This window comes from Arachnia propionica (genome assembly GCF_037055325.1).
Taxonomy (GTDB): Bacteria; Actinomycetota; Actinomycetes; order Propionibacteriales; family Propionibacteriaceae; genus Arachnia.
On record NZ_CP146373.1, the window covers coordinates 3,160,101 to 3,216,777 of the forward strand.

58 protein-coding genes (2 of these 58 only partly in view) are annotated in these 56,677 nt (G+C 63.1%); 39 read left to right on the plus strand and 19 right to left on the minus strand.

Going from position 1 to position 56,677, the window contains the following annotated elements:
* Window positions 1–186, minus strand: partial view of a hypothetical protein gene (locus tag V7R84_RS14620; protein ID WP_338570364.1) — the beginning only. 888 nt of this gene lie to the left of the window's left edge; the window shows 186 of its 1,074 coding nt (coding positions 1–186); it begins with the start codon at window positions 184–186; its stop codon lies off the left edge, out of view.
* 68 nt (window positions 187–254) lie between these two features.
* Here V7R84_RS14620 and V7R84_RS14625 point away from each other — a divergent pair, with 68 nt between their 5' ends.
* On the plus strand, window positions 255–1,532 hold the full coding sequence (locus tag V7R84_RS14625) for a hypothetical protein (protein ID WP_338570367.1): 1,278 nt from the start codon (window positions 255–257) through the stop codon (window positions 1,530–1,532).
* A gap of 4 nt (window positions 1,533–1,536) precedes the next feature.
* Window positions 1,537–2,847, plus strand: coding sequence for a lipopolysaccharide biosynthesis protein (locus tag V7R84_RS14630; RefSeq protein ID WP_338573925.1), 1,311 nt, complete (start codon window positions 1,537–1,539; stop codon window positions 2,845–2,847).
* Window positions 2,848–3,104: 257 nt separating this feature from the next.
* Here the strand turns inward: V7R84_RS14630 and V7R84_RS14635 are convergent, their stop codons facing one another.
* Window positions 3,105–4,958: a nucleoside-diphosphate sugar epimerase/dehydratase gene (locus V7R84_RS14635; RefSeq protein ID WP_338570370.1), complete on the minus strand. Its 1,854-nt coding sequence runs from the start codon at window positions 4,956–4,958 to the stop codon at window positions 3,105–3,107.
* 144 nt (window positions 4,959–5,102) lie between these two features.
* Here V7R84_RS14635 and V7R84_RS14640 point away from each other — a divergent pair, with 144 nt between their 5' ends.
* The 9 genes from V7R84_RS14640 (at window position 5,103) to V7R84_RS14680 (ending at window position 15,757) form a co-directional block, all read left to right on the plus strand.
* On the plus strand, window positions 5,103–6,431 hold the full coding sequence (locus V7R84_RS14640; protein WP_338570373.1) for an O-antigen ligase family protein: 1,329 nt from the start codon (window positions 5,103–5,105) through the stop codon (window positions 6,429–6,431).
* On the plus strand, window positions 6,428–7,507 hold the full coding sequence (locus V7R84_RS14645) for a glycosyltransferase (RefSeq protein ID WP_338570377.1): 1,080 nt from the start codon (window positions 6,428–6,430) through the stop codon (window positions 7,505–7,507). Before V7R84_RS14640 ends, V7R84_RS14645 begins: the two co-directional genes overlap by 4 nt.
* A 46-nt stretch (window positions 7,508–7,553) precedes the next feature.
* The gene (locus V7R84_RS14650) at window positions 7,554–8,807 is read left to right on the plus strand and encodes a glycosyltransferase family 4 protein (protein ID WP_338570379.1); all 1,254 of its coding nucleotides are present in this window, start codon (window positions 7,554–7,556) and stop codon (window positions 8,805–8,807) included.
* A 52-nt stretch (window positions 8,808–8,859) separates the two neighbouring features.
* On the plus strand, window positions 8,860–10,017 hold the full coding sequence (locus V7R84_RS14655; protein WP_338570382.1) for a DegT/DnrJ/EryC1/StrS family aminotransferase: 1,158 nt from the start codon (window positions 8,860–8,862) through the stop codon (window positions 10,015–10,017).
* Window positions 10,014–10,631 carry a sugar transferase gene (locus V7R84_RS14660; protein ID WP_338570385.1) on the plus strand — a complete coding sequence of 206 codons (618 nt, stop codon included), beginning with the start codon at window positions 10,014–10,016 and terminating at the stop codon, window positions 10,629–10,631. The genes V7R84_RS14655 and V7R84_RS14660 overlap by 4 nt, the downstream gene beginning before the upstream one ends.
* A gap of 137 nt (window positions 10,632–10,768) precedes the next feature.
* Window positions 10,769–12,316, plus strand: coding sequence for a sodium-dependent transporter (locus V7R84_RS14665; RefSeq protein WP_338570387.1), 1,548 nt, complete (start codon window positions 10,769–10,771; stop codon window positions 12,314–12,316).
* Window positions 12,313–12,447, plus strand: a complete 135-nt coding sequence (locus tag V7R84_RS14670; protein WP_338570390.1) for a methionine/alanine import family NSS transporter small subunit — start codon at window positions 12,313–12,315, stop codon at window positions 12,445–12,447. Before V7R84_RS14665 ends, V7R84_RS14670 begins: the two co-directional genes overlap by 4 nt.
* A 38-nt stretch (window positions 12,448–12,485) precedes the next feature.
* Window positions 12,486–14,861, plus strand: a complete 2,376-nt coding sequence (locus tag V7R84_RS14675) for a transglycosylase domain-containing protein (RefSeq protein ID WP_338570393.1) — start codon at window positions 12,486–12,488, stop codon at window positions 14,859–14,861.
* Window positions 14,858–15,757: a metallophosphoesterase gene (locus V7R84_RS14680; protein ID WP_338570396.1), complete on the plus strand. Its 900-nt coding sequence runs from the start codon at window positions 14,858–14,860 to the stop codon at window positions 15,755–15,757. Before V7R84_RS14675 ends, V7R84_RS14680 begins: the two co-directional genes overlap by 4 nt.
* Window positions 15,758–15,777: 20 nt before the next feature.
* On the opposite strand, the gene V7R84_RS14685 is transcribed toward V7R84_RS14680, so the two are convergent.
* Window positions 15,778–16,218 (minus strand): DUF6301 family protein, encoded by a 441-nt coding sequence (locus V7R84_RS14685; protein WP_338570399.1) that lies wholly within the window; start codon window positions 16,216–16,218, stop codon window positions 15,778–15,780.
* Window positions 16,219–16,300: 82 nt separating this feature from the next.
* Here V7R84_RS14685 and V7R84_RS14690 point away from each other — a divergent pair, with 82 nt between their 5' ends.
* Together V7R84_RS14690 and V7R84_RS14695 are read left to right on the plus strand one after the other, a co-directional pair.
* Window positions 16,301–16,891, plus strand: a complete 591-nt coding sequence (locus tag V7R84_RS14690) for an LURP-one-related/scramblase family protein (protein ID WP_338570401.1) — start codon at window positions 16,301–16,303, stop codon at window positions 16,889–16,891.
* A gap of 80 nt (window positions 16,892–16,971) precedes the next feature.
* The gene (locus V7R84_RS14695; RefSeq protein WP_338570404.1) at window positions 16,972–17,562 is read left to right on the plus strand and encodes an LURP-one-related/scramblase family protein; all 591 of its coding nucleotides are present in this window, start codon (window positions 16,972–16,974) and stop codon (window positions 17,560–17,562) included.
* Between the two features lie 20 nt (window positions 17,563–17,582).
* Here V7R84_RS14695 and V7R84_RS14700 read toward each other — a convergent pair whose 3' ends face one another.
* Window positions 17,583–18,224, minus strand: a complete 642-nt coding sequence (locus tag V7R84_RS14700; protein ID WP_338570406.1) for an ABC-2 transporter permease — start codon at window positions 18,222–18,224, stop codon at window positions 17,583–17,585.
* A gap of 7 nt (window positions 18,225–18,231) precedes the next feature.
* Window positions 18,232–19,080 (minus strand): ABC transporter ATP-binding protein, encoded by an 849-nt coding sequence (locus tag V7R84_RS14705; RefSeq protein ID WP_338570409.1) that lies wholly within the window; start codon window positions 19,078–19,080, stop codon window positions 18,232–18,234.
* Window positions 19,081–19,445: 365 nt separating this feature from the next.
* Here V7R84_RS14705 and V7R84_RS14710 point away from each other — a divergent pair, with 365 nt between their 5' ends.
* From V7R84_RS14710 to V7R84_RS14745, 8 genes are all read left to right on the plus strand, one after another.
* Window positions 19,446–19,868: a YchJ family protein gene (locus tag V7R84_RS14710; RefSeq protein WP_338570412.1), complete on the plus strand. Its 423-nt coding sequence runs from the start codon at window positions 19,446–19,448 to the stop codon at window positions 19,866–19,868.
* 101 nt (window positions 19,869–19,969) lie between these two features.
* Complete coding sequence (locus V7R84_RS14715; protein ID WP_338570414.1) at window positions 19,970–21,193, plus strand: sensor histidine kinase; 1,224 nt, start codon at window positions 19,970–19,972, stop codon at window positions 21,191–21,193.
* Window positions 21,190–21,828 (plus strand): response regulator transcription factor, encoded by a 639-nt coding sequence (locus tag V7R84_RS14720; protein ID WP_338570417.1) that lies wholly within the window; start codon window positions 21,190–21,192, stop codon window positions 21,826–21,828. The genes V7R84_RS14715 and V7R84_RS14720 overlap by 4 nt, the downstream gene beginning before the upstream one ends.
* A 1,013-nt stretch (window positions 21,829–22,841) precedes the next feature.
* On the plus strand, window positions 22,842–23,519 hold the full coding sequence (locus V7R84_RS14725; RefSeq protein ID WP_338570420.1) for a hypothetical protein: 678 nt from the start codon (window positions 22,842–22,844) through the stop codon (window positions 23,517–23,519).
* 37 nt (window positions 23,520–23,556) lie between these two features.
* A complete protein-coding gene (locus tag V7R84_RS14730) occupies window positions 23,557–24,279 on the plus strand; it encodes an ABC transporter ATP-binding protein (RefSeq protein WP_338570423.1) in 723 nt (240 codons plus the stop codon).
* Between the two features lie 4 nt (window positions 24,280–24,283).
* Window positions 24,284–25,687, plus strand: coding sequence for an FtsX-like permease family protein (locus V7R84_RS14735; protein ID WP_338570426.1), 1,404 nt, complete (start codon window positions 24,284–24,286; stop codon window positions 25,685–25,687).
* 1 nt (window position 25,688) lies between these two features.
* Window positions 25,689–26,249, plus strand: a complete 561-nt coding sequence (locus V7R84_RS14740; protein WP_338570429.1) for a hypothetical protein — start codon at window positions 25,689–25,691, stop codon at window positions 26,247–26,249.
* 119 nt (window positions 26,250–26,368) lie between these two features.
* Window positions 26,369–27,472 (plus strand): prolyl oligopeptidase family serine peptidase, encoded by a 1,104-nt coding sequence (locus V7R84_RS14745; RefSeq protein WP_338570431.1) that lies wholly within the window; start codon window positions 26,369–26,371, stop codon window positions 27,470–27,472.
* Window positions 27,473–28,018: 546 nt separating this feature from the next.
* Here V7R84_RS14745 and V7R84_RS14750 read toward each other — a convergent pair.
* From V7R84_RS14750 to V7R84_RS14760, 3 genes are all read right to left on the minus strand, one after another.
* Window positions 28,019–31,330: a hypothetical protein gene (locus V7R84_RS14750; protein ID WP_338570433.1), complete on the minus strand. Its 3,312-nt coding sequence runs from the start codon at window positions 31,328–31,330 to the stop codon at window positions 28,019–28,021.
* A 171-nt stretch (window positions 31,331–31,501) separates the two neighbouring features.
* Complete coding sequence (locus tag V7R84_RS14755) at window positions 31,502–31,969, minus strand: peptidoglycan-binding protein (protein ID WP_338570435.1); 468 nt, start codon at window positions 31,967–31,969, stop codon at window positions 31,502–31,504.
* Window positions 31,970–32,070: 101 nt separating this feature from the next.
* Entirely contained in the window at window positions 32,071–32,565 is a 495-nt protein-coding gene (locus V7R84_RS14760; protein ID WP_338570437.1) for a peptidoglycan-binding protein, read from the minus strand.
* Window positions 32,566–33,059: 494 nt separating this feature from the next.
* On the opposite strand from V7R84_RS14760, the gene V7R84_RS14765 reads away from it, so the two are divergent.
* Entirely contained in the window at window positions 33,060–33,803 is a 744-nt protein-coding gene (locus V7R84_RS14765; RefSeq protein WP_338570439.1) for a hypothetical protein, read from the plus strand.
* A 19-nt stretch (window positions 33,804–33,822) separates the two neighbouring features.
* Here the strand turns inward: V7R84_RS14765 and V7R84_RS14770 are convergent, their stop codons facing one another.
* The 9 genes from V7R84_RS14770 to V7R84_RS14810 all read right to left on the minus strand — a co-directional run bounded on the left by V7R84_RS14770 (window position 33,823) and on the right by V7R84_RS14810 (window position 44,100).
* Window positions 33,823–34,539, minus strand: coding sequence for a glutamine amidotransferase (locus tag V7R84_RS14770; RefSeq protein WP_338570441.1), 717 nt, complete (start codon window positions 34,537–34,539; stop codon window positions 33,823–33,825).
* Window positions 34,536–35,810, minus strand: coding sequence for a MurT ligase domain-containing protein (locus tag V7R84_RS14775; RefSeq protein WP_338570444.1), 1,275 nt, complete (start codon window positions 35,808–35,810; stop codon window positions 34,536–34,538). Before V7R84_RS14775 ends, V7R84_RS14770 begins: the two co-directional genes overlap by 4 nt.
* Window positions 35,811–35,939: 129 nt before the next feature.
* A complete protein-coding gene (locus V7R84_RS14780; protein WP_338570447.1) occupies window positions 35,940–36,464 on the minus strand; it encodes a hypothetical protein in 525 nt (174 codons plus the stop codon).
* A gap of 223 nt (window positions 36,465–36,687) precedes the next feature.
* A complete protein-coding gene (locus V7R84_RS14785) occupies window positions 36,688–37,539 on the minus strand; it encodes a C40 family peptidase (RefSeq protein WP_338570449.1) in 852 nt (283 codons plus the stop codon).
* A gap of 304 nt (window positions 37,540–37,843) precedes the next feature.
* Window positions 37,844–38,866: a peptidoglycan recognition family protein gene (locus V7R84_RS14790; protein WP_338570452.1), complete on the minus strand. Its 1,023-nt coding sequence runs from the start codon at window positions 38,864–38,866 to the stop codon at window positions 37,844–37,846.
* 308 nt (window positions 38,867–39,174) lie between these two features.
* Window positions 39,175–40,050 carry a C40 family peptidase gene (locus V7R84_RS14795; RefSeq protein ID WP_338570455.1) on the minus strand — a complete coding sequence of 292 codons (876 nt, stop codon included), beginning with the start codon at window positions 40,048–40,050 and terminating at the stop codon, window positions 39,175–39,177.
* Between the two features lie 1,078 nt (window positions 40,051–41,128).
* Window positions 41,129–42,097, minus strand: a complete 969-nt coding sequence (locus V7R84_RS14800; RefSeq protein ID WP_338570457.1) for an N-acetylmuramoyl-L-alanine amidase — start codon at window positions 42,095–42,097, stop codon at window positions 41,129–41,131.
* A gap of 437 nt (window positions 42,098–42,534) precedes the next feature.
* A complete protein-coding gene (locus tag V7R84_RS14805; protein WP_338570458.1) occupies window positions 42,535–43,014 on the minus strand; it encodes an 8-oxo-dGTP diphosphatase in 480 nt (159 codons plus the stop codon).
* A gap of 9 nt (window positions 43,015–43,023) precedes the next feature.
* Entirely contained in the window at window positions 43,024–44,100 is a 1,077-nt protein-coding gene (locus tag V7R84_RS14810) for a branched-chain amino acid aminotransferase (protein ID WP_338570460.1), read from the minus strand.
* 263 nt (window positions 44,101–44,363) lie between these two features.
* On the opposite strand from V7R84_RS14810, the gene V7R84_RS14815 reads away from it, so the two are divergent.
* The 12 genes from V7R84_RS14815 to V7R84_RS14870 all read left to right on the plus strand — a co-directional run bounded on the left by V7R84_RS14815 (window position 44,364) and on the right by V7R84_RS14870 (window position 51,760).
* Complete coding sequence (locus tag V7R84_RS14815; RefSeq protein ID WP_338570463.1) at window positions 44,364–45,191, plus strand: hypothetical protein; 828 nt, start codon at window positions 44,364–44,366, stop codon at window positions 45,189–45,191.
* Window positions 45,192–45,225: 34 nt separating this feature from the next.
* A complete protein-coding gene (locus V7R84_RS14820) occupies window positions 45,226–45,633 on the plus strand; it encodes an FKBP-type peptidyl-prolyl cis-trans isomerase (protein ID WP_338570465.1) in 408 nt (135 codons plus the stop codon).
* A 118-nt stretch (window positions 45,634–45,751) separates the two neighbouring features.
* Window positions 45,752–47,062, plus strand: a complete 1,311-nt coding sequence (locus tag V7R84_RS14825; protein ID WP_338570468.1) for an MFS transporter — start codon at window positions 45,752–45,754, stop codon at window positions 47,060–47,062.
* A 293-nt stretch (window positions 47,063–47,355) separates the two neighbouring features.
* Complete coding sequence (locus V7R84_RS14830) at window positions 47,356–47,613, plus strand: GlsB/YeaQ/YmgE family stress response membrane protein (RefSeq protein ID WP_338570471.1); 258 nt, start codon at window positions 47,356–47,358, stop codon at window positions 47,611–47,613.
* 284 nt (window positions 47,614–47,897) lie between these two features.
* Window positions 47,898–48,374: an Asp23/Gls24 family envelope stress response protein gene (locus V7R84_RS14835; RefSeq protein ID WP_338570472.1), complete on the plus strand. Its 477-nt coding sequence runs from the start codon at window positions 47,898–47,900 to the stop codon at window positions 48,372–48,374.
* Between the two features lie 32 nt (window positions 48,375–48,406).
* On the plus strand, window positions 48,407–48,583 hold the full coding sequence (locus V7R84_RS14840; protein WP_338570474.1) for a hypothetical protein: 177 nt from the start codon (window positions 48,407–48,409) through the stop codon (window positions 48,581–48,583).
* Window positions 48,584–48,585: 2 nt separating this feature from the next.
* On the plus strand, window positions 48,586–49,002 hold the full coding sequence (locus V7R84_RS14845) for a hypothetical protein (protein ID WP_338570475.1): 417 nt from the start codon (window positions 48,586–48,588) through the stop codon (window positions 49,000–49,002).
* The gene (locus V7R84_RS14850) at window positions 48,999–49,547 is read left to right on the plus strand and encodes a DUF6286 domain-containing protein (protein WP_338570477.1); all 549 of its coding nucleotides are present in this window, start codon (window positions 48,999–49,001) and stop codon (window positions 49,545–49,547) included. Before V7R84_RS14845 ends, V7R84_RS14850 begins: the two co-directional genes overlap by 4 nt.
* A gap of 13 nt (window positions 49,548–49,560) precedes the next feature.
* The gene (locus V7R84_RS14855; protein ID WP_338570480.1) at window positions 49,561–50,208 is read left to right on the plus strand and encodes a hypothetical protein; all 648 of its coding nucleotides are present in this window, start codon (window positions 49,561–49,563) and stop codon (window positions 50,206–50,208) included.
* Window positions 50,198–50,854, plus strand: coding sequence for an RNA polymerase sigma factor (locus V7R84_RS14860; protein WP_338570482.1), 657 nt, complete (start codon window positions 50,198–50,200; stop codon window positions 50,852–50,854). The genes V7R84_RS14855 and V7R84_RS14860 overlap by 11 nt, the downstream gene beginning before the upstream one ends.
* Window positions 50,851–51,399 (plus strand): Asp23/Gls24 family envelope stress response protein, encoded by a 549-nt coding sequence (locus tag V7R84_RS14865; RefSeq protein WP_338570485.1) that lies wholly within the window; start codon window positions 50,851–50,853, stop codon window positions 51,397–51,399. Before V7R84_RS14860 ends, V7R84_RS14865 begins: the two co-directional genes overlap by 4 nt.
* Complete coding sequence (locus tag V7R84_RS14870) at window positions 51,389–51,760, plus strand: transcriptional regulator (RefSeq protein ID WP_338570488.1); 372 nt, start codon at window positions 51,389–51,391, stop codon at window positions 51,758–51,760. The genes V7R84_RS14865 and V7R84_RS14870 overlap by 11 nt, the downstream gene beginning before the upstream one ends.
* Window positions 51,761–51,899: 139 nt before the next feature.
* Here the strand turns inward: V7R84_RS14870 and V7R84_RS14875 are convergent, their stop codons facing one another.
* Complete coding sequence (locus tag V7R84_RS14875; RefSeq protein ID WP_338570490.1) at window positions 51,900–52,034, minus strand: hypothetical protein; 135 nt, start codon at window positions 52,032–52,034, stop codon at window positions 51,900–51,902.
* Window positions 52,035–52,445: 411 nt separating this feature from the next.
* Between V7R84_RS14875 and V7R84_RS14880 the strand changes: the two genes are divergently transcribed.
* The 5 genes from V7R84_RS14880 to V7R84_RS14900 all read left to right on the plus strand — a co-directional run bounded on the left by V7R84_RS14880 (window position 52,446) and on the right by V7R84_RS14900 (window position 55,719).
* The gene (locus V7R84_RS14880; protein ID WP_338570492.1) at window positions 52,446–52,670 is read left to right on the plus strand and encodes a circular bacteriocin, circularin A/uberolysin family; all 225 of its coding nucleotides are present in this window, start codon (window positions 52,446–52,448) and stop codon (window positions 52,668–52,670) included.
* Between the two features lie 77 nt (window positions 52,671–52,747).
* Complete coding sequence (locus tag V7R84_RS14885) at window positions 52,748–54,373, plus strand: hypothetical protein (protein ID WP_338570494.1); 1,626 nt, start codon at window positions 52,748–52,750, stop codon at window positions 54,371–54,373.
* Window positions 54,374–54,892 carry a stage II sporulation protein M gene (locus V7R84_RS14890; protein ID WP_338570495.1) on the plus strand — a complete coding sequence of 173 codons (519 nt, stop codon included), beginning with the start codon at window positions 54,374–54,376 and terminating at the stop codon, window positions 54,890–54,892.
* 3 nt (window positions 54,893–54,895) lie between these two features.
* Complete coding sequence (locus V7R84_RS14895; protein ID WP_338573926.1) at window positions 54,896–55,531, plus strand: ATP-binding cassette domain-containing protein; 636 nt, start codon at window positions 54,896–54,898, stop codon at window positions 55,529–55,531.
* Window positions 55,528–55,719, plus strand: a complete 192-nt coding sequence (locus tag V7R84_RS14900) for a hypothetical protein (RefSeq protein WP_338570496.1) — start codon at window positions 55,528–55,530, stop codon at window positions 55,717–55,719. The genes V7R84_RS14895 and V7R84_RS14900 overlap by 4 nt, the downstream gene beginning before the upstream one ends.
* 168 nt (window positions 55,720–55,887) lie before the next feature.
* Here the strand turns inward: V7R84_RS14900 and V7R84_RS14905 are convergent, their stop codons facing one another.
* On the minus strand, window positions 55,888–56,677 hold the 3' portion of the coding sequence (locus V7R84_RS14905; protein ID WP_338570498.1) for a ribose-phosphate pyrophosphokinase. 191 nt of this gene lie beyond the right edge of the window; only the last 790 of its 981 coding nucleotides appear in the window; the start codon falls outside the window, past its right edge; the stop codon is at window positions 55,888–55,890.

Genomic DNA, 56,677 nt, shown 5'->3' on the forward strand with positions numbered 1-56,677 from the left:
ATGAATGGGTTTGTCGACATCGAATCGGAAACTACCCGACCCGACCGGAGCCTCGGCAAACGACCACGCCGCCACCTCGAGATGCTTCCTGACAGCCGCCGCCCACGCCGTCGCCTGCCCGGCGTAGTTCGCCGGACCGATGGCCAGACTCGGTGGTTTCACGTTCTTCGAGGTGTGGTCCGACACGACGTCAGGCTATCGCAGCGTCGCGCAGTCGAGGGAGTTACGTCCACCGGACCTCTTATACTTGCCGCGTGCCGAGCCAAGCCAGGACATGGGTCAGGCCGCTCGCTGTGGTGGCGGCCTTTCTGCTCCCGATCCTCGCGACCATCGCCCTGTACCTTCCCAGCGGGCTGCTGATGCCGGCCCGTCTGGTGGTGGTGCTGCTGGCGGGGATCGCGGTGGTGCAGTTCCTTTTCCACCGCGGGCCGCTTCCCAGGGGCGTCGGCGTCGCGGTGGGTGCGGTATGCGTCGTGCTCATCACCTGCGGGGTCGTGGGGGCTATTCGGTTCCCAGGGGCGTCGTCGGTCGAGGTGGCGACGATGTTCTTCCTACTGCTCGGGCTGGCCGCCTCCCTGATTCTCTCGGACTCCCTCCGTTTCGTCGGGGCACTGATCGCAGGGTGGGAGGTTTCGGCCACGCTGGCGGCTATGGTCGCGCTCTGGGAGGTCGTGACCGCCAAGCATCTGCCGCTCAGCGTCGGTACCCGTTCCTTCGAGGGCGTTGAGAACTGGAACGAGATCACGTCCTTCTTCGACAACCCAAACCTCTACGCCTACCACTGCGTCGTCGCGCTCCTGGTGCTGCCGATCGCGTGGAGTGTGCTGGGACGTTCTCGGTGGCGGTGGGCGCTGCCTGTTCAGGGTGTGCTGCTGGCCGGACTGCTGGTGCGGTCCCACGGTCAGATGGCGTTCATGGCATTCGCTCTGGGCGCTATCTGGTGGTGTACGAGGTCGCGGTGGGGACGGATCACGTTGCTGGGTGGGCTCGTCGCCATAGCGGGCACCATGGCCCTGCGGTTGCCCCCCGGGTGGAACCTGTACCGTTTCGTGGAGGTTGCCCTCGACGGCCTCCGCTGGGAGGACAAATCGTCCTATATCCGCGCACATCTGGTGCAGAGCGGCTGGTGGATCTCGGAACGCACCGGCTTCCTCGGCGCAGGACCCGGGGGATTCGAACGGATGGCCCTCGACGAGGCGAATCCCCACCGGTCGACAGGATTCTCGAATGCCCACTGGGGAATGATCGAGGTGCTCGTCAACTACGGGGCCCCAACCCTGGTGGTGCTGTTGGCTGTCCTGATCGTCGGGGTGGTGTGGGCGGTGCGTTCCGCGCGGAGGCTGCGGATCGGTGGCGACTCTGTAGGATCCGCGGTGATGTTCGGGGCGGGGGTGCTGGCGTTGACTCTGCCGGTGGTGTCCATGTCGCACTCGACGTGGTTGGTGCAGCCGCTGACCTCGGTGCATCTGATGATCATGGTGGCCGCCTTCGCCGTCGGCGGACGCCGCCTCGGGAAGCTGGAAGAATCTTGACGTGATGATTGAGAAGCTCCGCGACAAGTTGTCGAAGCACGAGTTCCTGAAACACGTGCTGGTGCTCATGAGCGGCACCACCATCGCGCAGGCCATTCCGATCGCGGCCTCCCCCATCATCTCGCGTCTCTACTCACCTCACGAGGTGGGTGTGTCCACGATTTTCATGTCCTTCGTGACGGGACTGGTGACGGTGTGCACGGGACGCTACGAACTGGCCGTCGTACTGCCCCCCGAGGAGCCCGAGGCGCGGGCGCTGGTGAAGTTGTCGCAGCGGGTCAGCACCTGGGTCTGCGCCATTGCCGGTGCCGTCCTGCTGTTGTTCGCGGCCCCCATCAGCGAGGCCGTCAATGCCCCCGAGGTGAGGTTCTGGCTGCCTTTCGCCGGGCTGGTGGCCTGGGCCTACGCCCAGGTGTCGATCTTCAACTACTGGTGCAACCGCCGCAAGAAGTACCGGCTGATGGGCACCAACCGGATCAACCAGCAGGCCACCACCGTCAGCACCCAGCTCGGCATGGGGTTCCTCCACTTCGGGACCACGGGACTGATCGTCTCCACGCTGCTGGGACAGCTGGCGGCTAGCTTCACCATGTGGCTCAAGAACCACTCCGAGGTGAAGGAACAGCCGATCGCCTCGCTGAAAGCCGTCGCCTCCGAACACAGGAAGATGCCGCTGGCAAACGCCCCGGTGGCAGCCCTCGACGCGGTTCGCACGGAGGGCACTCCGCTCATGATGGCCGCGATGTTCTCAACGGCAGCGACGGGCCAGTTCGGGCAGGCCTGGAAACTGCTGCAAACCCCCGCCAGCCTGATCAACACGAGCCTGTCGCAGGTGTTCTTCAGGTCGTTGGCGACAACCCCCCGCGGTCACATGTCGTCGCTGGTGCGTAAGAGCATTCTGCGTTCCGCACTCATCGGCGCGATCCCTTTCCTCATCATTTTCTTCGCCTCCCCGCCGCTGTTTCCTTTCATATTCGGCGAGCGCTGGGCGGAGGCCGGTTTGATCGGCTCCGCCCTGGTTCCGTGGCTGTACGTGAACTTCATCACCTCACCAATCTCCATGTTGTTCGTGGTAGCACGCAGACAGGGAATCCAGCTCTGGTTCGCAATCCCGTTCACCGCCACCCCGTTCGTGTCGATGTTCCTATTCCACGACACCATCCTCCAAGGCATCTGGGCGCTGTCCCTGGCCATGGCGACGATGCTGCTGGTGTTCTTGGGGCTGGCGCTGTGGGTGGCGCACTCCTACGACCGGGAGGCCGAACCCGAGGCCGACACGCCCGCCGAGCCCGCCGAGGAGCAGACCGCCGACTGACCGGCGGGCCGTCTTCTTGAGACTTGTTCCACCGCCCGGAGCGCGGCTCCTCGCAGCCCGGTCCAGCTTTCAGGTGCCTCCACCACGCGGCACAGTCGCTCCACTTCCGCGTCTGCCCCGCTCGGGCTGAGCAGGTCGTAGGTCACCACACAGTTCCACGAGCCCTTGTCGAGGGGCGGGGTCTGCGGATCATGAACCGTCGGGCCGAGGCCTTCGAGCTGATCCGCGTGGTGTTCTGACCCCCGCGGGGTTGCCGGTCAGCTCTCGGGGCGTTCCAGTTCGATGCCGTCGAGCCCCGCGCTGGCCTCCTGCCGCGACTTCTCCCGTGCTGCTTCCGCGTTGCGCTGATGGGTGAGCGTCGCCAGCGACTCCGGGTCGGAGCCATCGACGGTGTCCAACAGCGCCGGGTCGAGCGGCGGGACGCTGACCCGGTTGATCAGCTCGTGGCTGGTGGCGGTGCGTTCCTCGTCGCCGCTGAATAGCACCTCGTGCATCTTCTCGTTGGGACGCAGACCCGTGAAGATGATCTTGATGTCCTTCCCGGAGCGGCGGATGAGACCCTTGGCGACGTCGAGGATGCGCACGGGTTCGCCCATGTCGAGCACCAGCACGTCGGCGGGCCGCCCGATGGCGCCGGCCTGGATGGTCAGCTCGCAGGCCTCCGGAATGGTCATGAAGTAGCGGGTGATGTCGGGGTGGGTGACGGTCAGCGGCCCTCCCGCCTCGATCTGAGCGGTGAAGGTGTGCAGCATCGAGCCACGCGAACCCAGCACGTTGCCGAACCGCACCGAAAGCCAGGTGCGTCCCGTCTTGTGGGCGTAGAACGCGGTCAGTTCCTCGGCCAGGCGTTTGGTTTTGCCCAGCACGCTGGTGGCGTCGGCGGCTTTGTCGGTGGAGACGTTGACGAGCCGCTGCACCCCGTACTTCTCGGCTGCGCGCAGCACGTTGAGGGTGCCGAGGGTGTTGGTCTTCCAGCCTTCGAGGGGGTACTGCTCCAGCATCGGGAGGTGCTTGAGTGCCGCGGCGTGGAAGAGCACGTCGGGGCGGTGATCGGCGAACACCTTGTCGAGGGCGTCGTAGTCGCGGATGTCGCACAGCACCATGTTCGGGGTGTCCAAGAGACCCTGGTTAAAGATCGACAGCTGCGTTCCGTGCAGACCGGACTCGTCGCGATCCAGCATCACGAGTTCCTTGGGTCCGAAACGGTAGACCTGCCGCGCTATCTCAGAGCCGATCGACCCGCCCGCGCCGGTGATGAGCACGACCTTCCCGGACAGGTAGTCGGCGATCTCACCCAGGTTGGTCTGGATCTGGGCGCGACCCAGCAGGTCGGTGACATCGAGGGCATGAAGGTTGGACAGCTGCACCTGTCCGCTGACGATCTCGCGGGTCGGCGGCATGACGAGGACGTTCAGGTCGGCCTCGTCGGCGATCGCGGAGATCTCGCGCATGAACTGCCGATCCGCCGTCGGGATGGCGACGATCACGGTGCGGGCCCCGTTCCGGGAGGCGGCGTCCACGAGATTCTCGCGCGTGCCGAGCACCTTCGCACCGGAGATGTGAAGGTTCTTGCGACTCGGGTCGTCGTCGATGAAACCGACGATGCGATAGGGGGCGTCGGGGTCGTACTCGAGGAGCCGTCCGAGCTGCTGACCCGCATTGCCGGCGCCGTAGACGATCACCGGCTCCCCGGACGAGTCGTGCCGCGACGGTCGCATCATGGAGCGGGCGATGAACCGACCGGCTGCCATGAGGATCACCGCGACGAAGGGCACCGTGAAGGTCACGACCCTGGGGTAGGTGGAGGGGGCGTAGAGGGCGAACAGCACCGCGAGTCCAGCGCCGATGCCCAGCGCCACGACCGCGAGGAGCGCGGTTTCCTCGAACGACGCGATGCCGTGCCTTCCCCGGTAGAGCTTGGTGGCGAACCCGATCGCGATCTGCAGCACCATCGCGGAGGCCGCGTAGATGAAGACGATCTGGGTCTGTTCGCCGGTGAGGACGAAGTTGTAGCGGGTCAGCACGAGACCCAGGGCGGCAACCGCCCAGGTCAGGGCATCCCAGACCGCCAGGCCGGTCCGCACCAGACCGACGCGATTACTCTTGCTCAACCTTCACTCCTCACACCGGGAACTTCAAGCGCGATCCTATCGTGGCCGGCGGGACCAACCGTCCGTCCGGACCCTGTGCCCCGACCGGAAAAGCGTGCCGCGTGGTAGCGTTGCGGCATTGTTCCGACCCGGTTTCGAGAGGTGATGGTGCCCGAGCGCGACGCCCCGACCAGCGGCTGGCGCATGCTCGGGGTCATCGTTTCGTGTGGCATCGTCCCCCTGATCTTGCTCTTCGGCATGGTCGATTCGCGGCGGATGCCGAACGGCCAGTTCGGCCCGTGGACACTTTTCCTGATCGTCGGTGGCGTGGCCGTCGCCGTCGGGGTGCCGCTGGCGTTGAAGGCAGGGGCCTGGGCGCGCACCTCCCGTCCCGGACGGTGGCTGGTCGCGACCTTCGCAGCGCTGATCGCCTGGGGAATCGTCTCGGGTCTCACCCACGTCCAGGTCGCCTACGAACGTCTCGGGTCGCGAGGTTCGGTCGTTGTCCCCCACGCCTACGTGCTGGTGCCGATGCTGAGCGCGCTGATCGCCTGTCTGACGGGCTGGGCCGTCGCCCACGCCGTCGAACGACAGCTCCTACCCGCCCTGCTGGCCAGCGTCGGCTGGGCGGTCCTGGCGGTGGTGGCCGTGGCGCTGGCCCGGATGGCGATCAGCGGCACCTGGGGACAGCGTCTCAACACCCCCCTGGCGGGGGCGGCGAGCGTCCATGTCGCGTTGCTGCTGGGTGCGGCGGGTTTCCTGGGGTTGGCGGCTGCGGGCCGGGCGCGTGCGGTGAACGTGACCGCGGCGTGTGCCAGCCTGCTGGGTTTGTTCCTGACTGCCTCCCGGGCGGGGGTGGCCTCGGCGGGGGTGCTGCTCCTGGTGCTCCTGCTCAGGTGGCGTCCGCGACGGCACGCCGTCGCTTTCCGACTGGCCCTGGGTGGGGTCGCGGTGGTGGCGGTCGTGGGATTGGCGGTGCTGCACCCCGAGTTCTCGCGGCTGCTGAGCCTCACCGATGAGTACCGGGCCAGGAACACCGAGACGGGACTGGCGGCCGTGTCCCAGAACCTCGTGACGCTGCTATTCGGCACGGGCGAGGCGACGATGTGGCCGTGGATGGCCTACGAGTCCGCTCTGGTGCATCTCGAACCCGACTGGGATCTGTGGACCCCGTTCGGCCCGGTGCTGCCGAACCCGCATTCGACCTATCTGTGGGCGTTCGTCGAACTGGGGGGTGTGGGTCTGGTGCTGCTGCTGGCCGCCTTGTGGCCGGTAGTGCGGGGCGGGCTGCGTCGGGGACTTCCGCCGCTGGTGGCCCCGCTGGCGATGGCGCTGCTGCTGTCGCTGGTCTCGTTCGCCACCGACACCCACCTGGTCAAGAACTTCCCCGTCGCCCTGGTGTGGTGGTTCGGGGCCTTCGTGTTGGTGCGCGTCATCACCGAGGACGACGGAGCCGGGGCCGAGATCCCCGTCGAGGAAAGGAAGAGGTCGTGAGAATCCTGCTGCTGGGTAACGCCGCGTCGATACACACCGTGAAGTGGATCAACGGGTTGGCCTCCCGCGGCCACGAGGTCCACCTGGCCACCCAGGACGACGCCGCCGAGCACCGGATCTCGGACGAGGTGACGGTCCACCGGATGCGTCACGGCGGCGGGCTCGGGTATTTCCGCAACTCCGGTCAGCTGCGGCGGCTCGTCGCAGAGATCAGACCGGACGTGGTCAACGCCCACTACGCCAGCGGCTACGGCACCACCCTCAACCTCGCCCGCTTGAAGGTTCCCACGGTCATGAACGTGTGGGGTTCGGACGTCTACGACTTTCCCCACGTCTCGTGGCTGCACCGGGCGTTGATCCGTTCAAACCTGCGCCGCCCCACCCGGATCGCGTCGACGAGCCGCTGCATGGCCAGGGAGATCCTTCCCCTCATCGAAAACCGCGACGTCGCGATCACACCCTTCGGCGTGGACGTGACGGTCTTCTCCCCACCGGAACCCGACGAGCGACCGACGGGACTGATCGGAACCATCAAGAAACTCGACTCCAAGTACGGCATCGACACCCTCATCGAGGCGTTCGCGAAGCTGGACTCGCGGATACGACTCGTGATCGCGGGCAGCGGTCCGGACCGGGAGTCCCTGGAGGCCCTGGCTACCCGGCTCGGGGTCCAGGATCGCGTCGATTTCCTGGGGGCGATCCCGAACTCGGAGGTCCCCGACCTGCTGCGTCGGCTGGACGTCTACGTCGCCCTGAGTCGCCTGGACTCGGAAAGTTTCGGGGTGGCGATCGTGGAGGCCGCGGCCTGTTCCTGTCCGACGCTCGTCTCCGATGCCGCCGGGCCCGCCGAGGTGGTCGAGAACGAAACGACGGGGATCATCGTTGCCCGCGACGACCCGGACGCGGCCGCCGCGGCCCTGACCCGGCTGTTGCAGGACCCCGGCTTGGCGCGGGCCATGGGCGAGGCTGGCAGGCGCCACGTGGTCGCCAACTACTCGTGGGATCACTGCCTGGACGTGATGGAGGGCGTCTACGAGACCGCCATCGCCGACCACCGGGCCGGCAGGCGACGCTGAGAGGCGCGACGGGGTAGCATCGTCGGCCACCACAGGAAGGATCCCCATGAGCGCAGCACCGAGCCCCCGGGACTCGCATCGTCACGTCTGGATCGTCAACCACTACGCCGATATTCCTTCCAAGGACGGCGGATCCGCGCGGCACCTGGACCTGGCCCGTTACCTGCCGGAGCACGGGTGGTCGGCCTGCCTGATCGTCGCCAGCACCACCTACCCGCAGGGGAAGCAGGCGATGAAGGGGTTCCGCCTCAGGAAGATCACCGAGGAGCTCGGCGTGCCGGCGTTGTGGGTGCGCACCATGGCCTACGGCACCTCGACGGCCCTGCGTTTCGTCGGGATGGTGATCTTCGCCCTGATGACCCTGATGCCCGGCATGACCCGCGGGTTGCGCCGCCCCGACGTGGTGATCGGCAGCACCGTGCATCCGTTCGCAGCCTGGGCGGGCATGCGACTGGCCCGCCGATACCGGGTGCCGTTCATCTACGAGATCCGCGACGTCTGGCCCGAGACCTTGATCCATCTCGGCAAGCTGTCGGAGAACAGCCCGCTGGCGAAGGTGATGTCGCGGTTGTCGCTGACGCTGTGCCGCAAGGCCTCGCTGGTGCTGTCCCCGCTGCCCCACGTCGACGAGTACCTGCGGGAGAACGGCATGCCCGACAAACCCTTCCTGTGGGTCTCCAACGGTTTCGACGGCGCCCCGGAGGATCCCGAACCGACCCTGCCGGAACGCGACACCTTCACCTTCATGTACCTCGGCAACCACAGCACCGGCGATGTCCTGGACGGCGTGATCGAGGCCTTCGACAAGGCCAGCACCGCCCGCCCCGACCTGGAACTGAGGTTGCGGCTCGTCGGCGACGGCACCCTCAAACCGGAGTTGCAGAAACAGGCCGCGGCCCTCCCGTCGGCGGCGAACATCATCTTCGACGACTGGATTGCCCCGACGAAGGTGCTGGAGCGTTCCCGGGAGGCCGACTGCCTGACGGGCAGCCTCCTCGACAGTCCCCTCTACCGCTACGGGATCAGCCTGAACAAGATGTTCAGCTACATGTACGCCTTCCGTCCGGTGGTGTTTGCCACCAGCGCTCCGAACAACCCGGTGCGCGAGGCGGATTCCGGGATCGTCGTGGCGGGCGACGACCGGGAAGCCTTGGCTGAGGCGATGGTGGAGATGGCCTCCGCCCCGATCGAGCGGCGCAGGCAGTGGGCGAGGAACGGGTACCGTCACCTGCAGGAGCACTACACCCCGCGGATCCTCGCGGGCCTGCTCGCCGAGGGTCTCGACTCGGTGACCCGCTGAGAGCTTCCGCGCACGAATGCCGCCGCGGGCCGGGGAAAGGTATCCTCGGCCCGTGACCGAACGCATCTTCCTCTCCCCACCCGACATGACCTCCCTGGAGCAGGAGGCGCTGTCCCGCGCCTTCGCGGGGGGCTGGATCGCGCCGCTGGGTCCGGAGGTGGACGCGTTCGAGGCGGAACTGGCCGCCTACTGCGACCGCAAGCACGCCGTCGCCTTGTCTTCCGGCACCGCGGCTTTGCACCTGGCGGGCCTCACCCTGGGTTTCGCACCGGGGGACGTGGTGGTCACCGCGTCGATGACGTTCGCCGCCACCACCAACGCGATCCTCTACACGGGTGCCACCCCCGTGCTGGTGGACTCCACCCCCGAGGGTGACATCGACGTGGAACTGACCCGCAGGGCCGTCGCCGAGCAGCGGGACAAGGGACGCAACGTCGTCGCGATCGTGCCCGTCGACCTGCTGGGCCACGTCGTCGACCAGGAGGGCCTCAGGTCGGTGGCCGACGAATTCGGGGTGCGCATCCTTAGCGACGCCGCCGAGTCGCTGGGTGCGGTGCACAAGGGCCGGCCCGCCGCGGCCTACGGGGACCTGGCAGCCGTGTCCTTCAACGGCAACAAGGTGATGACCACCTCCGGTGGTGGCGCGGTGCTCACCGACGATGCGGAGCACGCCTCCCACATCCGCTACCTCGCCACCCAGGCCCGCCAGCCGGTGCTGCACTACGAACACACCGACGTCGGCTACAACTACCGCATGTCGAACCTGCTGGCCGCGCTGGGACGCTCCCAGCTGGAGCGACTGCCCCAGATGCTGGAGCGTCGCCGCCAGCACCGCCTGTTCTACCGCGCCCTGTTCGACGGGGTCCCGGGGGTCACGTTCTTCGGACAACCCGACGGTTCGGAACACCCCATCGGCCAAGGCGACCACGACAACTTCTGGTTGACCTCGATCGTCATCGACCCGCAGGTCGCGGGCTTCTCCCGTGACGACGTGATCACGGCCCTGGCCGACGACAACATCGAGTCGCGGCCGCTGTGGAAACCGATGCACCTGCAACCGGTGTTCCAGCACCTCGACGCCTACGTCAACGGCAACTCCGAGCGCCTGTTCACCAACGGCGTCTCCCTGCCGAGCGGATCCGCCCTCGACGACGCCGCCATGGAACGCGTCGCCGCCCGGTTGCGCGCAGTCATCGGACGGTCCCGATGAAACGCCGCCCCTACGACTTCGTCAAACGGGCCATCGACATCCTGATCGCGGGCCTGGCGCTGATCCTGAGCCTCCCGATCCAGCTGGTGGTAGCGCTGCTGGTGCGCATCAATCTGGGTTCCCCGGTGCTGTTCACGCAGCAGAGGCCAGGCCGGAGCGGTCGCATGTTCACGATGTACAAGTTCCGCACCATGCGCGACATCACCGAGGATCTCGTCAGCGACGAGGACCGCATTACCCCGTTCGGTTCGTGGTTGCGCTCCACCAGCCTCGACGAGCTCCCCGAGCTGCTCAACGTCCTCAAGGGAGACATGTCGATCGTGGGTCCCAGGCCCCTGCTGCCCGAATATCTGCCGCTGTACACGGCTCGTCAGGCCCGCCGCCACGAGGTGCGGCCCGGGGTGACGGGCCTGGCGCAGGTCAAGGGCCGCAACGCGATGCCGTGGGCGGAACGTCTGGCCTGGGACGTGCGCTACGTCGAGACCCGCTCCTTCGCCCTCGACTGCCGTATCGTCCTGGACACCTTCAAGGTGGTGCTCGCACGCGAGGGCATCACCGAGGAGGGGCAGGTGGCCATGACCGACTTCGAGGGCGCCCCGGACGTGGAGGTCTGACGAATCGCCCATGTCGTGGACATTGTTTCGGTTCTCTTCTCGGGCGTACTAGGTTGAAGCGTTCGTCGTGAAGGTTCCGCGCGTCCTGGGGCACCGCCCGGCCGTGGAACCTCGCAAAACCCTCGGAGCTGAATTCAATGGAAAAGCGTGCGCCCAAGCAGGAGAGCTTCAACTCCCGCAACTATTTCATCCTGGCGGCCATCGGGTCGGCCGTCGGATTGGGCAACATCTGGCGCTTCCCGTACGTCGCATTCAAAAACGGCGGCGGGGCATTCATCCTTCCCTACCTGATCGCGCTGCTGGCGGTGGGCATCCCACTGCTGTTCTTCGACTACTCCCTCGGGCACCGCTACCGCGGTTCGGCCCCGCTGTCGCTGCGGCGGATGGGACGCTGGACAGAAAGCCTCGGCTGGTGGCAGGTGATGGTCTGCTTCGTGATCGGCATCTACTACGCGGCCATCGTCGGCTGGGCCGGAATGTACACCCTCTTCAGCATCAACCAGGTCTGGGGGTCCGATCCGAAGGCCTTCCTGTACGAGCAGTTCCTGCACGTCGCAGAAGCACCGGACGTCGGCTCCGACTTCGTACCCTCGCTGTTCATCCCGATCCTGGTGGTGTGGGCGGTCACCCTGGTGACCATCGCGCTGGGCGTCAACAAGGGCCTGGCGATGGTGAACAAGATCTTCATGCCGCTGCTGGTGGTGATGTTCCTGATCCTGGTGGTGCAGTCGCTGTTCCTGCCCGGCGCGAGCACAGGACTGGATGCCCTGTTCACCCCCGAGTGGAGCGCGCTCAGCGACCCCACGGTGTGGGCGGCGGCCTTCGGGCAGATCTTCTACTCGCTGTCTGTCGGGTTCGGTGTCATGCTGACCTACTCCTCCTACCTGAAGCGCCGCACCGACCTGACCGGCTCCGGGCTGGTCGTCGGTTTCGCCAACTCCGGTTTCGAACTGCTGGCTGGAATCGGCGTCTTCGCCGCTCTGGGTTTCATGGCCGGGCAGACGGGCCAAGGGGTCTCCGACGTTGCCGGGCAGGGCATCACGCTGGCCTTCGTGGCATTCCCGACGATCATCTCCCAGGCCCCCTTCGGGTCGCTGATGGGTGTGTTGTTCTTCGCATCCTTGACGGTGGCGGGGCTGACGTCGCTGCTGAGCATCGTCGAGGTGGTCGTCTCCGCGGTGCGCGACAAGCTGGGCATCACCAAGGTGCAGGCCACCCTCGTCATCGGCATCCCAATGATGATCCTGTCCATCCTCCTGCTGTCCACCACCACCGGACTGTACTTCCTTGACATCACCGACGAGTTCGCCAACAAGTACGGCATCCTCGGCGGGGCCCTGGTGTGCATCATCGCGACGGTGTGGTTCGTTCGCAAACTCCCGGTGCTGCGCGACCACCTCAACCGTTTCTCCAGCTTCAAGGTGGGGCGGGTCTGGATGGCGCTGGTCGGCGTGGTCGCGCCGCTGGTACTGGGATACATGCTGATCAACGACTTCATCAGCAAACTCGGCACACCCTATGAGAATTACCCGCAGCGCCTGCTGGTGATCTTCGGATGGGGCATGTTCGCGACGCTGCTCATCATCGCGGTGGTTTTGACACTGCTCCCCTGGCGACGCAGCATCCGCACCGACTTTGACGAACAGAACAACGAACACGAAGTTTCCGAAGAGGTGTCCGCATGAGTGCAGCAGCCGTCATCATGATGACCATCGCCATCCTCACCCTGTGGGGTGGTTTGGGGACAGCAGCCGTCAACCTGTTCCGCAGGCCGGACCTGTCCGCCTACGACGACGAGATCCCCCAGGAAGCGTGAGCGGTGACCTGCCACGAACCTCACGTACACTTTGGGCCATGAAGACGCGCGCGCCCAGAAGCAAGGGCAAATCCGTAGCGATGTTCCTGGCCATCAGCGTATTGTGCGGACTGCTGCTCTCGGGTCTGGCCGTGCCGTTCGTCGCTCTCACGAGTGGCCTCGCCAAGGCCGCATCCGACAGCATGCAGTACCTTCCGACGGAGTTCGAGACCCCGCCGCAGTCGCAGAAGTCCAGGATCCTGATGGCCGACGGGTCGGAACTGGCCAACTTCTTCGCGGAGAACCGCACCTACGTCGCTCTCGATCAGATCTCCCCGCTAATGCAGAAGGCCCAGGTCGCCATCGAGGATCACCGGTTCTACGAGCACGGTGCCATCGACATCCAAGGTCTGGGACGCGCCGTCCTCCGGACCCTCAGCGGCTCCACCCAGGGTGCATCCACCCTCACCCAGCAGTACGTGAAGCAGGTGCAGATCGAGACGGCTCTGATCCGTGGTGACGAGGATGCGGCAGCGGCCGCACAGGCCGTCAGCATCGAACGCAAGATCCGTGAGATGCGCTACGCCATGGCAGTTGAGGAGCGTCTCAGCAAGAACGAGATCCTGGAACGGTACCTGAACATCGCCTACTACGGTGACGGCGCCTACGGGGTCGAAGCGGCGGCCCACCACTACTGGAACACGACCGCCAAGGACCTGACCCTCGCCCAGGCAGCGATGCTGGCGGGCATCGTCCAGAACCCCGTCGCCTTCGATCCGGTCCAGAACCCCGCGAAAGCCATCGAGCGCCGCAACCAAGTGCTGAAGCGGATGGCTTCCTCCGAAGTCGGGATGATCACGCAGGAGGAGGCGGAGACCGCCATGCAGGAGGGTTTCGACGCCTCCAACGTGCAGAACACCCCGAACGGTTGCCCCGTCTCCCAGTTCCCGGTGCTTTGCGACTACGTCCGGCGTGTCCTGATCTCCGACCAGATGCCCTCGCTGGGTTCCACCGCGAAGGAGCGGGAGAACCGCCTCAAGCGCGGCGGCCTGACCATAAAGACCCTCATCGACCCGAAGGCTCAGCAGGCCGCTGAGGAGGCCGTCGCCAAAACAGTGGGCCCCACCGATCCGGTCTGGGGCGGGTCGGTGCTGATCCAGCCGGGCACCGGGCTGATCACCGCCATGGCCCAGAGCCGCACGAAGCTGGGCGACGGTGAGGGCGAGACCTGGCTGCAGGCCAACGCGTCCAGTGATTTCGGTGGCGTCGGGGGTTTCCAAGCCGGTTCGACGTTCAAGCCCTTCGTGATCGCCACCGCCCTGGAACAGGGCGTTCCCACCAGCACGTCCTTCGAGTCGAAGTCGCGAATGCAGTTCCGCGGGTACAAGTTCAAGAACTGCGAGGGCCCATTCACGTACACGGGAGACTACGACCCGAAGAACTACGATGGGGATCACGGCAACATCAACATGCTGGAGGCCACCCAGAAATCCGTGAACACCTACTTCGTCCAGTTGGAGGCCAAGGTTGGCATCTGCGCCTCCATCGACACGGCCCAGAAGCTCGGCGTGAAGCTCGCCGACGGTGACGACATGCGCAAGATGGCGGAGTATCCGTCGTGGGTGCTCGGTGTCGCGGAGGTGACGCCGCTGTCGATGGCGGAGGCCTACGCCACGTTCGCGAACCGGGGCGTGCACTGCAACCCGATCATCCTGCAGAGCGTGCAGACCCAGGACGGCACCGAAGTGGAGATCCCCTCAGCCGATTGCAAACAGGTGATCAGCTCGGATGTGGCCGACGGCGTCAGCAGCATTTTGTCGACGGTCATTACCCAGGGCACGGGCGCCCCGGCACGCTTGCCGGATGGCAGGCCCCAGGCCGGCAAGACCGGAACAACCAATGACACCCAGAGCGTGTGGTTCGCCGGCTACACCCCCGACATGGCGGGCGTGGCCTACATCGCAGCAGACGTCACCAGCTCTCGTTTCAAGGGCAAGACATCAAAACCGATCGTCGGGCTGAGGATGTCGACGGGCAAGGTCCTGGAGGGTTCGGGCGGCCATGATGCGGGTGGCATCTGGAAGTCCGCAATGTCCGAGGCACTCAAGGACATCCCCGCAAGTAACTTCCAGGAACCGAACAAACGGATCCTGGAGGGCGAGAAAGTCCCTGTTCCGAGCGTCGCAGGCATGACCGAGGAGCAGGCGCGGCAGACGCTCGAGGCCGAAGGCTTCAGCGTCGGCAGGATGGAACAGTTCAGCCCTCAACCCGCCGGGACCTACCTGGGCAAGGTGCACCCCAGCACCAGAGCGGCGAAGTACTCGACCGTCCAGCTGGTCTACTCCAAGGGCCCCATACCGACGAACACCCCGACGGTCGCCCCCGGGCAGCCAGGGCAACCAAGCGCCCCGGCCACCCCGGAGGGAGAGCGGTGATCAAGGCCTTCAAGGTGGCGAAGGGTCTCGCTGCGGTGGCAGCAGGCTGCTTCGCCTGGGGGCTGGTGGAGGCCACCCGTTTCCGGGTGCGTCGCGTGACGGTTCCGGTCCTGCCTGCAGGTGGACCTGAGATGCGGATACTGCATCTCAGCGACATCCACTTGTTGCCCGGCCAGCAGCTGAAACTGAGCTTCCTGCGAGCGTTGGCGGACCTAGAACCCGATCTGGTGATCAGCACCGGCGACAACATCGCCAGCGACACCGCAATCCCGCCGCTCATATCGGCGCTGGGCCGGCTGCTGGAGGTGCCTGGCGGATTCGTCTTCGGCTCGAATGACTACCACAAACCGGAGTTCAAGAATCCACTGCGCTACGTCGCCCGGGGACGTTCAGAGCCGTCGAAATCCCCGGAACGGCTGGCAACCGACCAGCTGCGGGCGGAGCTGATCCGCAGCGGCGCCTGGCACGATCTGAACGACCGCCGCACCATCATCGAGGCCGCTGGATATCGCATTGAGCTGCGCGGCACCGATGACGCCCACCACGACCTGGATCACTACCCTGCCGTCGTCGGGCCTGCCAGCGACGGTGTGGACCTCAGCCTGGGTGTCACCCACGCCCCGTACCGTCGCATCCTGGACGCCATGACCACCGACGGGGTGGACCTGATCCTCGCGGGGCACACCCACGGCGGCCAGGTGTGCGTGCCCGGTCACGGAGCATTGACCACCAACTGTGATCTCCCAACAGACCGCGCCAAGGGCCTGTCGGAACACCGGGTCGAGGGCCACCATGCCTGGTTGCACATATCGGCTGGAATCGGCACCTCACCATTCGCCCCGTACCGCTTCGCCTGCCCCCCGGAGGTCACGATCCTGACCTTGGTGGCACGCTGATCGCACCCCTCCCAGCCGGCTCACCCGTAAATGAATGATCCCTGGGGAGTGAAGAAGGTCGAAAGGATCAGGTCGGAACCACCGACGATCTCGGCGACGGCGTTGTTGGGCAGCCGCCACGCGATGGTGGGATCCTCGCAGGGGTCGGTGTAGAAAGGTTTACCCCACGCTTGTGTTCCGGTGGTCTCGTAGGAGACGAGCAGCTCGTCCAACGGCGTGGCGTCCTCTGCGGGTTCGGCCAGGGGAAAGGACATGTTGTGGATTCCACCCGACCTGCCCCCGTACAGCACCATCCGTCTCGTCCCGCTCGAGAAGTCGACCACAAACTCCCAGGGTCTGTCGGTCGGGGACCAACCGAACCCGACAGCCGCCGACCGGAAGGCATCAAGGGTGAGCGGCCATGACAGCTTGGCGAGCCGGTCGGCCCATGTGACGAAGTCGTCGGCACTCAGCGGATTCACGATCCCTCCCTGGGTCAAACGGCAACCGCACTGTCCCCCGCCGCCAGCCTATCCTGCTCCCCTGGCCCCCTACCCTTTGGGCATGAGCAGCCAAACAGGCCTCCTACATCAGGATCTGCTGATCCTGCAGCAGTTCCGCAACGGCCTCTCCCCCGAGTTCAACATCCTCGACGACCAGGAGCAGGTCGTCGGCATGGTGGGCGGCACGGAGAGCGGCGCTCGCCGGTTCTTCCTGGGGCCCCGCGAGTTCGACGTGCTGGATGCCGACGGCAGGCGGTTGGCGCACATCAGTGATGTTCGTGACTTCTGGCGGGACACCTACGAGATCATGCGGGGTGACGGTTCCATGCTGGCCACCGTCGCCAGGAAGATGGCGTTCTTCTCCCACAGGTTCTCCATCGCGCTCAGCACCGGGGAGGAGTTCATGGTGGAGGGAAATTTTTTCAGCCGCGAATTCAATGTGGTCGACGCGGACGACGAAGAGATCGTCGCACAGGCCAGCCGGGAGCGGGCAGGCTTCGTCAAGGCGTTTCTCGGCCACGACCGGTATGCCCTGCGCTATCCGGCCGGTACCTCTCCGGACTGGCGACTGGCAATTCTCGGCGGCATGATCGCCCTGGACCTGATGCGGGCTAAGGACGCCAGCTCCGCGGCCAGCTACGACAGCACGTGAGCTGGACCGTGACGCGTCCTTCCCCAATCGGTCGGCTGAACGCCAGCCTATCTGCTTCCCTGGCCCCTTACCCTTGAGATATGAGCATCCTGAATCACGACCTCTTAATTCTGCAGCAGTTCCGCAGCGATTCCTCGCCCAGGTTCGACATCCTTGATGCCCAAGGACAGGGTGTCGGCGTGGTGAGTGGCACGGAGAGCAGCGTCCGTCGCATTTTCCTGGGAGCCCGTGAATTCGACGTACTGGATACCGACGGCAGCCTCCTGACGCACGTCAGCGACGTTCGGGACCTCTGGCGGGACACCTACAAGGTCATGCGCGGTGACGGTTCCGTGCTGGCGACCATCGCCAGGAAGATGGGGTTCTTCTCCCGCAAGTTCTCCATCACTCTCACCTCCGGGGAGGAGCTCACGGTGAAAGGAGATGTCATCGACCGCGAGTTCACCGTGGTCAACGCAAACAGCGAAGAGACCGTCGCGCAGGTCAGCCGGGAACGAACAGGTGTCATCGAGGCATTTTTCGGCCGCGACCACGACCGTTACGCGCTGCACTACCCGGATAGCACCTCCCCGGACCTGCGGCTCGCCATCCTGGGGAGCATGATCGCCCTGGATTTGATGCGAGCCAAGGACGCCCGCAAGAACACCCAATCCGCGGCCAACAACACCTGAGAGGCGCTGGGATCACCTGCTCACAGGTCAACCTTCTCGAAGCGATCTGCGGCGATCCGGTAGGTGAGGATGTTGCCCGCGACGAAGACCACGACGCACAGCGCGAGGACGATCAGATGCGTCCCGACGTGCTCCTTCACGACATCCAGGTGGGTGCGGAGGAAGGGAACCGTGTGAATCAAGGCCTCGGCGACGCCGATGTAGAGCAGCACCGCCACACCCGCCACGATGAAGGGCACCCCGATGTTGTGGGCCGTCTTGTAGTGCATGGTCAACAGCAGGAAGTTGAAGAGCGTGAACATGATCAGCGCGGAGCCGAAAAGAGCCGGATTGGCTTCGATTCCGGCGGGGTTTGATTCGTAGAACACGTTGCGCAGCACCGCGACGGGAATGGCGACCACCAGTTGGGCGATCTCGAAAAGGCAGCAGAGCAGAACCCGGGCGCGCACCGTGTCGCGTTTCCGGATCGGCAGCAGCATGGAGAAGTAGACATCGTTGGCCTCGCGGAAGTGCATGATGGTGAAGAACACCGCGAGGCACATGTACATGAGCCCGACGTAGAGAGGATACGTTGGGATGAGCATGAGGAGGCAGAGCGACCCCATCACGACGGGAAGCACCAGGTTCGCGAGCTTGAGTTCCTTCAGCAGCAGGTTCTTCATGGGATGGTCACTTCCGCTCGAGGTGGATCATGATGGATTCAAGGTCGGCTGCACCCACCTGGAGGCCGTTGGCCTCGGCGGCGGGGGCATTCTTGGCGTGGATCAGCGCCTCCAATCGACCGTCGCGTTCCCGGCAGCCGATCAGGAGCCCACGAACACCGTCGCCGGTTCGAGCGGATTCGCCGCTGACGGCGCGATAGGAGCTGGTGAACTCCCCCAGACTCGTGCTGGCGAGGATCCTGCCCTTGTGGATGTAGGTGATGGTGTCGGCACATTTCTCCAGATCGGTCATGATCTGGGTGGAGAACAGGATGCTGGCGCCCTCCTCGGCGACGACATCACGGAACACATCAAGCAGGTCGTCGCGGGAAACGGGATCGAGGCCGCTGGTGGGTTCGTCCAGGAGAATTAGCTCGGCTCCGTGCGACAGCGACAGCGCCACCGCGTATTTGACGCGCATGCCCTGGGAGAGTTCGTCAAGTTTCTTGGTCTCGACGAGTTCGAAACGCTCCAGCAGGCAACGGTAGGAGGTCTCATCCCAGGACCGGAAGAACCGGCGGAACACGTCGGTGACGTCCCGGATCCGTTTCTTCGGATAGAAGTTCACCTCCCCGAAGGTAAAGGAGATGCGCTCCTTGATCTCCAGTTCGTGGCTGCGGAAATCGAGCCCGAAGAACTCGACACCTCCCGCGTCGGGATGGACGAAGTTCAGCATCGACTTCAGCGTCGTCGATTTTCCCGCACCATTCCTGCCAACGAATCCCATGATGGTGCCGGACTGCATCGTGAATGAGACGTCCTTCAGCTCAAAGGACGGGTATCGCTTGCACAGACCGTGGATGTTGAGTATTTCCACTGAAGTTGTTCCCTTCCAGTCGCATTGGATGAGGTTCCGGAATCACGGGATGTCCGGATGTCGCCTCCACACCTGCGTCGGAGTGCACTGCGTGACCGGCTGGCCCCGCCTCAACGCGGAGCCTCGGTCCCCGAGCTTGTGGTCTCTCGGCTGGATCAGTGGCGGTGGGAATGATCAGCTGCTCAGCCACCATTGCACCTTCCAAGTGTCGACGTACAGACCCGGCATCCCGGTTCGACACCACCTAGTCAAAACTATGACGCGACGTCAGAGTCAACCACGTCAGCAGGACACCCCGGTCTCACCGTTGACTATTTGACGACATCGATTGAGCGTTATTGGACTTCACGCGACATACTGGGTTCGTGAGTGATCCTCTCGTCATCTGCCCCTGCGACACCGGTCGCCCCTACGAGACGTGCTGCGGCCCCCTCCACGACGGCAGCCGACCCGCGGCCACCGCGGTCGCTCTCATGCGGTCACGCTACAGCGCCTACGCGCTGGGGCTCAGGGACTACCTCCTGGAAACCTGGCATCCCAACACCCGCCCCGACATGGTCGACCCCGAACCCGAGCTCCGTTGGACCGGCCTAACCATCGAACACAGCGGGGCGGGCAAGGCCTGGGACGACGAAGGAATGGTCGCTTTCTCGGCCACCTGGGAGGAGGGCGACCGGACCGGCACCATGCGGGAAGTCAGCTCCTTCCTCCAGGTGGACGGTCGCTGGTTCTACGTCAACGGCATCCCCCATACCGCAGGCCAGCACACCCCCAACATCGAACAGTGAAAAATGAACCGCATGCTCTTCAGGACTGCTTGAACCAACCCTTAAGCCCCTAACCACCTGGCAACAGGAAGTTACACTTGGTGCGCATGAGTCGGCCTCACGTGAATGTCGAACGCACCTTGGTGGCGCTGCAGGCGGTGGCGCTGTGTTGTTTGGTCTTGGCGGCGATACTGCGCATCATCGACTTCACCAGGTCTGGCACGGGGTTGGGAGTCGCTATAACATGGTTGATCCTCACCCCTGTCATCGGCGCTTTGTGGATAGTACGTCCCTACCTGGTTCGGATCGGTCATGGGATTACGCTGACAATACTGACGATCTTCTTGGCTACCCCGGTGGCTGTTTTCGGGTCGGTAACCTTCACGATTCCAGTCCTCCTGCTTGTCGTCGCGTTCGCCGTGACAGACGTCTCCCCGAAGGCCGGAATACACGCAATGATCTGGATATCAGTCGTAGGGTTCACCCTCCTGACATCAGCTGGTCAAGGGACTTCGATGTCGGCTGTGATGAGCATGGCCCAGGGGTTGGTTAATGTTGTTCCAGTAGTCGCGCTGCTGTGTTTCGGATTCATTCTCGGTTTGGCATTGCGCGGATTCGAGCAACGTCGAAACGCTGACCAAGCGATAATCGAACGGCTGCAACACACTTCCGAGGTCGAGAAGGAACTACTGCTCTCCGACGAACGTGCCCGAAGCGCACGAGAACTTCATGATGGCTTGGGGCATCGACTCACGCTCGTGGCGATGAGCCTCGAGCTGGCAGAGCGGCTGCGGAGCACCGATCTCGACCAGGCATGGCAAGAAATCCACATGGCGAAGCACACGTCAAGCGAAGCGTTGGCAGAAATGCGAACTTGGGTGCGAGCGCTGAGTCCGGTTCGAGACGCCACTGCTCGGGGACTTGCAGCCCTTGAAATGATCGCAGAATCGTTCCGAGGAACTGGGCTGACGGTTGAGGTCATCGGTGACGAGAGATCGGATCATGAGCTCGTGAACAATGACGCGATAGCTTTGCTGATGTACCGGGCCGTCCAAGAAGGATTGACAAATGCTTTACGTCACGGTAAAGCGCAGTCTGTACAAATAGGAATTCGCAGCAATGAAAACAGAATGATTCTTGTGATCATCAATGATTTTAGGTGCGTCACATCCCTTAACTCAGCTGATGGCGAACCGACGTTTGGGTTCGGGCTACGCGGACTGGCTGATCGAGCATCGGACCATGGTGGAACGATGCGAGCACATCGAATCAAAAATCAATTCGAGCTTGAAATTTCCGTACCGCTCAACAGAATCGCGGCCGGACATCGGGAGGCGGTCTCATGAATGATGCAGAACCGACACGCGTATTACTGGTGGAGGATCAACAACTGATCCGTCGAGGCCTAGCCATGTTGCTATCCACCGTCGACGGGATCGATGTGACTGCTCAAGCTGAGGACGGACGCGCTGCGCTTGATATCTTGGCCACAACAGAACTTGATGTTGTCCTCGTCGACGCACGAATGCCCGGCATGGACGGAATCGAATTTACAGCCCACTGTACTCGCGATCACCCAGGGCTCCCTGTTCTTGTTCTTACCACTTTCGATGACGACGCCCTTGTCCAAGCGGTTTTCTCTGTCGGCGCCTCCGGATTCCTTCTGAAGGACACCTCGATCGAACATCTCGTGAGCGCATTGTACTCCGTTATCGAAGGCGGCATGGTGATTGATCCCCGCGTTGCACGTGCAGCAATACAAACGAAGAGCGGAGGAGAGGGTCCGCTTGCAATTCTTACTCGCGGAGAACGCGTCGTTGCAGAACTTGTGGCACAAGGTTTGACGAACTCAGAGATTGCAGCCTCATTAACTCTCGCCGAGGGAACCGTAAAGAACTACGTTTCAGCTCTATTGAGAAAGATTGGTGAGCGCGATCGTACTGCCCTTGCACTCAAGCTCCGCAAAGCACTGGGATTTTGATCCTGAAACAAGTTTGAAGATTAGGCAAACGTAGGCTTTGGTCTTTCATCCTCGGGGTTCTTGGTGGCCGTGGCATGAGCGCAAAAAATACTCCTACTCCAGGAGAATCCTTCTTGCCAAAGGAACGCTTCGTTCAACAAGAGAGCACCTTCAAGTCAAGACTAACGGCTTGAATCCATGTGTTCGTGTCAATATTACTGGGGTGTCTGCAGACAGGCATGCGGGCAGGAGCCAGCAAAGTTGGTGAGCGAAGGCAGGTGGGTTGGTTTGCCGAGGCGGTGCGTCGTTGTGTTAGGGCGCGGGCCCCGCGGGGACGGTAAGTGGTGTCTGCAACCCAGGTCCCGGGGAACCCGCGCTAATGTCATCTACCCCCTACCGCTGTCCTGTCGCGCCAGCCTGTGGTCCGTGTCCTCCAGGACATGGCCGCCTGAAGGAACCTGGCCATCAGCCCCATCGCATCTTCCACGACCGTGACACATCCATCACCTCAACCACCAGAGCCTTGGCCAGACGCCCCAAACTACTCACCCAACCTCCCACCTAACTTTGCCGGCCCTCTGAAACCTAGGGCGGTTCAGCAGGATACGGCCCACCGTGTCGCTGCCGTCTTCGCCAGCGGTGGTCTCATCGCCAACACCCATGCTGGGGCCACGTGCTCCACCGACGGAAACTTCGTCCAGCGCGACAGCAACACCACCTGTGACGAGTCCACCTACCCCGACTTCGATCAGCAGTTCCGAGTCAAAACAGCATAGACCGAGTGAGGATGCCTCTCCTCGTAAATGATCAGACCAGTGACTGCGGTCACAACAATATCGTGACCTGGGAGAGGTGTGGCGGCGAGTCCTACGCTGTAGCGTGAAAACCACCAGCACTTGGTGAGCGACGATCTCAAGATCCTCGCCGCGACGACGGCTACAACAATAGCGTTGTTCTTTGAGGAGTTGCTCACGCCCTGTGTGTGACAACAGAAACACTTCACCACGAGTTTGCATATCAGGAAAGGAGAGTCAATGCCTCTCGACGTTCGGTATCTTCAGTATTGTCAGCCTGACAATCCTTTCTATGCACCTCCGACCACTCCCAAGCACGCACGAAATCTTGATGTGTCCTCCTTGGCCATCCCCGGATGGGAATCTAAAGAGATACATCCATGGACGAATTGGTTTCCCAGCAAGTGGTCACCTCCTAGGCAGGGCTGGAAGATTCATGTCTCCGCAACACCGCACAACGCCGAATCCATATTAGCAGTTGCCGCCAAGCATTGCTTCCAGCTACAATTACCATTCAAACATCTCACATCGCTTGAAGATTTAGTTGCTCAGAGCGGAAAGTACGCGGACCGCGCCAGTGCTGGAAAATTTATCACCGTGTATCCTAGTTCTGACGAACAATTCACTGCTGCTCTTAATGGACTCGATGATCTTCTTTCCGGAGAAGAAGGTCCATATATCCTATCGGATAGACGCTGGAAGTCGGGCCCCGTCTACTTCAGGTATGGGGCCTTCGTTCCACCGTCAAAGGACGCTGCCTACGTCTCGACATTAATTGACCCTGAAGGCAATGAGGTCGAAGACCCGCGTCGTCCAATATACACACCTCCAGCATGGGCTAAGTTACCAACAGCAGTGCAGTGCCGTGGTCTTGAGAACCTTCCAAAGCTGTTCCGGAGCCACGGCCACCTGCTTTGATCATAACCACATTTAGGAAAAGCAGAAGGAAGCTCTCTTGAAGGTCACGCTCAGCGCTCACGGTCTCCAGCGCGTCGTCACAACCGGACGGACAGAGATCAATATCCTGCGCGGATGCGATCTGGAGTTACAGGGAGGCGGCCTGACCTCAGTCGTGGGGCATTCGGGTTCTGGAAAGTCGTCACTGCTGATGTGTCTAAGCGGCTTGGATGAACCAACCTCGGGTATGGTGATGATCAACGGTCGTGACATTTATCGGCAGTCCCCAAGCAAACGCGCACATATGCTTCGCTCCGAGATCGGATTCGTATTCCAGCAATACAATTTGGTGCCCTTTCTAACCGTTGAGGAGAACATCGCACTCCCCTTCCAGCTCGACCACAAGCCAGTTCCCCGCGATATGATCAGTGCCCTCATTGAGTCGTTCGGGCTGGCTCACCGTCGCCGTGCCTCGGCCCACTCACTTTCTGGCGGTGAGCAGCAACGAACCGCCCTTTGTCGTGCGCTCGCACGCCGTCCTGGCATCGTGTTCGCGGACGAACCAACAGGCGCCCTAGACTCGCAGAGCACACAGATCGTGCTCGGAACTCTTCGAAGAATGGCTGACGAAGGGCAGATGATCGTCATGGTCACCCATGACCTTGATGCGGCCGCCTTGGCCGACAGGATCGTGATCATGCACGACGGTCATACGGTGAAACATCTTGGTCGCAGCACCAGCCAAGAGCTACTTCGAATCATGAGCAATTTGAAAGCGTGATGCCATGCAGCGCTACGTGACCAGAATGTTCGCTGATCAGTGGCAACAATGGGTGCCCGCTGTTGTCGTGATCACGGTGATGGCTACCATGATCGGTTTGTGCGTTCACCAGTTCGCCTGGACAGGTGATCCCCTGTTTCGGACTGCGGCGAGTGCTGCGGGAGTCCCGGTGGAGGAGTTCCAGATCCTCTCGGTCACGATCTATACCGTGGTGGCCCTTGTCTCTTGGGTTGCCCTGACTGTGGTGGGAAAAGCCAGCGTCCACGCCATTCGCCGAACTCACGCTTTGTGGTTGCTGCTCGGCACATCCCCAGCCGTGGTTCTCGGTTCAACCCTTCTTCTCTTGACGGTCGTCAGCCTGTGCGGTGCAATTCTTGGAGCGCTCCTCTCGACGCTGTTGAGTTTTTGGGCCCTTCCAGCATTCAACACGATGGTTTCTTCAGCAGTCCAGTTGCCAACGTACACACCCACCGCTTGGGCGCCCATCGTTGTCATCGTCGTCAGCGTGCTCACTGCCTTGGGGGGCGGACTTTCCCCAGCTCGGCAAGCATCCCGCACCCCCCCGGGTGCCGCTCTGCGGTCCCTCGATGGCCTCGGCCGAAAGTCAGCCACTGTACCCCGGGTCGTGTGTGGCGTGTTCTTCTTCCTCGTCGCTTTTAGTCTGGTTATTTCCGCCGGATTTGCTGATTCGCTCGGGGTGACCACTCCCGCCCCGATGTTTAATTTGGCTATTAACGCAGGAGGTAGCTCCCTCATCGCCGTCTATCTCCTATGTCCACAGATTGCAGGTTTCATTTTTCGGGTACTCACCGGCCTCTTTTCGCGCACGGGGCTCGTCGTTTCGGCTCTGGGCACACGTTCCGCAGCATCCCGGGTTCAAGTGAGTGCGACAACAATTGCTCCATTGGCTGCCGGCCTGGGAAGTATTGGATTGCTGTTGTGTTCCGTTAACTCTGTCATTGCGTTCGCTGAAATACTTCAGCCAGACGGCCAGGCGAACCGGGCCGACACCTGGATGATGGTCATCGTCATTGCCCTAATGATGCTGGCGACCAGCGCCGCTGTGGTCGCCTTGTCCGCGAGCGGTCGGGAACATGAAATTGCCCTCCTTCAAGCAGCAGGCATGCGAGGACGACAAGTTGTCGCCATGATCGCATCCGAGAGCTTCGCGATGTCGTTAGCGTCATCCATCATAGCTGCCGTTCCTGTCGCTTTTGGAGGTCTTGTCTTCGTTCTCGCCTCCCAAGCAACCCTCGGCGGTGGAACCGCGGTAGTAGCGTGGCCCGTGCCGGCAATGCTAGTGGGTTTAATTGCGTCGTGGGCTGCGCTTTTCATCATACTCCTCGCGCCAGTGCTGACACCACTTCGCGAAGGGCCTAGCACGCAACTACGCCAGCAAGAGATCTGATATGCCGGAGATATCCGATGCTGCAGGACAACAGATTATTGCTCTCGCGCAGCGCCTGAAGGCATTCAAGTCCTTCCGACTCCAAGCCCAACCCACCTCAGAAACTGGTGATGATCATGCTCGCACGATTCGACTTCGAGGCCCTGATGGCTCTGAGAGCTTCGAGATCCTAACTCTGCGCCAGCGAGACAAGTTGCTCCTGACCGCCGACGAGTCAGCATGCGCGATAATCGGTGATTTCAATGGCGACGAAAACTACACACTGCGAATCTACACGGTAACCAAATCTGGAGTCAGACTCGTTCATCTGGAGTCACCCATATCACCTTGCGTATATGCGTTTGGAACAGGGCTGCTTTGGATTCGACGAGACGCTGCACGTCGACCTTACAAGGCCCTTTGGTGGGATCGTGACTGCGAACATCCAGAAGTCCTGTTTGAAGAAATCGACCGAACACGCCGACTCAGCCTTCGCAGCGTCGATGACGATATAGCAATCCTTGCGTCCAAGGGAGCCGATACAATCAATATCACCGAATTATCACCGGCGGTGATGCAATAATTCCGACTTGCCACCTGTCGACCCAGGACATTCCCGATGGGGACCTCATGTTATGGCACGGAGACATTATCGTCCTCGATCGGGCGCAAGGACAGGTCAGAGCTGACGGGGATGACCCGTTGACTGCCACAGCTCCCGCAGATTTCATCACCGAACATCTTCAGCGTGCGGGGGACGAGATTGCGGTCGTCGGGAGATACCGTGGTCGCCAAGCCTTCTGGCTACCAGCTCAAGGACCAGCCGCCCTGTGGACCGCACCGCCCGCAGGTATTATGCTCCCTTCAATCGATCCGGCCACCAAACGTCAGGCGTTCCTCGTTTCATCACCGGTTCATGAACCTCAGGTTGTGTTTCCTTCAGAAAACGGCAAGGTCCCTGCTGTCTCGACCGGTCGAGCCGTTGACCGCTGTCTCACAGCTAGCAGCGATGACGGTACACCGATCCCAATCACGATTTTCTTACCCCCAAATCCGGGACCGCTTCCTCTCGTCGTACATGTCTATGGCGCCTACGGCATCAGCCTCGAAGGACCATTCGATCCCTTCACTGACGATCTCCTGGCCCGCGGAATTGCAGTCGCCTACTGCCATGTTCGCGGCGGCGGCGAGAACGGACCCACGTGGCATCAACAAGCGACAGGTACGCGTCGGCACCAGTCAATCGCGGATCTTCTAGCCTGCCTAGCTCTGTTTCATAACCATCCCGCGATCATCGCGGATCGCATCGCATTGGTTGCCGCAAGTGCTGGAGGTTTCACCGCTGCCGCCGCCTGTCTCCGCCAGCCGACCTGGGTACGTGGGCTGCAGCTCGTGCATCCATTCATCGACCCTGTCACAGCCCTTCTGGACCCCGGCTCCAATCTCACTACAACCGACTGGGCGGAATTCGGAAATCCTCGTGCTGACCCACGGGTGAAAAACTATCTTGAACAGCTCTCGCCGGCGGCAACTGTTCGGAGTCTTGATCCTCATAGCTGTCCACTTCCACGAGCCTGGATCCGGACGGCTGAGCAAGATGCCCGGGTCGATTCAGCAGCCGTCAAGCAGTTCTGTGAACTCTACCGGGCTGCGGCCATCTCCACCGATGCCGACCACGTTGTCTACCGAGTCACCACCGGTGGGCACATTGAAGGCCAATCGTTCGAGCAAGCACACGAAGAAAACCTCCTCGCCCATGCTTGGTTGCTGGACCTCCTCGACTCCCCGTGTATACAGGCGATTTGACTGGTTTCCATCCGTCGTATCACGGGTCCCTGCGAACAAAGCCTCTCCTTGATGTCGCGATGCGCGGCAATGTTCTGACCCGACTGCGACACTGGTGGCTGTGAGTCCCCCTTCACCGACCGCATACCCACGACAGAGAATCACCGAAAATGAAAACACCACTTACACCATTAGTGGGACAGTCCCGGCCCCACCGGGTCCCGCAAAAGGCAGGTGCTGGTCGTCTCAGTGATACGGGCGCTCAATACCTTCGGCAGCGGCATCACCCCATCACGGTGGCCGTCGCGCTGCTGGGTGACCACGACGGGGGTGGCGAAGTTCTCGACCGTTCTGGCAGTGGGTGCGCTGACCCGGTGGCGACACCCCTCCCCGTCGTTATGTCATTTGGAAAGGTTCTGTCGGGATCGTGAAAGATTTTGAGGCGTATACGGTACAAAATCTTTCCAAATGACATAACGACGACGGGGTCGGGGCCGACGGGGTCGGGGCCGACGGGGTCGGGGCCGACGGGGGTCGGGGCGGTCTGCGCGGGCCGGGACGACGTGGCTACCAGGACTCGACACGGACTTCCCGGGCCCAGGCGGCCACAGCCGGTACCGGGTGGGAACGGGCGGTTCGCAGCCGGGCCCGCCAGGTATCGTCCCAGCCCACCTCGTCGCCCGCGTGTTCCAGCAGCGCCAGGGCGATCGCTCCGGTGACCGCGTCGCCACGGGCCAGCAGCTCGTCGGTGGCAGCGGTGAAATCGACGTGCAGCCGCGCCTCGTGCAACTCCTCGAGTGTCTCCCCGGTGAGTTCGAAAATTTCGCGGGAACGCATCGGATCGGCGACATCCTCGGCGAGATCGTTCAGGTCGGCCAGCGGATCGTCCCAGTTGACGGCGGCCAGCAGCACCTGCCAGCGTTGCCGGGCCGTATGCGGAAACTCCGACAGCGCCGCGGCCAGTTCCTTCAGCCGGTCGCGCTGCTCCAACCGAGCCCGAAGACCCTCCGGCAGAAGAGCGACGATCACGTCCTCCAGCAGACGTTGGCTCGGCAGCTCCTCCGTGGAGTCGAGCGGTTCGTCAGCCGCCGCTGCCGCGATCCCGGCCACCACCACCAGCAGCATGCCCCATCGCAACCCGGAGCCTGCACTCCCCAGCGCCCACACCGCCGCCTGCCGGACGTGAAGCTCCTTCGAGGAGAGCAGCTCGAGGATTCGCCCGGCCACTTTCGGCGTCCAGAAACTCCACCTGGGCAGCGCCCTCACCAGTGCTGGTTCCGGCGCGGCTTTCGCCAGGATCTCCCCGAACCGGGCCCGGTGTCTGACCGACATCCGGGCCGGGGTGATGCCGGCAAGCACGAGAGCAGCCTCGCGACCGCCGGCTGCCGCATCTGACAACGCCTCCCACGCCCATTCGTCGTCGAGGAGGTCGATCAGACCCGTGGTCGCCGCGAATCGCACGTCACGATGAACGGTGACGTCCATGGCCAGGTCCACCAGCATCTCGGCGGTCTCGGGACGGTGCAGGCGCGCCACCTGTCGCACGGCCTGCTTGCGGACACTCACCTTCCGCCATTGTTCGGTGGCGATGACCATGAGAGCCTCGGTGGTCGCAGCGGGTGACAGCTCGTCGATGACATGGGTCGCGGCAAGCATCGCGGTCGGGGCAAGGTCGGTGTCCAGCACCGTCAGGAAGTCCGTCAGCGACCACTCCACCGCGGGCGACCGGAACGCCGCCGCCAGCTGCGCCTCCCGGATCCCGATTTCCGGGCTGTCCGGTTCGAGCGCCTCGGAGGTGACCCAGGGAAGCCGCCCCAGGACATCCACCGCGGCCAGTCTCCGCCACCGATCCTGGGTGGTGTCGTCGACGAACCGGGCCAGGGCCTGGGCATAGGAACGGCTCTGCTCAGGCAACCAGCCGTCGAAGGGCCCGGGCGCGATCCCGACGTAGGGGGTGTCGTCGTGCAGCCGCCCGGAGATCGGGATCTTTCGGTACAGGATCCCGGCCAGATCGGGACGGTAGCGGCAAATGTGCTCCTGGACGCGTTCGAGGGTCGCGAACGAGGGGTCGAGTTTCAGCAGCCCCGCGAGCCTTTCGCTGCGGGTCCGCGGTGCTGCCAGCCAGTTCAAGATCGCACGGTCCACGGTGTGGGGATCGTGGGACCTGATGGCCCGGCGCATGATGCTGGTGATCTCCGGCAGGTCCTGGCATCCACGGCTGAGGATCGCGACCAGACAGTTCGCCTGGTCGTACTCGCCGCGGTCGGCCTCGGTCCTGAAGGTCTGGGCGAACCCCGTCACCACGGTTTTCGCGGCGACGATCGGGATGGGCAGGAACAGGTTTCCCGTTAACGCCCGCCCAGCAGCCGCGAGCGCGGCGCCGGAGCAGGAATTGGGCAGCCGGGTCAGCATGTCCACCTGTTCCTGGATTGGTGCGCCCAGCTGGGCACGGTGGATCATCAGCCGCCAGAGCGCGCCCTGCAGGTGCGCAAAGGTCTCGGACGAGGTGTCGCGGGCGGCGGTCAGCACATCTGTCAGACTTCCCAGGCGTTCGGCCGGAATCAGGTCCAGGAGCTGTCCGCTGGCAATCGCCAGGGCGGCCATCGCGGCGTTGCGCACCGGGTCCTGTTCCGTGGCGAGGATTTCGATGCGGGCGAAGGCCACCACGATCGCTCGCGGATCGCGACTGCGCAGCGCAGACGCGAGAATCGCGTGCCAGGCCGCCCCGCGTTCCTCGGCATCACTGGAGTTCAGGCAGGGCTCTGCGACGGTGAGGGCCTGATCGGGGGCGAGATGGGCTGCCAACCGCAGCTGCTCCTCCCGCCCCTGATTGACGGGCAACCCCGCCATCCGGGCCGCCTGCGTTTCCCGTAGTTCCCGGGGCAGGGCGTCGAGCATCTCCTCGCTCCAGTCCCGGTCGCGCAGCTCAACTCCCTCGTAGGCATCGGCGAAAGCTTGGGCCCGTTCACCAGGCGGCAGGCCCCGCAGGAGGCAGGCAACCTCGTGTTCATCGTCACGCGTGGCGCACAGGATACGGCTGCGCTGTTCCCGGGTCAGCTCCCGGAAACGCCGACGAATTCGCCCGCCGATCCCGTACCTGCCCGAAAAATGGTGTGCAGGAGTGAGAGCTAGGAGCCGGGACATGTCGTCGGGGGCAGCGACCAGCAATGGCCCCGCGACGTCGCGGAACAGCGGTGGGAGCCCCCGCGAGGACTCCGCCGCGGACACCAGGAGCGCAAGTTCCCGCGGCCTGGCCCGGACCAGGTGACGAACAGCGGGCGCGATCCACCGCCAGATGGTGGCGCGACGATCGGCAGGGGCGCCGTCGAGACGTCGTCGCACTTCGGCGAGCACGACATCGGGATGTCGATGGGCCAGGGCGGCCAGGTTGGGTACCAGATCACCCAGCTCGGGCATGTGGTCCGCGATGGTGTCGGGGTCGCAGGCGATCAGCATCCCGGCGCGCTCCCGGTCGGACAGGGGCGCCGCCAGCAGCGCCGCGGCCAAGTCACGGCGACCCTCGTTGATGATCCGGCGACGAAGACGCCGTCGCTCCGCGATCGGTCGGGTGATGTAGTCGGCGGCGAAGGCCGTCGGGTCCGTGGCTCCGAGAGGAAGCAGGGCCGCTGCCCGGATCCGGACGCGTCGCGAGGAGTGTTTCGCAAGTTTCTTCAAACGAGCCGTGTCGCCCAGCACCCGGGCGACCTCAACCGCCAGCAGGGCGTGATAGCTGGATTTCCCCACCAAAGCGTTGAGCAGCACCGGTAGCCGCGGGTCGTCGGCGTGCGCACGAAACAGCTCCACCACGTACCGCACCCGGCTGGAGTGCGACGTGACAGGCAGGCTGCGGTTCAGGGCCGGCAACGATGGCAGGGGCACTCGTTGAGGCTATCGGATGATCAGTCCCGCCGGGGGCTCGGGCCCGAATCCGCTGGAGGGATATTCGCGCAAAATACACGGTTGCGCAACACTCAATGCCGTGTCGAGACCGAGAAGACGCATTCGTCACGTCGAGTTGTTGCGCAACCGCTGTTTCACCGCCGCCAGGAATCAGGTCAGAACGCCTCTGCCGCTGATGTGGCTCTGCAGTGCCTGGATGGTCGGAGAAGGACCGTCCAGAATCCCGTCCTGCGTCTGCTCGAACTTGGCCTGGAGTGCCCGGATGGTGGCTGGGCCGATCAGACCGTCCTGGGCGACACCCACGTACCACTGCAGGGACCTGATCACCTGTGCGCCCTGCGCGGCGTCATCGGGAACCCATTCCCAGCCGCTGGCCAGGCCGGGATTCGACCCGGCCCAGGAAACGGGTTGGCTCTCTACCCTGCCGGTGGGGGCGAGTCCGAGGAAATCCTGCAGGGCCTTGGTCGTGGAGGTGCCCCACCAGCCGTCGGCGACGATGGTGCGGGCATTCGCGGCGGGGGAGCCGAAAAAGTTCACCGCTCCGAAAACGCCCATCGCGGGCACACCCACCGCGGCAGTGATCAGTAGATGTCGGCGAGAGATTTCAGGGTGTTTCATGAGCTTTCTTTCACCTGTCTTCATGCGGAATGGACAGGCACCGGGCCGAGGGAAAAGCAGGGGCCAACCGTCATTTCCCCGGCCCGGTGTCGTCGCACCGACTAGATGTGGCGGTTGATTTCTTCCTGGAGCGCGGCAATGGTCGGGGACCCGTAATCCAGGACACCATCCGTGACTTTGCCGTAGTGGGCCTGCAGGGCCCGGATGGTGGCAGGACCGATCAGTCCGTCACTGCTGATTTTCAGCCATGTCTGCAGGAGCTGGATCGTCATGGAACCGCGCGCGAGGTCATCGGGCACCCACTCCCATCCCGACCCCAGCCCGGGGTTCGCAGCCGCCCACGATTCGGGTTGACTGTCGATTTTGCTCGTCTTGAGTCCGCGACCGAATATGCCAATCCCCCAGCGTCGGGTGAGAAACGTTTTGAGGCCCGCCGACGTGCTTTCTCCCCACACACCGTCGACGGTCAACGTGGAGGCCTTCGCGGCGGGAGCTCCAAGCAGGTTCACCGCCCCGAGCACACCCATGGCTGGCACCCCCACCGCGGCGGTGGTCAAGAGGCGCCGACGTGACATACCGGTTCGTTCAATGGTCATTTCGATTCTTCTCCTCACGGTTTTCGGGTGCGTTTCACTGCCGGCAGACATATGTGCACACGATCGGCAATGAAGCATCACCCGGACACCCGAAAACGAAACAGGCGTCTGATTTTCTGGGCATTCATTTGTGGCCGGAACGGGAACCACCCGGATTGAATCATTCCGAGCGCCAACCGTCCGGAGAAACACCACACGATCCCTTGGACCGCATTTAACATGTCAGGCTTGCTGGTGCAACTCCTTGTATTCCACGGTAAAGGACGAAGGGGTCACCGTCGGCGCTCTCCACCGGTTCTTCTCGGACCCTCGTGCGACTGAAGCCCGCACCACAGGGCTGAAAAAATTTCTCAGCCACAGGAACGGAGCAAAAATCCCGCCTGCCCACCATTTGTCACGGTCACTTCGACACATTCGACTGAACCTGCTCAGCGATAACCTTATTCCTTGAGACCACAATCAATCGCGGAAACGGCCAGCAACGGGAGGTGGGTATGCCCGAGACCAAGGGTGAGGTCCGCCACGCCGCGGAGGAGCGCGTCACGATCGACATCCTCTGCCGCTGCATGATAGGTCTACTCCTCGGTGGATTCCTCGGGATCGGTCTGGTGTTTCTCACTGCATCCTTCGACCCGCGCAAAGCGCCGATCAGCCCCGTCCCCGAGGTACAGATCGGTGTCAGCATCATCGCCAGCATCCTCGTCTCGGTACTGGCAGGTTTCGTCTCCCGTGGGCATGCCGCTGCGTTGCTCTCGACCGGCACCGGCATCCTCCTGGTCGTCTTGTCACAGTCCCTGACCGTGCCGTTGAACTCCCCACTGCCCTGGATGGGGGGAGCGGTGTTCGTGACACCGGGGTTGATGTTGCTGTCCCGTCTATCATGGTTGCAAGATCCGTCATCCACCGATGATGGACCCGACGGGCTCAGACACGTGAAATCGGTGGTTACCGGGATCATCGCTGGATTGCTGCTTCAGATTTCTCTGGCCGGCCAAAGCATCATCGCTCAGACCGGGACAACGGCCTTCAACCCTTACCTTCCGGTTTATCTGCTGATCGTGGCGGTGACGATGCTCGGTTTCGGGATGGTCGTCAGCAAGAGTTTATTCGCCCCCGTCACCATGATTTCCACCTGTCTGCTGCCGGCTTGGGGCACCAAAAATGCCATGCCGATCCTGATGTTCGGTGTGATCATCCTGTCGGTGGCGATTCCCCTGAGGTTGAAGGCCGTCGGGTAGCCTTGCCCCGCGCACAGAGTCAGCGCGGACGGTTCCTGGCGGTGTGGTGGGCCTTCGCGGCGACCTCGTCGATGGGCAGCGACGCCAGGTCACCCGGCATGCCGCGGCGTTCGAGGGCCTTGGAGATCAAGAAGTCCGCGACCCTCGGGTTGGCGGGCAGGATCGGACCGTGCAGGTAGGTGCCGATCACGTTGCGGTACCGCAGCCCCTCCTGCTGGTCCTCGCCGTTGTTACCCGCGCCCCGCAGCACCTTTCCGAGGGGCTCGTGGCCGTCGTCGATGTAGGTGCGACCGGAATGGTTCTCGTATCCGACGACTTCCCCGAACTCCGGGGACTCCAGGGTGACGTTGCCGATCAGCCGGTCGGTTCCGGCGCGGGTGTCGAGCGGCAGGATACCCGCCCCCGTGATGATCTTTCCCTCGCCGGTGACGAAGGTGCGGCCCAGCAGCTGGTACATGCCGCAGATCAGCAGCATCGGCACACCGTCCTCGACGAGACGACCCAGCTCGTCGATGTGGCGTTGGAGGTCTTCTTGGATCTTGTCCTGCCCGGCGTCCTGGCCGCCGCCACCGAGGAAGATGTCCCCGGATCCGAGGTCGGTGCCGTCGCCGGGGTTGTGGTCGACGATCTCGGCGTCGATTCCGCGCCATTCGAGGCGTTTCTGGAGCACGCGCGCGTTGCCCCAGTCGCCGTAGAGGTTCATGTCGCGCGGGTAGAGCTGGACGATGCAGATCATGCCACTGCCTCCTGGTCCTGACCGAGGGCCAGCCCGGACATCAGCTTCCGCAGGGCGGTCATGGCGGTGTAGGTGGTGTAGATGCGTTTCGGTTTGCCCGGGTTGAGGACGGCGAAACGGTCGAGGGCGCGCTGCAGGTCAGCCTCGATCTCCCCGACAGGCACGTCGTCGTAGGCCAGGCGCAGCGCCATCCCGTCGGCGCGGGTGCCGGTGACCAGAGCGACGGAGTCGAGGGGGGTGAAGTCGACGTCCCACAGCCAGCTGATGTCGCGACCATCGGCGTAGTTGTCGTTGATGGCGATCATGTTGTCCGCCTTGCCGTCGGCGAAGGACAACAGCGACAACCGGAAGCCGCTGGGGTTTTTCACCAGCACCAGTTCTATCGGGACGCCCTTGTAGGTGATGGTCTCACCGCGCCCGAACGCGGGCCGCACGTTGCCGAGGGCCTCGAGGAGTTTCTGCGTGGGCACCGCGTCGCCGACGATCCGCCGCACCAGCGTCAGGGCGGCGGCGGCGTTGATGAGGTTGTAGACGCCGCCCAGGCTCATCTCGACGACGTGCTCGGCCCCGTCGATCTCGTACGTTGCGCGTCGCCCGTCGATAGCCTTCAGCAGCACGTCGGCGTGGGCCTCGTGGTTGGCCCGGGCCTGGCCGCCCTTGAGGGTGTCGTCGGTGGGCATCAGTGCCAACAGTTCGTCGGTGGTGCCGAAGTAGACGGCCTCCGCCTTGGTGCGTTCCCGGATGCGGTAGACACGTGGGTCGTCGCGGTTGAGGATCACCGCCTCGGTGGCGGCCTCGGCGTTCTTGGCGAGCATCTCGGCGGCGGTGTCGATCTCACCGAACCGGTCGAGCTGGTCGCGCATCACGTTGAGGAACAGGCTCATGCGCGGCTTGACCTGGCGGACGAAATGCACGGCCCAGGCCTCGTCGAGTTCCAGGACTGCGATGTCGGCATCGAGCTTGCCGCGCCAGGTGACCAGCGGAAGCAACTCGGAGATCACGCCACGGGAGAAGTTCGATCCTGTGCGGTTGGTGAACACCTTGTACCCGACGGCCTGCAGCAGTTCAGTGACCACCTTCGTGGTGGTGGTTTTGCCGTTGGTGCCCGACACCAGCACGACACCACCGGGGAGAGGTTCCAGGGTGCGCCTGAGGTATCCGCGATCCAGCCTCTCGACCACCAGCCCGGGAAGCGCCGAACCACTGCCCCGAAGTCGTGCCACCTGTTTGACGAGCTTCCCGATCATGGTGCTGATGGTGTGACGAGGCATGAGGGGAATCCTAGCTCCTACGGGTCATCCGAACGATCGAGTCGGATTTCCCTCACACGAGTTGGGTGAGCCGGAGGGGCCAGGATCGAACGACCCGAATCAACACCACCCCGGCTCCGGAAGGAATGGCTACTCGTTCCCGGGCTGCCTGTATTCCTCGCCGTACTCCTCGCCATTGGGCTCGGTGGTCGCGTGTTCCGCGGCGGGGTTCTCGGATTCGGGGCTCCCGGGGACGGGGGCCCCGGTCTTTTCGGCTTCGGAACTCTCGGCCCTGGTGTTCATGAACTCGCGGCCCTTGTCGCTGAGGTCGCGGAAACCGCGGCTGATCTCGTCGACGAATCGGTTCAGGTGGCTGCCGAGCTGTTCGAGGAACTCCTTGGCACCGGGCGACTCGACATCCGGGTGGGTCTTGGCGTACTCGGCGCGCTGCTCGTCGTAGAAGGTCCTCGCCTTCTCTCCCACAAGCCCGGCGAACCCGGCGACGGCGTAGGCGGCGTCTGCCACAAACCTGCGCGCGGCGTCATCGAGCCTCTCGTTGTCCGTTCTGCTTCGCGGGGTCTGCTCGGGAATCATCTCCCCCTCGGGAGCCTCGGCATCCCCGGGCCGGGGGTTTTCGACCTCGCGGGCCTCCTGGCCGCGTTGCTCTTCACTCATTTCTTCCTCCATTTCCCATAAAACCTCGAACTCCAGTGTTGTCGCGCGACCACGACGACACCAGAGCCGCGCGCCCCTGAGTTTTCCCGGAACGTTCCCTGAGCCCAGCCCAGCAGCGCTGGAGTCGCCGGTGCGATCGCATCCGGTTTCATAATGGTGATCGAGGTCCCCAGGAGCCCACTGACTCCCGCACGCCGGCTCCCCGCACACGAGGCGAGCCGACTCAGAAAACGCCGCTGTTGAGTTTCTTCTGCAATTCTTTGATGCAGGCCGAGGCCTCCCCGAAGTGCCCCTCCTGGGCTACGCCGCAGTGTTTCTCGAGGGCGAGAATGGTGCCGGCGCCCATCAGTCCGTCCGCGTCGATTCCCAGCCGCTGCTGGAGCGCAGTGATCACCGATGATCCCACAGCCTTTTCATCGGGGACCCACTCCCACCCCCCGGTCAATCCCGGGTTCTTGGCTTTCCAGGACACCGCCTGACTGGAGACCTGGCCGTCCACGGTGGTTTTGAGCACCTCCTGGAGGCGCCGGGTTGTGCTGGGCCCCCAGTAGCCATCAACGGTCAGGACAGTGGAAGGCGGTGCAGCGTAGCTAAGCGCCGGGATCAATCCACCGTTGGCCCAGCTCTTGGAACCCGACGGTTCGGTAGTGAAATAACCGACGAGGCTGTTCTCGTCGCGAGCCTCGAAGGTGGTCAACCCGTCACCGCAGGAGACGGCGATTGCTCCGGGGAACCACAGGAGCGCACCGGGGGTTTTCTTGGCCTCGTTGAGATCAATCACTGTGCAGGCCTTGATCTGTTCACCCGATGTTGCCGGGAACGAAATCCCGAGCTGCGACAGCGCCCAGTGGATCAAACCGGGGCAGTCAAAGGTCTCCGGCCCGGAACCACCCGAGGCATAGGAACACCCAGCCTTGCTCGTGACCACCTGAAGGAAATCCCGTCCTGACACAGCGGCCAGGGCCGGTGGTACACCAAACAGGCTGGCCGCCCCCAGACAGCCAGCAACCGGGCCCCCGAGAATGGTGGCAGCAAGCAGGTTCCTGCGGGATAATCGTGGGCACGCAATCGTCATGGCGAACTCCTCAACCTCAAAGATTACGGCCGACCCCTGGCGGATCAGGTCTTTTCCCCAGAGAATCGAGCCCTGTTTCCACGCCGAGCCTCACGACGCTGCCGCGAGCTTAACACCGCGGAACACTGATCCACGGGGAAGCCTGAGCAACACCTGAGAACATCGGAGGTTCCAGAGGATACCGCCACCGGCCTTCTTCGGCGGGAAAGAGTCACGACCCGATGCGCGTCGAGGATGCGACAGCGACCCGCATGGACAAGCGGGGCATGGGTCCCGCTTCGGGTCCCACGCCCCGCGACATCGCTCAGAAGGTGCCGTTGTTGAGAGCTTTCTGCAGCGCCATGATGCAGGACGACTGCTCCGAGAAGCACCCATCCTGGGTGGTTCCGAAATGCTTCTGAATGGCCTTGATCGTGTTCGGACCGATCAGACCGTCGGGCTGGATACCCACTTTCTGCTGGACCGCGCGGATCACCTCAGAGCCCGTGGCAGATCCTTCGGGGACCCACTGCCAGCCACTGACCAGGCCAGGGTTCTTGGCCTGCCAGGTCTTGCTCTGACCCGAGACCATACCGTCGATCGGGGTTCCCAGGACCGACTGGAGGAGCTTCGTGGTCGAGGCGCCCCACCATCCATCCACCTGGAGCGAGCTGGGGGGAGTGGCCGGAGCATCTGGAGCGTTCGCACCGGGATCCGGGGTGACGGGCATCGGATCGCCGGGGGTCGGTGGAATCTGATCGGCGGACCCGGCCGCCAGGACCTTCAGCTCCGGGATCTTGTTCACGTAGCTTCCCGGGCAGCCCGTCGAGATGAACGCCTTGTGGGGCTCAAGCCAGAGCGGACCGAAACGTTGCCTGAGGTTCTGGATCAAGGTGTGCAGCCGCTGCAGGGTTTGCTCGCTCATATCGGGACAGCACTCGATGCCAATGCTCTGTGCGTTGATGGAGTAGACGCCGGCGTGGTAGGCGGTGTCTCCCAGATCGACGATCTGAGTGACTCCCTCGTCGCTGACCACGTAATGGGCCGACACCTCGGCTGCGTTGTCACCTGCCAGGTAGTCGACGATACCTTGATGTGTCTGACCAGCGGGTTCTCCCCACCAGTGGATGACGATGCCCGTCATTGAAGCAGCTGCCCCGGATGCGAAGGTACGGCCCGCATCGTAGTTGACCGCCTGCTGGAAGTTGTCGGCGAACTCAGCGGCATGGGCCGGCAAGGCCCCCGCACCCGCGAGCCCGAAACCCGCTAGACCCAGGACAGATGCGGACCGCAGAACCGCACGACGACTCAATCCGCGACCAGTGGAATATGAATCGATTGAATGCATGAACAGTTCCTTCCAGCTCGGCCCGCCGCCAACGGCTCCAAGCTGAGCTCGATTTAAATGAATCAGAAATGGTTGAGAAAATGACGGCGGATTCAGCGATGTCGGCGACATCGAATCACGCTGGAAAATCCCTCGAGATTGGATGGTAGCCAGGAAATTCCACCGTCAAGATTTCCAGCTTCACCGACCGGGATCGGGGCACATCATGTCATTATGAAAAGCTCACCCGACGGCGAAATCAGAATGTCGAAAATATGGTGGATAATCTGGTGCGGACCCCGGCACGAAAGGGGTCCGCACCAAGGAGATCAGAAGGTTCCGTTGTTGAGCGCCTTCTGCAGCGCCATGACGCAGGAGGACTGATCCGAGAAGCACCCATCCTGGGTGGTTCCGAAATGCTTCTGAATAGCCTTGATCGTGTTCGGGCCAATCAGACCATCGGCCTGGGCGCCCAATTTCTGCTGGACCGCGCGGATCACCTCAGAGCCCGTGGCGGAGCCGTCGGGAACCCACTGCCAGCCGCTGGCCAGACCGGGGTTCTTGGCCTTCCAGGACTGGGCCTGGCTGGCGACCGTACCGTCGACGGAGACCCCGAGCACCTCTTGGAGCTTGCTGGTGGTGGCGCTGCCCCAGTAGCCGTCAACATTCAGCGCCCCGTCAGGGGTCGTGCCGCCGCCACCGCCGCCACCGCCGGTGCCCGGCGCTCCGCTGTAGTCAAGACCTGGAACCAAACCGGCTGCGGTCCATCCCGTGCCAGTGAAGTAGCCGACCCCGACCTCTTCGCTCTGCGCCTCGAAGGAGGTTGCCCCATCACCGCAGGAGATGCCGATGTGGCCGGGGAACCACAGGATGGCGCCCGGAGTCGCCAGGCCCTGACCGAGGTCGATCGGGTCGCAGGAGTTGTACTGCTCGCCGGAGGTACGCGGGAAGGAGATTCCGAGCTGGGTGAGCGACCACAGAACCAGTCCGGAGCAGTCAAAACTCGAGGGTCCGGCATCACCCCAAATGTAGGGGCAGCCATTCTTGCTGGCAGCCGTCTGAAGGAAATCCGATCCGGAATAAGCGGCCGCAGCAGAGTTTGCACCAACAAGGTTGATGGCTCCCAGAACTCCCATTGCGGGGACACCGACTGCGAGGGTTGAAAGGATGCTCCTACGAGACATCCGCGGTTGCATAATCGTCATAGATCCATTCCTTGTTCGTTGACCTTGTTCATTCAGTAATAGCGATCCGTGACGAATGGGCCCCTCCGCCAGAAGATCAAAACCTTGCATGCATCGAAAACCTCACGACGCTCTGCGAGCCTAACACCGAGAGGGTCACTTCCCTGATGAAATCTCAGCTTCCTCCCAGCTTTCCCATCAGACAGTTTGTTCCGCACGAAAGGTTGAAGAAGAACGACGGAGGCATCGATACCGCCGAGACAGCTGCCCACCGGGCTCGCACAGGCGATCAAAATGCGCTCTGACTAGGGATTTTACCCCCAGGCTCGGTCAGATCAAGGATTCAGGCCGGCACATGAACGGCCCCGACCACGATCCGGATGAGTCGTCACCATGCCGACCGAAAGGCGGACACGCCCGCCCATAAGACTTTGCAAATGAAAATAAACCGTGGTCAATCCGAACCCCTCCAGTGCCCCGTCGGCACCAGCTTCACGAACGCTTCGAACGCCCCGCTCCGACCTGACCGGACACCGATCCGCTCGCAGTTCCAGCCCACTCCCCGAAGCGCCCGGTCTCCCGACCCGAGCGGACGTCAACGGCAGATCACACGAGACGCGACACACACCGTCGCCCTCATAGCGCACGCAGATCGACTGGGGAGCGAGACATGAGACCTGGCCACCCGCCATCACGCAGGCGGCGCATCAGCAGTCTCAGGGACTACGGGCTCTGCGGCCCTCATCACAGGATGTCACCCGTCGAGGACACGTCCCCCACGGGCCACCCCGATGTGGCACACAAAAGACCTGGGTCGCCTGATCGTGCTGGTCGTCGCTAGTTCCAATTCTCCAGTTCCGGTGTCACCACCCGGCTCCCGGTGACCCCGGAGGCTTTCCCCGTTGTCTCCCCGGCACCCCCTGAGGCGACGGAGCCGATGGAACTCTGCGGTCGCGGTCGGTCGCAGGTCCGTTCCCCTGTGGATCCCACGCGCCGCGGCAGTCGATCAGGCGACCCAAGCGAAGTCGGAAACCAGGGTCCCCAGTACCGACCTCGTCTGTTCCGAGGCGCTGCACTCAGTCACTCATGCACATGCCTCTCACAACTTTCCGGCATTGAGGGCCTTCTGCATCTCGACGATGCCGGGCGCCCCCTCCGGGAAACATCCATCCTCTGTGACACCGAAGTGCCGTTGAATGGCGCGGATCGTGTCCGGACCGATCAGGCCATCGACCTCGGAGCCCACCACCTGCTGGATCGCTCGAATGACGGTCGATCCCGTAGCGGCGGCTTCAGAGACCCACTCCCATCCGCTGACCAGGGCCGGATTGGCAGTCTTCCACCCGGTGTACTGCCGCGACACCACACCATCGACGGGTGTGCCAAGCACCTCTTGGAGCTTGCTGGTGGTGGCGGAACCCCAGTAGCCGTCCGCGTCCAAGAGTCCGTTGTTCTCATTGATCACGTCGGGCGGCGATGGAATTTCCGAGGATCCCGCAGCCAGAACCTTCAACTCCGGGATCTTGCTCATGTAGGTACCCGGGCACCCCGTGGAGGAGAACGCCTGATGCGGTTCCAACCACAGGGGTCCGAGACTGCCGTTGAGCTTCTGCACCAGGTCGCACACCCTGTTCACGGTGGCGTCATCCATCTCGGGGCGGCACTCGATGCCGATGCTCTGGGCGTTGATGTCGTAGACACCCGCATGGAATGCGGTGTCCTCCAGCCCGACGAGCTGGGTGACACGCTCCCCGCTCACCACGTAATGAGCGGAGGACCAGCGGGCGTTCTCACCAGCCAGGTAGTTCACCACGCCCTGGTGGGACTGGCCACGAGGCTCCCCCCACCAGTGGATGACGATTCCGCTGATCCTGGTCGCCTCGCCGGATCTGAGATTGCGGCCCGGCGCGTAGCGAACAGCCTGCTGGAAGTCATCGGCGAAATCTGTTGCCCGAGCCGCGGTGGCGGCACCGGTCACGAACCCGCCAGCCACCCCCAGCATCGAGGCGGAACGCAGAATCGCACGTCGACTCGGCCCCTCGGTGGGCCTGGATCTGACCGGAATCACGTGTTCACTTCCTTCCTGCGGGGTGCTGGCTCTCATCACAGTGCCGAACATGGCGTCGCCGCTGCGAGCGTAACACCGCAGACCGGGTTTTCCTAAAGATTCTCAGCCTTCCGTCAGGAAAGAAACGGGTCCGGAGTGGGTCTCCGCCGCCCCACACGCCCGTTTCGTTCACCGCCGCCAACCCCGCCCAGGACCTCTCCGGAAAGCGTTAAATGCGTTCTGACTAGGACTTTTAGGAAATCCTGTTGGATCGTCGCGACGGGATCAGAGAGAGCAGTCGGACCACGTCACCTCGCCCCCTGCAAGCCGCCACGCCGTCCAAAAGTACGACATCGCTCACTTCTCGATTCATTATCTGAGGAGTATCTGAGAGCAAACTGAGACGCCGGTCCGGGCCTTGGAGGAGGGAGCTGTCCCCGACCTGTGCAGGTCGACCCTCAGACGCGGGTGACCGCGATCCCCTCGGGGACCACCTGACCGTCGCGGTAGGGAATGACCGCATGAAACTGAGGTCCGTCGTCAAAAACCAGAGGCAGGAAGTGGCGGTCGCCCTCCCACATCGGCAGGTCACCGAGTTCAGCGAGGGGAACCCAACGCAGCGGGCCGTCGTCGTTGCGCTCCGGGGGCTCGCCGACGAAGTCGTCGACGAGAAAGACCAGCCCGAACCAGTCACTGCCGTCCGAACCGAATCCCGGCCAGGCGATGCTGCCGCGCAGCCGCAGGGAGGTCGCATCGATTCCGGCCTCCTCGCGAAGTTCTCGCCTCAGACAGATGACGGCGTCCTCACCGGGTTCCAGCTTGCCGCCAAGGCCGTTCCATTTGCCGCGGTGGTCGTCGCCGGCGCGCTGGCGGTGCACCAGCAGCACCCGACCGTCGCGGACGACGTATCCGAGGGTGCCGATGACGGCCCGAAACACCGCTGAACCTCAGACCACGCGGTGCAGCCAGCCGTGCCGATCCTCGGCGCGACCGAACTGGATGTCCAAGAGGTGAGCGCGCAGCTCGCGGGTGCGCGGGCCAGGCTCCCCGTCACCGACGACCTGCGCACCGTGTTCGGGAGAGTCGAAGCCCACGATCGGGGTGATGACGGCAGCCGTGCCGCAAGCGAAGGTTTCGGTCACCCGGCCCGAGGCGATGCCGTCGCGCAGCTCGTCGATGGAGATGGGCCGCTCGACGGGGGTGAGGCCGTGTTCGGAGGCCAAGGTGAGCAGCGAGTCGCGGGTGACGCCGTCCAGGATCGATCCGAGCGTGGGGGTGACGAGCTGGTCGTCGGCGGTGACCATCATGAAGTTCATGGTTCCGCACTCCTCCAGCCAGCGGTGTTCGGCGCCGTCGAGGTAGAGCACCTGTCCGCAGCCGTGAGCGGCGGCCTCGTTGGCGGCGGCGAGGCTGGCGGCGTAGTTTCCACCGCACTTCGCGGTGCCGGTGCCGCCGGGCGCGGCCCGCGTGTAGTTGGGGGTGACCCACAGCTTCACGGGGGCCGGATAGTAGGCGCCAACGGGCGAAGCGAGCAGGCCGTAGCGGTAGTTCTTGGCCTCACGCACCCCGAGATAGGGTTCGTCGGCGATCTCGAAGGGACGCAGGTACAAGCTGCGCTCCCCGTCGGGTTGCGGCACCCACGCCTGTTCCAGAGCGACCAGCTCGTCGAGGGCGGCGAGGAACAGGTCCTCCGGCAGGGGTGCCATCTCGAGGCGTTCAGCGGAGGAGATGAAACGCCGCGCGTTCTTCTCGGGACGAAACAGCCACACCGAGGAGTCGGCATGGCGGTAGGCCTTCAGCCCCTCGAAGATCTCCTGCCCGTAGTGGAAGACCGCGGCGGCGGGGTGCAGCTGCCACTGGCCTGTCGGGATGATGCGGGCGTCGTGCCACCCGAGGCCCTCGGTGTAGTCGGCAACGGCCATGTGGTCGGCATAGAACTTCCCGAACACCGGATCCGCCACGATGGCGGCGCGCTCGGCCTCGGGCGTGGGCTGGTCGGTGCGGTGGAGTTCGAACAGTGACATGCCCGCAGACTAGTCCACCGGTGGGGACAGCGCCGGCATCACGTTCATTCCCGGGACGATCCGCTCTGCGACGGCTTTATCTATTTCGACACAACAACCAGAGCTATTCTGGACAAAAGTCAAGAACGCAGCTCGCCGGGCAGGTTCCTCCTCCGAAACGCCCGCATTCACGGGCTGGCACTCATCCCGACTCTCCCTTGGACTTGACTTCCTAAGAATCCTGAGAGAACCTTTCCACGTTCATACCCAGACAGGAGATGCCGATGCGCAAGCTTGTGATCTGGCTCACCGCAGCCGCGGTGGCCATCGCAGGAATTGTTCTAGCAGCATCCGCAACGGCCGAAGGCGAGAAGCCCACAGTCGGACCGTCAGTGGTCGGAATCCACGCCCCTTGCCCCGTCACCCACCCCTGGCCGGGCGACAACGCGCCCATCTCAGAGATCAGCAACCAGCTGTCCCAGAACTTCGGGGTGACCCTGGCCGGTGACGGATGGACCGACGCGAACCGCACCCAGATCAGCGTCGTGTGGCAGGCCCTCGACTCCGTCTCCTGCACCGACTTCCTGCCCAACATCAAGGCAAAGGTGTCTGGAACCATTGGCATCAACGCCACCCACATCACCGGATTCGCCTGGGGTGACTGGTCGTACACCAAACCCGGTTATTTGAGTTTCGACTTCACCAAGTGGAAGGAAGCCGTCGATCTCGGTGACATCGGGCGCCTGTCGCGCATCGTCATCCACGAGTTCACCCACATCTTCAACGCCGACCGCGACTCCAACCCCAAGTACTGGAGCGAGTTCCAGCACCTCGCCGCCAAGCAGGGCGTCTTCAGCTCCTACGCCGGCAGGAACAACCTGGAGACCCTCCCCGAGGTCGTCGGCTACTACGTGGCCCGCTGCGCCAAGGACAACCCCTACGACACCGGCCAGTTCAATGACTACTACGAGTGGGTCAAGACCACCATCTTCGCGGGCCGCGAGTTCGGCCCCGCGCCCGGCACCAAGGCCACCTGCGACGTGACCCCGGAGCAGATCCCCACCCCTGAGCCTTCCACACCCGACTGGGTGAAGGCGCTCAGCGGCGAGTGACCGCCGGACTCCGGGTGTCGCTAGGCTCTGGAGCATGAGCAAGACCACCATGCCCTCCGTGCAGGGCCCCAAGGGATCCAAACCGACCCTCACCTTCCCCGGACCCGATGCCCCCGACGACCTTCACGTGCAGCTGCTCGACGCCGGAACCGGTCCGGAGGTCAAGGCAGGCGACACCATCTCGGCCCACTACCTCGGACAGTCCTGGAACGGATCGGTCTTCGACAACTCCTACGACCGGGGCCAACCGTTGAACTTCCGCGTCGGCGTCGGTGAGGTCATCCGAGGCTGGGACGACGGTCTCGTGGGTCAACGCGTCGGTTCCCGGGTCCTGCTGTCCATCCCAGCCGAACTCGGCTACGGCGACCACGGCGTCCCGCAGGCCGGCATCAAGGGCGGGGCGACCCTGGTCTTCGTCACCGAGATCCTCAGCGCCTCCTGAAAAGCCGCTCCCCACGGCCAGGTGAGCCGGAACGCGACGAAGGAGCGCCGAGTCGTACCCGACTGCACCGCCCAGAGCCTCTACACTTTCCGCGGGCTTGATGGGAAAGGAGCACGAGGTGGCAAGGACCGGGCGGCTGGCCTGGATCGTGTGGGGCGTCGGCATCCTCGCGTACTGCGCCGCAATCATGCAGCGCACCAGCCTCGGGGTCCTCGGGATCCAGACCGCGAACCACTTCGGCACCAGCATCGGCATCATCTCCACCTTCGTGATGGTCCAGCTCGCGACCTACGCGCTGGCGCAGCTGCCCGCCGGGGTGCTGGTGGATCGCTACGGGTCGCGGGTGGTGATGGTCACGGGTTCCGGAATGATGGTCGCCGCACAGGTGATCATGGCCTTCGCCGATTCCCTTCCCCTGGCCTTCGCCGCCCGCATCCTGCTGGGGATCGGCGACGCCTGCATGTACGGGTCGGTGCTGCGGCTCATCCCCGAGTGGTTCGCGCCGTCGCGGGTGCCGGTCCTGACGCAGCTCGCCGGGTTGCTGGGGCAGCTGGGGCAGGTGGCCTCCGCGACCTTCCTGCTTCCCCTGTTCAACGCCCAGGGCTGGATGTGGGCTTTCCTGGGCGCGGCCCTCGCATCCGTCGTGGCTGGGGTCATGAGCGCGTTCTGGGTTCGCGACGTGCCCCCCGGTCGGACCCGCCCCGCCCCGCGGGAGGAGAAACTCTCCGACCTGCCGCGCGGCATCGCCGATGCCTGGCGGCATCCCGCGACCCGGCTCGGGTTCTGGGTGCACTTCACCAGCGGTTTCAGCATCAACGTGTTCGCGATGATCTGGGGCATCCCCTGGCTGCAGCAGGCAGAGGGACGCTCGGAGGCCGAGGCCGCCTTCCTGTTCAGTCTCACCGTCTACGGTTCCATCGTTTTCTCGCCGCTGCTGGGCTGGCTGACCTCACGTCACCCGCTGCGTCGCAGCAACCTGGCGCTCACCGTCATCGGGGGCAACATGCTCGGGTGGGCGGCGGCGCTGCTGTGGCCGGGACAGGCTCCGTGGTGGTTGCTGATCTTCCTGGTGGTCGCGATGTCCGCAGGCGGCCCGGGCACCGGCATCGGATTCGACTATCCCCGCACCCTGCTGCCCCCGCACCGCCTCGGCGCTGCCAACGGCCTGGTCATCACCGGTTCCTTCACGGGCGCCACCGTGAGTCTGCTGGCCATCAGTGCCTTCCTGGGCTGGGTCAATCCCGCCGGCGACTACACCGCCGAACAACTCAACCAGGCCATGGCATTGCAGTTCCCGTTCTTCGCCGTCGGTCTGATCGGTATCTTCAGCACCCGCCATCGGCTGCGCACCATGATGCGTCCCCACGGGGTGATCGTGCCGACCTGGCGGGAAGTGGTGCAGAGAATCCGCGCCAGCAGGCATCACTGACAACCGACCCCGCTGGCTGAGCCGTGCATCCAGGTGCGCACAGTCACCACGTCGTAGTCCCACACCCGGTCGAGGATCTGGGCCGGGCAGCCAGGTGCGCACAGTCACCGCGCCAGAACTCACCGCCGACGGCGCACAAAAGATTTCGTGACGATCCACGTTTCAGTGGCGTCTACTGTACAGAGGAGTCTGTCAGTCTGAGGACTGACTGACACCGCTGCCAGTGCCAGACCGTTTGCACGTCTGGTTGGAGAACATCTCCACCCCATCGGACCTTTTCGGAGGAAGAAACCATGCTGTCATTCATCGGAATGATCATCGCCGGCGCCATTCTCGGTGCCCTCGCCCGGCTCATCATGCGGGGCAGCCAGAACATCTCAATACTGTGGACCGTCGTGCTGGGCGCCGTGGGCGCACTTGTCGGAAGCGTGGTCGCCAGCTTCTTCGGTGTCGCCCACACCGACGGGATTGACTGGATCAGGTGGGCCCTGTCCCTCGCTGCCGCCGTCATCGCGATCTCCATCTACCTGAGCGTCACCGGTCGCAAATAACCTTCAGCGCCTTGAAGTAGGTTCCGTGGAGGCACTCACCGCCTCCACGGAGCCTCTTTCATTCGTGTGTGACACACGCCACGAACTGAGGTCGTGAGGATTTCCCGGTTGGTGGCGTCTTTCTTTCAGCGCGGCAATCATGACGGGCAGCAACACCAGTCAGTCAGGTCGGTCATACGAGTCGACCACGGCAGCCACCGAGGCGCCATGACGGGCCAGTTGCTGAACCGCGCTCCATCACATCCCGTCACCATCCATTTCACGGATCTACGAAAGAGGCTCCCATGAGCAACAACGCCACGCCCCAGACCGGCCAGCAGCGCGAGCGCAACGAGAAGGTCGAGGAGGACAAGACCCCCCGCGGCCCCCTCCAGACCTCGCACGGCGTGACCACCATCGACGAGAACGTCGTCGCCAAGATCGCCGGCATGGCCGCTCGTGAGGTGCCCGGTGTCTACGACATGGGCAACGCCGTGCGCCGCGCCTTCAGCGCGTTGACCGACCGCATCCCCAACGTCCAGACCAACGTCGCCGGCGGCATCGGCGTCCAGAAGGGCGAGACCCAGGCCGCCATCGAGGTCACCGTGGTGGTCGAGTACGGCGTCTCCATCGTCGAGGTCTCCAACGCCATCCGCCGCAACATCATCGAGCAGCTTGAGATGACCACCGGCCTGGAAGTCGTGGAGGTCAACATCAACGTCACCGACGTCCACCTGCCTGACGACGACTCCGACAACTCCGAGGCCGCCGACCTCAAGTGACCCGTCCCAACGCCTTGATCTGAGGAGTTCTCATGAAGACAACGCACCTGGCCCTCCTGGTGGGCCTGTTCCTTGGAACCGTTCTCGCCTTCGGCTCTTTCGCCAATTTTGTTCTGGTGGCCCTATGCGGCCTGGCCGGATGGGCGGTAGGCCTCTACCTGGAGGGCCGGGTCGATGTCCACAGCATCCTGGATCGGCGAAAGAAGTGACGATGGCGACCGCGACCCAGCCTGCACTCACGCAGCCGGGACCTTCCCAGGACGAGGATTCCTCCTGGGAGCAGCGCGGCACCACCACCATTCCGGCCCGAGTCGTCGCTCAGATCGCGGCTAAGGCCGCCTATGAGACCGGCAATGTCGGCTCCAACGCCGGCGGAATCTTGGGAATCGGTGCCCGCCGCAACTTCGCCTCCCGACCCGAGGCCCAGTGCGAGCTCTACGGGCAGGTCGCCGTCCTCCACCTGGACCTCGGCCTGGTTTTTCCCACGCCACTGTCCTCCACCATCGAAGATCTGCGCGCCCACGTGCGCAGTCGGGTCGAGTACCTCACCGGGTTGAGCGTCGGCAAGATCACCATCAAGATCTCCTGGCTCAATCCGAGCAGCCACGTAGGGAAGAGCCTGAAATGAGAACACCCGTTCCGAACCTCATTCGTCGCCCGTCCCGCAGCGCCCCCAGTGTCGTCCTGGCACTGCTGCTGCTCGCGGTCGGAGGCCTGGGAGCCTGGCTGACGGGGCACCGGATCGTGACCGGCACCTGGCCGGACCACGCCGTCACCACGCTTGACTCCATCGGATCCACCGCCCTCGGCTCCGCCGCGATGCTCACCGCCGCCGGGATCGCCGCCGTATGCGGCCTGACCATGGTCCTCGCGGCCCTGTGGCCGGGCCTGCCCGAGCGCATCGAGATCCTCCCCGACGCCATCCCCGGCCAGACCGCGGTGCGGCGCCGCGACCTGGCCGCCCTGGTGAGGACCCAGGTCGAGCAGATCGGCGGAGTCCACTCCGCCGCCGTCACCACCCGTCGCTCCCGGGTCGACGTCGTCGTCCTCAGTGTCTTGGACGACCTCGGCCCGGTGCTTGAAGCCGCCCGCAAGAAAACCGACGAGGCCCTGCAGACGCTCCAGCCCGCGGGCATCACACGCAGCCGCGTGCGAATCAAGCACACGAGCTGAAGGAGATTCGACCATGCGTTCAGTTTCTGGTGTCCTCAACAGGACAGTCCTGGCCGGCTGCGGCCTTCTCATCGTGGCAGCGGCATCCTGGCTGCTGGCCTCCGGCCTTGATGCCGGTCGATTCTGGCCCGACGCCGCCCCGTACCTGGCCACTGCGCAGGACCGAGTGGGCAGCCTCATCGCGCCCCAGGCGCACTGGCTCCTGCTGACGACCGCGCTGGTGTCCGTGCTCGCCGTCATCGCCGGGCTGGTCCTGCTCGCCATGCAGGTCCCCCGCAAGGCGGTCACCTCGCCACTGAGGTTCAGCGACTCCGAGGGCGTCCTGCTGGCCACCATCGCCCCCGACGTCCTGTCTCAGGCCCTGTCCGAGCGGGCTGAGGACGTCCCCGGGGTGGAGCAATGCGCCGTGTGGGTCACCGGTTCCCCGACCAGCCTGTGGGTCCAGGCTGACGCCACCGTCTCCCAGGACTGCGAGGCCGAATGGGCCGTAGCCGCGCTCAGGCGCCGGCTCGCGGACGACGTGACCACGTCGCTGGGCGCCAGCCCCAGGCAGGTCGACGTCCTGGTGCGACTGGAGCGGTCCTCGAGCAAACGCAGCGTCTCGCAGACCGTCACAGGACAGCACTCGCCCGCGATCACGGGGAACGGCGATGACACATGAGACGCAGGACGAGGCAGTGTCGGCGCCTCGTCCGCGTCCACACCACGCCGCACAACCGAGCGCCTCGTCCGCCGCATCCCACGACAAGGACCGCCGCCTGGTCCTGCGCGCCCAGGACGGTGATATCAACGCCTTCGAGCAGCTCGTCGAGCGTTATCAGGGGCGCCTGTTCCGCACCGCCTACATGATCGTGCGCAACCGTCACGACAGTGAAGACATCGTCCAGGAGACCCTCATCCAGGCCTGGCGCAGTCTTCACCTGGTCAGGGAGCCCGCCGCCTTTCGAGGCTGGCTCATGCGGATCTGCACCAACAAGACCGCCAGCATGACACGCAAGCGCCAACGTCGGGCCACCGACCCCTACGACTCCGAGGGCCTGGAGACTGCGAGCGCCATGGCGGAGACGACGTCACACAGCACCACAGACCCGGCTGAGTCCAGCGAGGTCAACGCCCAGATCAAAGCGCTGGCCGACCTGTTGGCCTCCGTGAAACCCGAGTTGCGCATCGTCTGGGTGCTCCGAGAGGTTGACGACATGTCCTACGAGGAGATCGCCCAGGCTCTGAACCTGACCGAGTCCACCGTCCGCGGGAGGCTGGCGCGCGCCCGTTCTCTCGTCATGCGCCAGATGAAGGAGTGGGCATGAGCACCTTCAATCAGCTCTCACATAGCGTCCGACGCTCGACGGCGTCGGCCAGGCCATCCGCCCGGTCTCATGAGCAAGACGACGCGGAAACACGGAAATACCAGCGTCTGATCGCCTCCCTGCACGAGGAGTGGGACCAGCTGGAATCTCAGGCGAGCACCTCAGTCATGCCCAAGCGCCACCTGATGGAGGCCATCCTCGCCGAGACCCGTCACGGCGCCCAGGTGGAGATGCCCGCGACCGATCTGGGGCCCTACAGCATGTCTGAGTTCTCGCTGCGGGCACTCATCCGACGCACCGTGGACCGTGTGCCCGGCGCGCATGCCCTGCGGTCCTCTTTCGAGCACGCCCCCTCAAGCGTGGATCACCGCGGGTTGGGGGTTCCAGAGACCATCACCTGTCGGATCTCCGCCCACATCAGCGTGGAAAGCCTGCCGCAGCTCGCCCAGCTGGTCCGTGACGCCGTTCGAGCAGCCTGCCGTGAGAACCTAGGAGTGTCCCCGACCGTCAACGTCCACATCCAGGATCTTCACGATGACGACTAGCCTCTCAGCAGCCGAACTGGCCCACCTGGTCACTGCTGTCCCCGGTGTACGAGGAATCGAGCCGGGGATCGGCAGCACGTTGAGGACGATCAGCAACTACATCCGCCAACGGGATCCTCAGCAGGCCCGATTCGGCGTGGTCGTCGAGGCGGGCTCGCGCAGGGCCGTCATCGAGATCGGCATTGACGGCTCCAGGCCCGTCAAGGACATCGTGCGCGACGTCCAGGAGACCATCATCCGTTCCCTGTCGCAGGCGGGAGAGACAGGCGACGCCTTCGATGATCGGGAGGGCTCCGGCTCCTCCGGCGCCGGGGACCGGGACGCGCCTCGGGTCACGGTGCGGGTCCAGTCCCTGCTGTAGACACCCAGCCCACAGCAGCTCCACTCTCGCGCAGGTTCCAGCACGAGTCGACGCGAGGCACCGGTCAGATGATCGGTGCCCCGACGTCGATTCATGGGGTCCAGGACATGATCCCGGCAGACATGGGGTTCAGCCGGGATCAGCGGCGCTCGCGAACGACGGCGCCGGAGACGTCGGCATCATCCTCGAGACGTGCCATGTGCAATCCGTTCGCCAGAGGGTGTCCCAGCCAGATGGCCTCGAAGACCGGTGGGCGGATGCGGGAGGAGACCACTCCTCTATCAGCCGGCTGTCACCACCCTGATAGCCGAGTACACCTAGCCCGTACCTCGTGAATCAGTCTCCCGATCACTGTCGTTGCGAAGATCATGCTGGTTGGTGGTCTCACCTGCAAGGCAGACGCAGCACATCGCGCTGCGGTCGCGCATCGCATGCACCTACCCTATCCACTGGCGGAGTGACGGTCGTGAACAGACTGTCAACAATTGCTGCGGCGTGACGAGCCACAAGAATCTATGTCAATGGATAGTTAGCTAAAGATGGGTGCTGCTGTCGAGAAGCTGGGTACTAACGTCAACTCTTTCGAAAGAAACCCGAGAGAACTCTAGCGTAAGCACGCTTTTCGTACATACACTTCCAGCATGGGAACAGAGTCCATAACCTGATCAGTCCAAAGGAGGATGCTATGGAACTGTTCATCGCTGAGGCTCTCGGCGTCGGCAACGAGGCTGCGAACCAGATCTTCACCATCGTCATGAATGCTGGAAGTGCACTCTTTATCGCATCGGCGATCGCCACCCTGATTACTTTGAGGTGGGCCGGTATTGCATCGGTTGGTTGGACCACCTTCTTCATGATGGTGAAGGGCCTCGCGAAGAAGTACGGTACGCGTGCAGCCCTGGCTTACTGAGATTCACGGGCCTGTGGCAGGCAGAATTTCTCGTCAGCCACAGGCCTGAGGTCGTGACCAGAAAGTGCTGAGCATTGATGAGAAATATCAAGATTTTCTTTCTCCTGAACAAGAATGCTGACCTGTCCACATCGCAGCTATGGTCGTCTTTCGTAAAAATCAACGTATGCAGGTGGTATCCCGCCCTTATCATCATGCGCTGGGTTTTACAGGCCGTCGTCAGTGGCATTTCACTCGCGATCGTCGGGCGGTACATAGACAAGGGTTTCCTGGTTTTTTTGGCTTCGACGGTTATTGCACTCACGACTCTATCGCCATTATTTGACGATATCGATGTTCAACTAAGACGTTATAAATCGGAATACTTGCACACCCTCATGAGGGAGCGAGAAAAAACTGGGATATTTCTGATTGACAATATCTTTTGGTTCTCAGCTTTTAGGAATCTCGGGACAATGATTTTCTGGAGCGAAGTCGCGATTCTTTCAGGGGGATGGCGTACTGCTCTGCTTCTAGCCGTAGTCGCGCTGGCTTCATACACCGTATTCATCGCCCATTCTTTCTTCAGAATGAGGGTGAATAGCATATCTGGAATGGTTTCGTATGCCTTGACCGGAGTCGCCATCACCGCGGTTTCGGCATTAATTTTCTCCAGCATATTTACCCTCATCTTAGAACTCAAGACAGCAGTTGCAGAAGGTAGGGGAGAGGTCTTTGAGGGAGAAGCGATGGGTCTTCTATATGGCTCGATGCTCAGCGCGGTGAATGACATCTATAGCAGCACGGGGTTCTTTTTCTCGGGATCGATCATTCTGGTCATTCTCGTAATTACGGTACTTCTCGTGCGGTCTTCCCGCATGGGAATCATGACCCCTAGCGGCTTTCGAAGCCACTATGTCGATATTGCACTCAGGTCGATAAGAATAACCTCCTTCGAGCATGTGACCGCGGCTCAGCTGCGAGGCCTCTCGCCGCGTTACGGACACAGTGAGCTCAATGTGCTTGTTCCAATGGAGTTCTGGTTATTAGTCGGCTTTACCCTCTCGGTGATCCCCACATTGAGCAATCCGGCAGCGATTCTTTCGCTCATTGCAATACAGATTTATATATTGACCATGGCGGTGCATCGGGGATTCGCTGCTCACTACCCAGCCGTCTTCGAGTTCGGCTCGGCGATCAAAACCTTGCGAGTCTTCAGGCAAACAGATTCCTCCATGAGGATGAAGTATTACAGGTCGTCTGAAAAACTCTTGCGGCACTTGGGAATTTTCCCGGTTTTCCTTCTGTCGGGTGGATATATATTGCTAGCAATTTTGCTCTCCGGTAATTCTCTTGATATCGGAATGAGTATCGCCACCTTGATTGGAGGATTAATATTCACTTCCATCTTGGCTTTCCCTATGCCCAGACTCTGCATGGCATCGCCAATCGACGCCATCGAGGTGCTTCTTCGGAAGGCGGATGCCCTGTCCCCGAGGATGAGTTTTGAGGATCTCGTCAGCCTGTCCGGATATCGAGCCCTCCGCTCCATTCGCATGATGCCTATTTTCTTGGTGCAGACGGCAATAGTTTTTACTCTCGTTCTTTTTCCTGTGCTCGGCTTTCTCGAAGGTGCGACCTGGTGGATATTCCTTGCCGGAGTCTTGGTCGCACTCCCGGTTGGCGTTTTCATTGCCTCTCACAGATCAGGCGGGGTGAACTAAATGAATCTTGCATTCTATAGGATTGGAAATCTGGTTCTGGTGTCAATTGCTGCCGTGATCGGTTTTCTATGCGGGCTCCATTTCGGCGGCAATTCCCCGCGCGTTGCCGCTCACAATAGACTTTCGATGTGGACGGTCCTGAGCAACAATCTTCGGGTTGGTTGTCTGATCATCCTCCTTGGCCTGATTTCCCTCGGGGTCGGTTCGCTCATTTTGATTGCATACAATCAAGTGATATTTGGAGCAGCGGTAAGTGGGGTTTATATGCAGAGCGGCTGGGCCCCCATCGTCACCGGGGTCTTGCCTCATGCCTTACCGGAACTCGCCGCGACGGCACTATGTGGTGTTCTGGGATTCGAAAGTTGGCGCGCCCTCAGGATCATCAAGAGAAGAATCGTTTCCGGAGGCATAATTCCCTTCGGCGCCAAGGGGATAATTGTCCTTGGCTGCTGCGCTCTGGGACTTTATCTTCTCGGCGCTGTTATCGAATCTACGATCTCATACGTGAAGGCTGGTTGAGTGATGGAAACAAGTGTGCTTCTATTGCTGGAAGGGTTGACATTCGGTTACGATGAATCCCCCTTGTTTGATAATCTTGATCTCGATTTCCTCGAAGGGTCTTTGGTGCTGCTGAGAGGAAAGAACGGGGCAGGGAAGACGACGCTCTGTGACATCTTAACGGGTGTACTCAAGGCCGATTCTCGCCGCTGCCTGTGGCGCGACGAGGAGATCAACCAGGAGGATTTGCGTCTGCTGGTCGCCTACGCTTCCCAAGAACCTGAGTTCTTCCCAGCGCTCAGTGGCCTGGAGAACCTTCGCCTGCTCCAGCTCCTCTCCAACGAGACTCCCAGCTACCTAGAGAAGGCCGTGGCCTTCGCCCTGGAATGGGGGCTAGGTGGGGGCGATCTTGAGAGGAAGCAGGTCGGAAATTATTCGGGAGGAATGCGCCAAAAACTCTGGATCGCGGCACACCTGGCCACATCGCGCGAGTTTGTGATCCTAGACGAGCCGTTCACTCATCTCGATTATGAAACCACCCGGCAGATCGCTCGGATGCTGCAAATCGACCCCAGAACTCGACTCCTCGTGAGTCACCAGATTCCAGAAGGAATTGAATTCTCTGACGTCATTGATCTCATCGGAGAAGAAGAAAAATGAAGAAATCTGCCAAGGCCCTGGAATATGGCGGATACGCTTTCGCGTTGGTACTCGCCATCACGATCCGCCTGACCGGCGCTTCCGCATGGTGGATTGCCGGCGTCGTGGTTTTCATCTTCGCTTGGGGTGGATATTTCCGCAAGCTGAGTGGAGACCGGAAAGAAAGCCCAAGAAACGGAGAAGGCTGATCCGCACATAGTGCACTCAACACAATCCTTTCCCCGCTACGCGGACGTGACCCTGCCCCAAGCCCCGGGATACGTGTGGGGTGTTTTCAACCCGGACTACTCACCCAGTGGGCTTGCGGTCAGGCTCAACCAAATTCCATGCGACCTGAGGAGCCCTGGCCGGGTGGTTCAGAACAGGCCCTCGGGTTCCTGGGGCTGGGCGTAGGCGGGATCGACCCCGTTGAACAGTGTCGAGACCGAGTTGCCGCTGTGGATGCGGGCGATGGCTTCCGCGAACAGCGAGGCGACGCTCAGCACCTTCAGGCCCGGGAAGTTCTCGGGGGCGGGGACGGTGTTGGTGGAGACCACCTCCGAGATGTGGGTGGCGGAGGTGAGACGCTCCACCGCCGAGCCTGAGAACAGGCCGTGGGTGCAGGCGATGGAGGCCTCGACGCAGCCGAAATCGGCCAGCCGGGAGACGATCTCGACGATCGATCCGCCCGTGGCGATCTCATCGTCGAGGACGATGGCCTTCTTGCCCGCGACGTCACCGACCACCGACGAGATCACCACCTTGTCGTCGGCGAGGCGTTGTTTGTTGCCGGCTGCCACCGGCAGCCCGAGTAGACGCGCCAGCAGCGTCGCCTGTTTGGCGTTGCCCAGGTCCGGGGACACGACGACGTGGTTGCTGAGGTCGCGTCCACGGTAGTGGTCGGCGATGACACCGAGCGCCGTGAGATGATCCACCGGAACGGAGAAGAATCCGTGCACCTGCGGCGCGTGAAGGTTCATCGTCAGCACCCGGTCGACGCCGGCGGTGACCAGCAGGTCGGCGACGAGACGGCCGCCCAGGGAGATGCGGGATGCGTCCTTCTTGTCGGAACGGGCGTAGGCGTAGTGCGGGATCACCGCCGTGATCTGCGTCGCCGACGCGCCACGGGCCGCGTTGACCATCAGCAGCAGCTCCATCAGATGCTCC

Coding starts and splice junctions, on each gene's coding strand:
- V7R84_RS14630 (WP_338573925.1), top strand. CDS start 1,537: ATGATTGAGAAGCTCCGCGACAAGTTGTCGAAGCACGAGTTCCTGAAA.
- V7R84_RS14640 (WP_338570373.1), top strand. CDS start 5,103: ATGGTGCCCGAGCGCGACGCCCCGACCAGCGGCTGGCGCATGCTCGGG.
- V7R84_RS14650 (WP_338570379.1), top strand. CDS start 7,554: ATGAGCGCAGCACCGAGCCCCCGGGACTCGCATCGTCACGTCTGGATC.
- V7R84_RS14660 (WP_338570385.1), top strand. CDS start 10,014: ATGAAACGCCGCCCCTACGACTTCGTCAAACGGGCCATCGACATCCTG.
- V7R84_RS14665 (WP_338570387.1), top strand. CDS start 10,769: ATGGAAAAGCGTGCGCCCAAGCAGGAGAGCTTCAACTCCCGCAACTAT.
- V7R84_RS14670 (WP_338570390.1), top strand. CDS start 12,313: ATGAGTGCAGCAGCCGTCATCATGATGACCATCGCCATCCTCACCCTG.
- V7R84_RS14675 (WP_338570393.1), top strand. CDS start 12,486: ATGAAGACGCGCGCGCCCAGAAGCAAGGGCAAATCCGTAGCGATGTTC.
- V7R84_RS14690 (WP_338570401.1), top strand. CDS start 16,301: ATGAGCAGCCAAACAGGCCTCCTACATCAGGATCTGCTGATCCTGCAG.
- V7R84_RS14695 (WP_338570404.1), top strand. CDS start 16,972: ATGAGCATCCTGAATCACGACCTCTTAATTCTGCAGCAGTTCCGCAGC.
- V7R84_RS14700 (WP_338570406.1), bottom strand. CDS start 18,224: ATGAAGAACCTGCTGCTGAAGGAACTCAAGCTCGCGAACCTGGTGCTT.
- V7R84_RS14720 (WP_338570417.1), top strand. CDS start 21,190: ATGAATGATGCAGAACCGACACGCGTATTACTGGTGGAGGATCAACAA.
- V7R84_RS14725 (WP_338570420.1), top strand. CDS start 22,842: ATGCCTCTCGACGTTCGGTATCTTCAGTATTGTCAGCCTGACAATCCT.
- V7R84_RS14735 (WP_338570426.1), top strand. CDS start 24,284: ATGCAGCGCTACGTGACCAGAATGTTCGCTGATCAGTGGCAACAATGG.
- V7R84_RS14740 (WP_338570429.1), top strand. CDS start 25,689: ATGCCGGAGATATCCGATGCTGCAGGACAACAGATTATTGCTCTCGCG.
- V7R84_RS14755 (WP_338570435.1), bottom strand. CDS start 31,969: ATGAAACACCCTGAAATCTCTCGCCGACATCTACTGATCACTGCCGCG.
- V7R84_RS14760 (WP_338570437.1), bottom strand. CDS start 32,565: ATGACCATTGAACGAACCGGTATGTCACGTCGGCGCCTCTTGACCACC.
- V7R84_RS14765 (WP_338570439.1), top strand. CDS start 33,060: ATGCCCGAGACCAAGGGTGAGGTCCGCCACGCCGCGGAGGAGCGCGTC.
- V7R84_RS14770 (WP_338570441.1), bottom strand. CDS start 34,539: ATGATCTGCATCGTCCAGCTCTACCCGCGCGACATGAACCTCTACGGC.
- V7R84_RS14775 (WP_338570444.1), bottom strand. CDS start 35,810: ATGCCTCGTCACACCATCAGCACCATGATCGGGAAGCTCGTCAAACAG.
- V7R84_RS14780 (WP_338570447.1), bottom strand. CDS start 36,464: ATGAGTGAAGAGCAACGCGGCCAGGAGGCCCGCGAGGTCGAAAACCCC.
- V7R84_RS14785 (WP_338570449.1), bottom strand. CDS start 37,539: ATGACGATTGCGTGCCCACGATTATCCCGCAGGAACCTGCTTGCTGCC.
- V7R84_RS14790 (WP_338570452.1), bottom strand. CDS start 38,866: ATGCATTCAATCGATTCATATTCCACTGGTCGCGGATTGAGTCGTCGT.
- V7R84_RS14795 (WP_338570455.1), bottom strand. CDS start 40,050: ATGACGATTATGCAACCGCGGATGTCTCGTAGGAGCATCCTTTCAACC.
- V7R84_RS14810 (WP_338570460.1), bottom strand. CDS start 44,100: ATGTCACTGTTCGAACTCCACCGCACCGACCAGCCCACGCCCGAGGCC.
- V7R84_RS14815 (WP_338570463.1), top strand. CDS start 44,364: ATGCGCAAGCTTGTGATCTGGCTCACCGCAGCCGCGGTGGCCATCGCA.
- V7R84_RS14820 (WP_338570465.1), top strand. CDS start 45,226: ATGAGCAAGACCACCATGCCCTCCGTGCAGGGCCCCAAGGGATCCAAA.
- V7R84_RS14830 (WP_338570471.1), top strand. CDS start 47,356: ATGCTGTCATTCATCGGAATGATCATCGCCGGCGCCATTCTCGGTGCC.
- V7R84_RS14835 (WP_338570472.1), top strand. CDS start 47,898: ATGAGCAACAACGCCACGCCCCAGACCGGCCAGCAGCGCGAGCGCAAC.
- V7R84_RS14840 (WP_338570474.1), top strand. CDS start 48,407: ATGAAGACAACGCACCTGGCCCTCCTGGTGGGCCTGTTCCTTGGAACC.
- V7R84_RS14845 (WP_338570475.1), top strand. CDS start 48,586: ATGGCGACCGCGACCCAGCCTGCACTCACGCAGCCGGGACCTTCCCAG.
- V7R84_RS14850 (WP_338570477.1), top strand. CDS start 48,999: ATGAGAACACCCGTTCCGAACCTCATTCGTCGCCCGTCCCGCAGCGCC.
- V7R84_RS14855 (WP_338570480.1), top strand. CDS start 49,561: ATGCGTTCAGTTTCTGGTGTCCTCAACAGGACAGTCCTGGCCGGCTGC.
- V7R84_RS14860 (WP_338570482.1), top strand. CDS start 50,198: ATGACACATGAGACGCAGGACGAGGCAGTGTCGGCGCCTCGTCCGCGT.
- V7R84_RS14865 (WP_338570485.1), top strand. CDS start 50,851: ATGAGCACCTTCAATCAGCTCTCACATAGCGTCCGACGCTCGACGGCG.
- V7R84_RS14870 (WP_338570488.1), top strand. CDS start 51,389: ATGACGACTAGCCTCTCAGCAGCCGAACTGGCCCACCTGGTCACTGCT.
- V7R84_RS14880 (WP_338570492.1), top strand. CDS start 52,446: ATGGAACTGTTCATCGCTGAGGCTCTCGGCGTCGGCAACGAGGCTGCG.
- V7R84_RS14885 (WP_338570494.1), top strand. CDS start 52,748: ATGAGAAATATCAAGATTTTCTTTCTCCTGAACAAGAATGCTGACCTG.
- V7R84_RS14890 (WP_338570495.1), top strand. CDS start 54,374: ATGAATCTTGCATTCTATAGGATTGGAAATCTGGTTCTGGTGTCAATT.
- V7R84_RS14895 (WP_338573926.1), top strand. CDS start 54,896: ATGGAAACAAGTGTGCTTCTATTGCTGGAAGGGTTGACATTCGGTTAC.
- V7R84_RS14900 (WP_338570496.1), top strand. CDS start 55,528: ATGAAGAAATCTGCCAAGGCCCTGGAATATGGCGGATACGCTTTCGCG.